The sequence below is a fragment of the Pseudomonas fluorescens genome (assembly GCF_001307155.1).
Taxonomy (GTDB): Bacteria; Pseudomonadota; Gammaproteobacteria; order Pseudomonadales; family Pseudomonadaceae; genus Aquipseudomonas; species Aquipseudomonas helvetica.
In genome coordinates this window covers 4249297-4306967 of sequence record NZ_CP012830.1, presented here as the reverse complement: position 1 = coordinate 4306967, position 57671 = coordinate 4249297, and the positions used below count along the sequence as shown (strand labels likewise).

The 57671-nt window shown below is 58.3% G+C and carries 47 protein-coding genes, 2 tRNA genes, 3 rRNA genes and 6 pseudogenes (1 of these 58 running past the window's edge); 22 read left to right on the top strand and 36 right to left on the bottom strand.

Annotated elements, in window-relative coordinates; translation table 11 throughout:
* Positions 1-143: 143 nt before the first annotated feature.
* The 3 genes from AO353_RS19640 to AO353_RS19635 all read right to left on the bottom strand — a co-directional run bounded on the left by AO353_RS19640 (position 144) and on the right by AO353_RS19635 (position 2289).
* Entirely contained in the window at positions 144-578 is a 435-nt protein-coding gene (locus tag AO353_RS19640) for a response regulator (protein WP_054596448.1), read from the bottom strand.
* A gap of 196 nt (positions 579-774) precedes the next feature.
* A complete protein-coding gene (locus tag AO353_RS29950; RefSeq protein ID WP_371917679.1) occupies positions 775-969 on the bottom strand; it encodes a hypothetical protein in 195 nt (64 codons plus the stop codon).
* Positions 970-1116: 147 nt separating this feature from the next.
* Positions 1117-2289 carry an MFS transporter gene (locus AO353_RS19635; RefSeq protein ID WP_054596447.1) on the bottom strand — a complete coding sequence of 391 codons (1173 nt, stop codon included), beginning with the start codon at positions 2287-2289 and terminating at the stop codon, positions 1117-1119.
* 210 nt (positions 2290-2499) lie between these two features.
* On the opposite strand from AO353_RS19635, the gene AO353_RS19630 reads away from it, so the two are divergent.
* Positions 2500-4326, top strand: a complete 1827-nt coding sequence (locus AO353_RS19630; protein WP_054596446.1) for a glycoside hydrolase family 15 protein — start codon at positions 2500-2502, stop codon at positions 4324-4326.
* A 189-nt stretch (positions 4327-4515) separates the two neighbouring features.
* Here AO353_RS19630 and AO353_RS32215 read toward each other — a convergent pair.
* A pseudogene (locus tag AO353_RS32215) lies at positions 4516-4650 on the bottom strand (DUF6124 family protein); the annotation flags it as partial.
* A gap of 41 nt (positions 4651-4691) precedes the next feature.
* Positions 4692-4892 (bottom strand): annotated as a pseudogene (locus tag AO353_RS32210) (1-deoxy-D-xylulose-5-phosphate reductoisomerase); the annotation flags it as partial.
* 458 nt (positions 4893-5350) lie between these two features.
* On the opposite strand from AO353_RS32210, the gene idi reads away from it, so the two are divergent.
* Genes idi through AO353_RS19615 form a run of 3 tightly spaced genes read left to right on the top strand, consistent with a single transcriptional unit; the run spans position 5351 to position 8027 of the window.
* Complete coding sequence (idi, locus tag AO353_RS19625) at positions 5351-5896, top strand: isopentenyl-diphosphate Delta-isomerase (protein ID WP_054596445.1); 546 nt, start codon at positions 5351-5353, stop codon at positions 5894-5896.
* A gap of 39 nt (positions 5897-5935) precedes the next feature.
* Positions 5936-6892, top strand: coding sequence for an SAM-dependent methyltransferase (locus tag AO353_RS19620; RefSeq protein WP_054596444.1), 957 nt, complete (start codon positions 5936-5938; stop codon positions 6890-6892).
* A gap of 22 nt (positions 6893-6914) precedes the next feature.
* Positions 6915-8027: a terpene synthase family protein gene (locus tag AO353_RS19615; RefSeq protein WP_054596443.1), complete on the top strand. Its 1113-nt coding sequence runs from the start codon at positions 6915-6917 to the stop codon at positions 8025-8027.
* Between the two features lie 184 nt (positions 8028-8211).
* Here AO353_RS19615 and AO353_RS32205 read toward each other — a convergent pair.
* The 5 genes and pseudogenes from AO353_RS32205 to AO353_RS19610 all read right to left on the bottom strand — a co-directional run.
* Positions 8212-8328, bottom strand: a pseudogene (locus AO353_RS32205) (DUF6124 family protein); the annotation flags it as partial.
* 243 nt (positions 8329-8571) lie between these two features.
* Positions 8572-8697, bottom strand: a pseudogene (locus tag AO353_RS32200) (DUF6124 family protein); the annotation flags it as partial.
* A gap of 243 nt (positions 8698-8940) precedes the next feature.
* Positions 8941-9075, bottom strand: a pseudogene (locus tag AO353_RS32195) (DUF6124 family protein); the annotation flags it as partial.
* Positions 9076-9309: 234 nt separating this feature from the next.
* Positions 9310-9444 (bottom strand): annotated as a pseudogene (locus AO353_RS31610) (DUF6124 family protein); the annotation flags it as partial.
* Between the two features lie 235 nt (positions 9445-9679).
* Positions 9680-10051: a DUF6124 family protein gene (locus AO353_RS19610; RefSeq protein WP_054596442.1), complete on the bottom strand. Its 372-nt coding sequence runs from the start codon at positions 10049-10051 to the stop codon at positions 9680-9682.
* A gap of 533 nt (positions 10052-10584) precedes the next feature.
* Here AO353_RS19610 and AO353_RS19605 point away from each other — a divergent pair.
* The 5 genes from AO353_RS19605 to AO353_RS19585 all read left to right on the top strand — a co-directional run bounded on the left by AO353_RS19605 (position 10585) and on the right by AO353_RS19585 (position 16123).
* Positions 10585-10974, top strand: a complete 390-nt coding sequence (locus AO353_RS19605; RefSeq protein ID WP_054596441.1) for a hypothetical protein — start codon at positions 10585-10587, stop codon at positions 10972-10974.
* An 11-nt stretch (positions 10975-10985) separates the two neighbouring features.
* Positions 10986-11618 (top strand): BRCT domain-containing protein, encoded by a 633-nt coding sequence (locus AO353_RS19600; protein ID WP_054596440.1) that lies wholly within the window; start codon positions 10986-10988, stop codon positions 11616-11618.
* 143 nt (positions 11619-11761) lie between these two features.
* Positions 11762-12244 carry a hypothetical protein gene (locus tag AO353_RS19595; protein WP_054596439.1) on the top strand — a complete coding sequence of 161 codons (483 nt, stop codon included), beginning with the start codon at positions 11762-11764 and terminating at the stop codon, positions 12242-12244.
* Positions 12237-13679 (top strand): TIGR01777 family oxidoreductase, encoded by a 1443-nt coding sequence (locus AO353_RS19590; protein ID WP_054596438.1) that lies wholly within the window; start codon positions 12237-12239, stop codon positions 13677-13679. Before AO353_RS19595 ends, AO353_RS19590 begins: the two co-directional genes overlap by 8 nt.
* An 8-nt stretch (positions 13680-13687) precedes the next feature.
* Positions 13688-16123, top strand: coding sequence for an alpha/beta fold hydrolase (locus tag AO353_RS19585; RefSeq protein WP_054596437.1), 2436 nt, complete (start codon positions 13688-13690; stop codon positions 16121-16123).
* 9 nt (positions 16124-16132) lie between these two features.
* On the opposite strand, the gene AO353_RS19580 is transcribed toward AO353_RS19585, so the two are convergent.
* Complete coding sequence (locus AO353_RS19580) at positions 16133-17131, bottom strand: GlxA family transcriptional regulator (protein WP_054596436.1); 999 nt, start codon at positions 17129-17131, stop codon at positions 16133-16135.
* A gap of 109 nt (positions 17132-17240) precedes the next feature.
* Here AO353_RS19580 and inhA point away from each other — a divergent pair, with 109 nt between their 5' ends.
* Entirely contained in the window at positions 17241-17921 is a 681-nt protein-coding gene (inhA, locus tag AO353_RS19575; RefSeq protein WP_054596435.1) for an isonitrile hydratase, read from the top strand.
* Between the two features lie 529 nt (positions 17922-18450).
* On the opposite strand, the gene AO353_RS19570 is transcribed toward inhA, so the two are convergent.
* A complete protein-coding gene (locus AO353_RS19570; protein ID WP_237142904.1) occupies positions 18451-18813 on the bottom strand; it encodes an ArsR/SmtB family transcription factor in 363 nt (120 codons plus the stop codon).
* Complete coding sequence (locus tag AO353_RS19565) at positions 18800-19258, bottom strand: SRPBCC family protein (protein WP_054596434.1); 459 nt, start codon at positions 19256-19258, stop codon at positions 18800-18802. The genes AO353_RS19570 and AO353_RS19565 overlap by 14 nt, the downstream gene beginning before the upstream one ends.
* Before the next feature lie 150 nt (positions 19259-19408).
* On the opposite strand from AO353_RS19565, the gene AO353_RS19560 reads away from it, so the two are divergent.
* Positions 19409-20332 (top strand): ADP-ribosylglycohydrolase family protein, encoded by a 924-nt coding sequence (locus tag AO353_RS19560; protein ID WP_054596433.1) that lies wholly within the window; start codon positions 19409-19411, stop codon positions 20330-20332.
* A 131-nt stretch (positions 20333-20463) separates the two neighbouring features.
* Here AO353_RS19560 and AO353_RS19555 read toward each other — a convergent pair whose 3' ends face one another.
* Both AO353_RS19555 and AO353_RS19550 read right to left on the bottom strand, forming a co-directional pair.
* Positions 20464-21690, bottom strand: coding sequence for a DUF2599 domain-containing protein (locus AO353_RS19555; RefSeq protein ID WP_054596432.1), 1227 nt, complete (start codon positions 21688-21690; stop codon positions 20464-20466).
* A 60-nt stretch (positions 21691-21750) separates the two neighbouring features.
* On the bottom strand, positions 21751-23115 hold the full coding sequence (locus AO353_RS19550) for a DUF2599 domain-containing protein (RefSeq protein WP_054598276.1): 1365 nt from the start codon (positions 23113-23115) through the stop codon (positions 21751-21753).
* Positions 23116-23286: 171 nt separating this feature from the next.
* On the opposite strand from AO353_RS19550, the gene AO353_RS19545 reads away from it, so the two are divergent.
* A complete protein-coding gene (locus tag AO353_RS19545; protein ID WP_054596431.1) occupies positions 23287-23676 on the top strand; it encodes a GFA family protein in 390 nt (129 codons plus the stop codon).
* Positions 23677-23756: 80 nt separating this feature from the next.
* Positions 23757-24152, top strand: coding sequence for a lysozyme inhibitor LprI family protein (locus AO353_RS19540; protein ID WP_054596430.1), 396 nt, complete (start codon positions 23757-23759; stop codon positions 24150-24152).
* A 127-nt stretch (positions 24153-24279) separates the two neighbouring features.
* Here AO353_RS19540 and peaD read toward each other — a convergent pair whose 3' ends face one another.
* From peaD to peaA, 4 genes are all read right to left on the bottom strand, one after another.
* Positions 24280-25398 (bottom strand): quinohemoprotein amine dehydrogenase subunit beta, encoded by a 1119-nt coding sequence (peaD, locus tag AO353_RS19535; RefSeq protein ID WP_054596429.1) that lies wholly within the window; start codon positions 25396-25398, stop codon positions 24280-24282.
* Positions 25399-25421: 23 nt separating this feature from the next.
* A complete protein-coding gene (gene qhpC / locus AO353_RS19530; RefSeq protein ID WP_054596428.1) occupies positions 25422-25745 on the bottom strand; it encodes a quinohemoprotein amine dehydrogenase subunit gamma in 324 nt (107 codons plus the stop codon).
* A 1-nt stretch (position 25746) separates the two neighbouring features.
* Positions 25747-27177 carry a quinohemoprotein amine dehydrogenase maturation protein gene (peaB, locus tag AO353_RS19525; protein ID WP_054596427.1) on the bottom strand — a complete coding sequence of 477 codons (1431 nt, stop codon included), beginning with the start codon at positions 27175-27177 and terminating at the stop codon, positions 25747-25749.
* Positions 27178-27270: 93 nt separating this feature from the next.
* Positions 27271-28851 (bottom strand): quinohemoprotein amine dehydrogenase subunit alpha, encoded by a 1581-nt coding sequence (gene peaA, locus AO353_RS19520; RefSeq protein WP_054596426.1) that lies wholly within the window; start codon positions 28849-28851, stop codon positions 27271-27273.
* 313 nt (positions 28852-29164) lie between these two features.
* Here peaA and AO353_RS19515 point away from each other — a divergent pair, with 313 nt between their 5' ends.
* Positions 29165-29836 carry an HAD family hydrolase gene (locus AO353_RS19515; protein WP_054598275.1) on the top strand — a complete coding sequence of 224 codons (672 nt, stop codon included), beginning with the start codon at positions 29165-29167 and terminating at the stop codon, positions 29834-29836.
* Between the two features lie 146 nt (positions 29837-29982).
* Positions 29983-31473 carry an aldehyde dehydrogenase family protein gene (locus AO353_RS19510; protein ID WP_054596425.1) on the top strand — a complete coding sequence of 497 codons (1491 nt, stop codon included), beginning with the start codon at positions 29983-29985 and terminating at the stop codon, positions 31471-31473.
* A gap of 93 nt (positions 31474-31566) precedes the next feature.
* Here AO353_RS19510 and AO353_RS19505 read toward each other — a convergent pair whose 3' ends face one another.
* From AO353_RS19505 to AO353_RS19485, 5 genes are all read right to left on the bottom strand, one after another.
* On the bottom strand, positions 31567-32862 hold the full coding sequence (locus AO353_RS19505) for an NAD(P)/FAD-dependent oxidoreductase (protein WP_054596424.1): 1296 nt from the start codon (positions 32860-32862) through the stop codon (positions 31567-31569).
* A complete protein-coding gene (locus AO353_RS19500; RefSeq protein WP_054596423.1) occupies positions 32859-33536 on the bottom strand; it encodes a S8 family serine peptidase in 678 nt (225 codons plus the stop codon). Before AO353_RS19500 ends, AO353_RS19505 begins: the two co-directional genes overlap by 4 nt.
* A complete protein-coding gene (locus AO353_RS19495) occupies positions 33526-35244 on the bottom strand; it encodes an ABC transporter ATP-binding protein (RefSeq protein WP_054596422.1) in 1719 nt (572 codons plus the stop codon). Before AO353_RS19495 ends, AO353_RS19500 begins: the two co-directional genes overlap by 11 nt.
* A complete protein-coding gene (locus tag AO353_RS19490) occupies positions 35244-37148 on the bottom strand; it encodes a sigma-54-dependent Fis family transcriptional regulator (RefSeq protein WP_054596421.1) in 1905 nt (634 codons plus the stop codon). Before AO353_RS19490 ends, AO353_RS19495 begins: the two co-directional genes overlap by 1 nt.
* 239 nt (positions 37149-37387) lie before the next feature.
* Complete coding sequence (locus tag AO353_RS19485; protein ID WP_054596420.1) at positions 37388-38143, bottom strand: class II aldolase/adducin family protein; 756 nt, start codon at positions 38141-38143, stop codon at positions 37388-37390.
* Between the two features lie 174 nt (positions 38144-38317).
* On the opposite strand from AO353_RS19485, the gene AO353_RS19480 reads away from it, so the two are divergent.
* Complete coding sequence (locus AO353_RS19480) at positions 38318-39274, top strand: LysR family transcriptional regulator (protein ID WP_054596419.1); 957 nt, start codon at positions 38318-38320, stop codon at positions 39272-39274.
* Between the two features lie 11 nt (positions 39275-39285).
* Here the strand turns inward: AO353_RS19480 and mrdA are convergent, their stop codons facing one another.
* The 6 genes from mrdA to AO353_RS19450 all read right to left on the bottom strand — a co-directional run bounded on the left by mrdA (position 39286) and on the right by AO353_RS19450 (position 46618).
* The gene (gene mrdA, locus AO353_RS19475; RefSeq protein WP_054596418.1) at positions 39286-41178 is read right to left on the bottom strand and encodes a penicillin-binding protein 2; all 1893 of its coding nucleotides are present in this window, start codon (positions 41176-41178) and stop codon (positions 39286-39288) included.
* A 232-nt stretch (positions 41179-41410) separates the two neighbouring features.
* A 5S ribosomal RNA gene (gene rrf, locus AO353_RS19470) occupies positions 41411-41526 on the bottom strand.
* Between the two features lie 160 nt (positions 41527-41686).
* Positions 41687-44578: ribosomal RNA gene (locus AO353_RS19465) — 23S ribosomal RNA — on the bottom strand.
* 234 nt (positions 44579-44812) lie between these two features.
* A tRNA-Ala gene (locus AO353_RS19460) sits at positions 44813-44888 on the bottom strand.
* 34 nt (positions 44889-44922) lie between these two features.
* Positions 44923-44999, bottom strand: a tRNA-Ile gene (locus tag AO353_RS19455).
* A gap of 82 nt (positions 45000-45081) precedes the next feature.
* Positions 45082-46618, bottom strand: a 16S ribosomal RNA gene (locus AO353_RS19450).
* The 16S, 23S and 5S rRNA genes sit together here with 2 tRNA genes alongside, the layout of an rRNA operon.
* 702 nt (positions 46619-47320) lie before the next feature.
* On the opposite strand from AO353_RS19450, the gene rhtA reads away from it, so the two are divergent.
* Together rhtA and AO353_RS19440 are read left to right on the top strand one after the other, a co-directional pair.
* A complete protein-coding gene (gene rhtA / locus AO353_RS19445; protein WP_054596417.1) occupies positions 47321-48208 on the top strand; it encodes a threonine/homoserine exporter RhtA in 888 nt (295 codons plus the stop codon).
* Positions 48209-48375: 167 nt separating this feature from the next.
* Positions 48376-48657 carry a hypothetical protein gene (locus AO353_RS19440; RefSeq protein ID WP_019692857.1) on the top strand — a complete coding sequence of 94 codons (282 nt, stop codon included), beginning with the start codon at positions 48376-48378 and terminating at the stop codon, positions 48655-48657.
* 12 nt (positions 48658-48669) lie between these two features.
* Here AO353_RS19440 and AO353_RS19435 read toward each other — a convergent pair whose 3' ends face one another.
* On the bottom strand, positions 48670-49239 hold the full coding sequence (locus tag AO353_RS19435; RefSeq protein WP_054596416.1) for a TetR/AcrR family transcriptional regulator: 570 nt from the start codon (positions 49237-49239) through the stop codon (positions 48670-48672).
* 91 nt (positions 49240-49330) lie between these two features.
* Here AO353_RS19435 and AO353_RS19430 point away from each other — a divergent pair, with 91 nt between their 5' ends.
* Together AO353_RS19430 and AO353_RS19425 are read left to right on the top strand one after the other, a co-directional pair.
* Positions 49331-50071: an SDR family oxidoreductase gene (locus AO353_RS19430; RefSeq protein WP_054596415.1), complete on the top strand. Its 741-nt coding sequence runs from the start codon at positions 49331-49333 to the stop codon at positions 50069-50071.
* Positions 50072-50107: 36 nt separating this feature from the next.
* On the top strand, positions 50108-50698 hold the full coding sequence (locus AO353_RS19425; protein ID WP_054596414.1) for a 2-hydroxychromene-2-carboxylate isomerase: 591 nt from the start codon (positions 50108-50110) through the stop codon (positions 50696-50698).
* Here the strand turns inward: AO353_RS19425 and AO353_RS19420 are convergent.
* On the bottom strand, positions 50695-51693 hold the full coding sequence (locus tag AO353_RS19420) for a zinc-dependent alcohol dehydrogenase family protein (RefSeq protein WP_054596413.1): 999 nt from the start codon (positions 51691-51693) through the stop codon (positions 50695-50697). The genes AO353_RS19425 and AO353_RS19420 overlap by 4 nt on opposite strands.
* 114 nt (positions 51694-51807) lie before the next feature.
* Between AO353_RS19420 and AO353_RS19415 the strand changes: the two genes are divergently transcribed.
* On the top strand, positions 51808-52722 hold the full coding sequence (locus AO353_RS19415) for a LysR family transcriptional regulator (RefSeq protein ID WP_054596412.1): 915 nt from the start codon (positions 51808-51810) through the stop codon (positions 52720-52722).
* A 15-nt stretch (positions 52723-52737) separates the two neighbouring features.
* Here AO353_RS19415 and AO353_RS19410 read toward each other — a convergent pair whose 3' ends face one another.
* The 4 genes from AO353_RS19410 to AO353_RS19395 form a co-directional block, all read right to left on the bottom strand.
* Entirely contained in the window at positions 52738-54546 is a 1809-nt protein-coding gene (locus AO353_RS19410; RefSeq protein ID WP_054596411.1) for an aminopeptidase P family protein, read from the bottom strand.
* Between the two features lie 58 nt (positions 54547-54604).
* The gene (locus AO353_RS19405) at positions 54605-55774 is read right to left on the bottom strand and encodes an aminotransferase class V-fold PLP-dependent enzyme (protein ID WP_054596410.1); all 1170 of its coding nucleotides are present in this window, start codon (positions 55772-55774) and stop codon (positions 54605-54607) included.
* A 195-nt stretch (positions 55775-55969) separates the two neighbouring features.
* Entirely contained in the window at positions 55970-56584 is a 615-nt protein-coding gene (locus AO353_RS19400) for a LysE family translocator (RefSeq protein ID WP_054596409.1), read from the bottom strand.
* Positions 56585-56681: 97 nt separating this feature from the next.
* Complete coding sequence (locus tag AO353_RS19395; protein WP_054596408.1) at positions 56682-56951, bottom strand: hypothetical protein; 270 nt, start codon at positions 56949-56951, stop codon at positions 56682-56684.
* Positions 56952-57237: 286 nt separating this feature from the next.
* Between AO353_RS19395 and AO353_RS19390 the strand changes: the two genes are divergently transcribed.
* On the top strand, positions 57238-57671 hold the 5' portion of the coding sequence (locus AO353_RS19390) for a VOC family protein (RefSeq protein WP_054596407.1). It continues 25 nt past the right edge of the window; the window shows 434 of its 459 coding nt (coding positions 1-434); the start codon lies at positions 57238-57240; its stop codon lies beyond the right edge, outside the window.

The following is a 57671-nucleotide window of genomic DNA, read 5'->3' as shown; positions in this document are numbered from 1 at the left end:
TCCTGTAGAAACGCCCAAAAACCCCGGCGTGCCGCCCATGGCATTTGCCAAGGCTGACACAACGGCTGCGCAACGACTGTTGCACGAGGAACAGGGCGAAACTACCTGTCAAAGTTGACAGTTCAGACCAACGGTCGTGTGCCTCAGGCGCGCAAACCGCCCTGCTGCCGGGCGTGCCCACGCCGGGAACCGTGAGCCGGCATATCGACGCGACTCATCAGCCCTTCGAGGGTTTCCTGGTCCGGTACGCGATCCTGACTGATCCGCACGTTGTGCTGCTGGACGGCGAACAACGCGGGCAGGCCGGCTTTCTGGGCATCGTAGATCAACGTATGACAGATCTGCTGGTTGTCTTGGCAGAACGCCACCAGGTCCAGGCCGGTCCCGGTACACAAGGTTGCATTGATGATCACCAGATCAAACGGCTCACAGCCGTATTCGACAACGCTGAGCAGCTCTACAAGGGAGTGCACGGGGGCAATTCGGTAGTAACCGAGCTGATTCAGCCTGCGCTCGATTTTCATGCGATGAAAATGCTGCTCATCGGCGATCAGGATACGTAACGCTTTATTCGGCATGGTTGATTGACCCTACAATGACGGTGCGGCTGTTTACGCCCACCCTTATCAAGAGCGCCTCAGACTAAGGGCAATGCCGCGGGGGTTTCTGTAGGACATTTCTGAAAGAAACAGTTCCATCGACTTTTAATTTTTTTGCTGTCGCACCGATGACAACTTCAGCCAACGCTGCAAGTCAGTGCCACTCATCGGTCGGTCACTCGGTCGTACTCGGGCTCCAGAACGCCTGTTGAACCAAGGGTGAGAGGGAGATTCGTGCCACAAGCGCATCCAGTTCGTCTCCGTCAACCGAGGTGGTTGCCAGGGTGGCTTCGATTTCCACTTCGTCATTGCCAAAGGCGCGCACGTCATCGCTGGCCGGTAAGGGGAAAGAATGACGCCCAACACAAATTAGTCGCCGTACATGTGGGAGCGTGGCTTGCCCACGATGAACGATGACGCGTAACACCTGAAAAATCGCGGTGTTCGCTTCGCGGGCAAGCCTTGCTCCTACGGGTTTATCGCCTATCCATGGATTTGAGTCAGCTGACGCCAATGTTCATTTGAGTCGTCGATAACTCTGGATGGCCGAACCCAGCACCACCGCCCCCGCCGCAATCGACAGCCAGAACCCGCTGCGTGCGCCGAAGGCATCCACCAGCCAGCCGGAACCGGCTGCGCCGATCGCCACGCCGATGCTCAGGCCGGTGATCAGCCAGGTCAGGCCTTCCGTGAGTTTGGCGGGTGGCACGATGCGCTCCACCAACCCCATGGCGACAATCAACGTCGGTGCGAAAAACAGCCCGGCAACAAACACCGCCAGCGACAACCCGAGAATGTTCCCCGCCAGCAGCAACGGCAGCGTGGTCAGCGCCGTCGCCACTCCGCCGTACAGAAACAAACGCGGCAACGGCACGTCGGGTTTCAACGCGCCGAACGCCAACCCGGCCAGGCACGAACCGATGGCATACACCGACAGCACGATGCTCGCCGCTGCTGGCTGGCCTTGCTGCTGGGCGAAGGCCACGCTGACCACATCCACCACCCCGACGATGGTGCCCATGGCGCCCATCAACAGCATCAACAGGCGTATATCCCCTGAACCCACGACCGAACCCGGTTGATCGGCGTCATGCGGATGCACCGACGGCTCGGTGCTGCGCTGCAACACAAACGCGCTCACCCCAATCGCCAACATCAGCAACGCCACCAACGGCCCGGCCTCGGGAAACACCACCACGCACAGCCCCACCGAGAGTGGCGGTCCGACGATAAAACACACCTCATCCAGCACCGACTCCAGCGCATAGGCGGTTTGTAACTGCGGTTGACCACGATACAGCTCGGTCCAGCGCGCCCGGACCATCGCCGACATGTTCGGCATGCAACCGGCCAGCGCGGCGAACACAAACAGTGTCCAGTTCGGCGCTTGCAATCGTGTACAGAGCAACAGCAGCAACAACCCGCCACCGCCGACCAAGGCCGAAACCGGCAGCACCCGGCCCTGACCAAAACGGTCGACCATGCGCGACACCTGTGGCGCGCAAAACGCCGTGGCCAAGGCAAAGGTCGCCGCCACTGACCCGGCCAACCCGTAACCGCCCTGCAACTGCGAGAGCATGGTGATCAGGCCGATGCCAGTCATCGAGATCGGCATGCGCGCGACCATTCCCGCCAGCACAAAGGCGCGGCTGCCGGGGGCGTTGAATAGCGCTTGATAGGGATTTGCCATCCGGTTCCATCCTCTGCTGAGCCGTGCAACTTGCCACAAAGCGTCCAGGTAGTAAAAAACCACAAATAAGCCCGCCAAACATGAACTCAAGCCACCTTGCGCCAGTCACCTGATATGCCCGCCCGTCGAAAGCTGAGTGATAGGCACATCTCGTCAGCAGCACACTGTTCATCGATGGCGGCCTATGTCTCTATCCGGAGTGACACAGCAATGGCTGATCATTACAACGAGCGACAAAGCGCTATCGACGCCCACGGCATCATCGGGGACATGCGCAGCGCAGCGTTGGTCAACGACAAGGGCAGCGTGGACTTTTTCTGCTGGCCGGAATTCGACAGCCCGTCGATCTTCTGCTCATTACTGGACACCCCGGACGCGGGGATTTTCCAACTGGCACCCGACCTGCCCGATGCCCGGCGCGAGCAAATCTACCTGCCCGACACCAATGTGCTGCAAACCCGTTGGCTGAGTGAACAAGCGGTGGTGGAAATCACCGACCTGCTGCCGGTCGGCGACAACGACGACGCCCTGCCCCTGTTGATCCGTCGTGTGCGGCTGGTCAGTGGCCACGCCACGTTCCACCTGCATTGCGCGGTGCGCCATGACTACGCCCGAGCGCAGACCACAGCGCGGACCGACGGCGCAGACGTCTGCTTCGAAGCCGCCCAGCAGCCAGGTTTACGCCTGCGCGCCAATCAACCGATGCAGGTTGTACAAGACACCGCCGTCGCCACGTTCAGCCTCAAACAGGGCCAGAGCGCCGAATTCCTCCTCGGCGCCCTCGACGACCCACGCTTCAAGGATGAAAACAGTGACCTGTGCCTGCAACGCACACTGAAGTTCTGGCGCGACTGGATCGGGCAATCCAATTACCGCGGACGCTGGCGCGAAATGGTCAACCGCTCGGCGCTGGCGCTGAAACTGCTGACCTCGCGCAAACACGGCGCGATCCTCGCTGCCGCGACCTTCGGCCTGCCGGAAATACCCGGCGGCGCCCGCAACTGGGACTATCGCTACACCTGGATCCGCGATGCCTCCTTCACCGTCTATGCCTTCATGCGCCTGGGCTTTGTCGATGAAGCCAACGCCTACATGCGCTGGTTGCACGGACGGATGAGCGACTGCCAGGGCAAAGCGATGAAGCTCAACGTCCTGTATGCCATCGACGGTCGTCAGGAGCTGCCGGAAATCGAACTCGCGCACTTGTCCGGTCACAGCAACGCCAAGCCGGTACGTATCGGCAATCAGGCCTACGAGCAGGCTCAGCTGGATATTTTCGGCGAGTTGATGGACGCGGTGTACCTGGTCAACAAGTACGGTGAGGCCATTTCCCATGAGAGTTGGCAACATGCCATCAAGGTGGTCGATCAGGTTTGCGATAGCTGGCAGCAAGAGGATGTCGGCATCTGGGAAATGCGGGGTGAGCAGCATCATTTCCTGCATTCACGGCTGATGTGCTGGGTGGCACTGGACCGGGCCATCCGTCTCGCGTCGAAACGCTCGCTGCCCGCCCCGTTCGCCCGTTGGGATCAGACCCGCCAAGCGATCTACGCCGACATCTGGAACAACTTCTGGAGCGACGAACATGGACATTTCGTCCAGCACATCGGCGGCACCGCGCTTGACGGTTCGATGTTGCTGATGCCGCTGGTGCGCTTCGTCAGCGCCAGGGACCCGCGCTGGCTGTCGACCCTGCAAGCGATCCAGAAAACCCTGGTGCGCGACGGCATGGTGTACCGCTACCACAACGACGATAGCCAGATCGATGGCCTGCCCGGCACCGAGGGCGCGTTCGCCGCTTGCTCGTTCTGGTACATCGAGTGCCTGGCTCGCGCCGGTATGGTCGAAAAAGCGCACCTGGAGTTCGAACAACTGCTGCGCTACGCCAACCCGCTCGGACTCTACGCCGAAGAGTTCGACAGCCACGCACGGCACCTGGGCAACACACCACAGGCGCTGACCCACTTGGCACTGATCAGCGCAGCGAGTTTTCTCGAGCGGAAGTTGAGTGGGGAGAAGAGTTACTGGCAGCCGTAAAATGCGGGTGAGAAACCTGACGGACTGTCTGACAGCCGACAATCCCTTGTGGCGAGGGAGCTTGCTCCCGCTCGGCTGCGCAGCAGTCGTAACCTCTGTCACTCGGTCCTCCAGCAAAACCGCATCGAATGGTCTTAGGACCGCTTCGCGCTCCAGCGGGAGCAAGCTCCCTCGCCACAAGGTTGTGCTTTACGCGTCGGAGTCGTATGGATCGAAATTATCCAGCACCCGATTTACCAGCAACTCGCTCAGTACAATCATCTGCTGAATCGCCAACGCCACATGACGCCGCGAGCCTTCCAGTTCGAAGGCCGGATTGCTGGCCGAACGGAAGTTGAGTGGAGAGAAGAGTTACTGGCAGCCATGAGGTGCTGGTGCGCTTGATGCGGCTCACTGACAATGACCAACTTCGGCTCGAACCTCAAGCACCTCGCCAACAGCCTTTCCATGTTGTGATGCGCACTAAGCGCAAACACAACGAATACCTCAAGACTACACGCAACCCACTCTAACGCACTGTCCAACCTGGTATCGGTCGAATCGACAATCAATAGACGCTGTATCATAAATTTTTCACTCCAGCCTCAACCGACCAACTAAATCAACAGGCGCTCCCCTATAAGCCCCCTGATCAACATTGCGTTAATCAACCGACAGAGCGCGGCCAAAATACTAGGGCTTGAGACTGAGGCATGAGCAAAGAAATTCATCTCAACCCGTAATCGGCCAAAGAAACATTGGCTTTCGGTCTCGAAGATAGCAAACGACCACGACTTTACAAGCCTCTGACTGATGAAGATTAGCTATATAAGCCAGATCATATTGACCTAAAGGATTTTCCTGAAAACCTATACAAAATAATATAAAAATATAACTAACAACGAAGCCAATTAAAAACCATTAAAATATTTGCATCTATTAAAAACTCAACTAGATTCCTTCCCCACACACAAACATTACTAAACTCACGAACTAGCTTTGCCTACCATAACGCCCAACAGCGAAAACAAAATGGAGTTTGCCCTTGGAAGAAAAATTGATACTTGTTGATCCAGACGATCGTGAAATCGGCTCTGCACCGAAGTTGCACGTCCATCAACAGGGTCTTTTACACCGAGCATTCTCGATCTTCATTTTCGATGGCAACGGCCGTGTACTGTTGCAACAACGGGCACTGGGCAAATACCACTCTCAAGGCCTGTGGACCAACGCCTGCTGTGGACATCCGCGCCAGGGTGAGCGGACCCGCGCCGCAGCCAAACGCCGGCTGCGCGAAGAAATGGGGCTCACCTGCAAACTGACGCCGGTCTCCACCCTGCTCTACCACGAACGCGTGTCAAACCAGCTCATCGAGCATGAATACGACCACGTGTTCGCCGGTATCAGCCGTACTCCACCGATTGCCAATCCCGAAGAAGCCCACAGCTGGCAATGGCAGAAGCTCTCCGATATTCCGGGACGCATCGCGGCAACCCCTGAAGCCTTCAGCATCTGGTTTCGTCGGATCTTCGAACAAGTCGGGCCGGCCGGGGTACGCAGCTGGAAAGAACTCGCGCACAGTCACCGCTGAGCGGTGTTGCTTCGTCCATACCTTCACGAGAAATCAGCCATGAGCAGCCCCCCCCAAAAAATCACCCTCGCCGATGAAACCCGCCTGCCTTATCAAATCATCCAGGGCTCCAGCATCGACAGTTATCAGGAGAAGGTCGTGTACACCTACGGCGACAGCCCTGAGGACTGGCGCAAGGCAATCGGCAATTACATCCTGTTCCAGTTCGGTGTCTACGACGATCCACGTTCGACTCCGCCCATCAGCCTCGACGAGTCCGGCATCCGCTATTTCGAACGACAACTGAAACTCGCCGGCCTCGAAGAACCGAATCGCCCACCGATCAAACGCATCCTCGACATCGGTTGTGGCTGGGGCTACATCCTCAAATACCTGGCGGAACGCTTCCCCGAATGCCAACGCCTGGACGGGGTCAACGTCAGCCGCCGACAACTGGAACACTGCGCGAAATTCCACGCCGAGCAAGGGTTGTCCGAACGCATCAACCTCTACCTGTGCAACGCCAAGGATATCGAGCTGCTTCCGGGCGCGGATGAACCCTACGACCTGGTGATCATCCGCGGCGTGATCTCGCACTTCCCCGACGAGCTCTACGAAACCACCATGCAAGCCCTCGCCGGCCGAGTACGCGAAGGCGGTGTGGTGGTCATCGCCGACAACCTCTACAACACCCCTCCCGCAACCTACACCCCCGACACCCCGGACGAAGTCGACCGCCTCGCCTGCAAACACCGCAAATCACCGGCGTACTTTCGTGAAGTGCTTGAGGAAAGTGGCTTCACGATCCACGACATGCGGGTACTGCCCTCAAATATCGATGTGGCGCGTTGGTTGATGGATTCGAAAGCCAATATCGAAAACAAGGAGTTGTTCCCTTATGGGGTAACGGGGGCGTTGGAAGAGTTGCGGGTGCTGGCAGAGAACTGGTCGGTGGCGCTGATTAAGAACAAGGTTTCGACGTATAGCGTGGTTGTGAAAAAACCAAAGAATAACTAAGCGAATTTTTCAGGAGACGTATATGAACCGGATCACGCTTCCCCCTATGGCTAACCCATTCCCATACGCTACCCATCCCAATGTCGACTTAGAACATCCAGATAAGTGCCGAATTGAGTCAACCACACGAGACTATGCGGATCGTTTCAAATTGTATTGGGATGATACTCAGCGACAACGTATGAGAAGTCTTGAAAGCGCTCGCCTAGCCGCCCTTATGTACCCAAGAGGTTCCGACGAATTATTGCAAATTGGTTCAGATTTTGTGCTATGGGCATTTGCATACGACGACGAGTATTGCGATGAAGGCCCGATGAGTTTGAAACCTGCAACATTCATCAATAATGCTGCCGAAATCCAGCGAACTTTGGAGTCGCCCGAACATGCAGTATCCAATGATCGCTATGCCCTGGCTATGCGCGACTTGCGATGCAGGCTTGATAGGTATGCAACACCAACACAGGTTGGGCGATTTGTAGAAGGTATGAGAGCCTACATGATGACCGAGATATGGAAGGCTGTAATACCTAACCCGTCGCTCAACGAATATCTGGTAATGCGTATGTATGGTGGGGGAGGATGGGCTTTTCCAATACTCAATCACGTCATCGCTGGCATAGATATATCACAAGATGAATACGAGGACAGGCGTGTCCGGGCTCTGACAGAAATGATGGTGACTCTAATGGTATGGGACACTGACCCTTATGGTTATGTGAAAGAGTGTGCCCGAGCCGTCGACGGAAAGGAGCACAATCTGATCAGAATTCTGTGCAGGGATTACAACTACTCGTTCGAACAAAGCATGCATAGTTACTTAGAAATGAGGCGACGTCTAATCAGTCTTTTTTACCGTCTGCGTGCTGCCGTATTTACCGAAGCATCACCTGCAGTACGTTCATACATTGACAGTTTGTCCGAATACTACAGCGGTGCTCTGGTTTGGACACAAGCGAATAATCGTTACGGCTCCATAAGTGGTGTCAGCCTCACAGGTGCTTTTGAAGGCGGCGAATTGACTCAAGAAGCTCCTCCGGAAAGCTTCGAGTCCTTGGGACTCTCATCGTTTGAATGGTGGTGGAAATACGATCCTGCGCGGGCACCCGACTATCGCCGTCGGTCCATTCACGGCTGATACGAGGAATCACCATGAAAGTCATCCTCGCCCAACCCCGTGGCTTCTGTGACCCTACGCGATATTGCCGGCGAAAGTTGGTGGAACGGTCCCGATCAACCTGCTCAATCCACGGTCCATCTGACGAAACTCAATCCCCGTGACGAGGGGGCTTGCCCCCTCGTCACGGGTTGTGCTCTGCGCGTCAATCGTAAGGATCGAAATTATCCAGCGCCCGATTTACCAGCAACTCGCTCAGTACAATCATCTGCTGAATCGCCAACGCCACATGACGCCGCGAACCTTCCAGTTCGAAGGCCGGATTACTGGCCGAACGGAAGTTGAGTGAGGAAAAGAGTTACTGGCAGGCGTAAGGTGCTGGTGAGAGACCTGACGCGGACTGTCTGACAGCAGACAGCCCCTTGTGGCGAGGGAGCTTGCTCCCGCTCGGCTGCGCAGCAGTCGTAACCTCTGTCACTCGGTCCTCCAGCAAAACCGCATCGAATGGTGTTGGGACCGCTTCGCGCTCCAGCGGGAGCAAGCTCCCTCGCCACAAGGTTGTGCTTTACGCGTCGGAGTCGTAAGGATCGAAATTATCCAGCGCCCGGTTCACCAGCAACTCGCTCAGTACAATCATCTGCTGAATCGCCAACGCCACATGACGCCGCGAACCTTCCAGTTCGAAGGCCGGATGACTGGCCGAACGGAAGTTGAGTGAGGAAAAGAGTTACTGGCAGGCGTAAGGTGCTGGTGAGAGACCTGACGCGGACTGTCTGACAGCAGACAGCCCCTTGTGGCGAGGGAGCTTGCTCCCGCTCGGCTGCGCAGCAGTCGTAACCTCTGTCACTCGGTCCTCCAGCAAAACCGCATCGAATGGTGTTGGGACCGCTTCGCGCTCCAGCGGGAGCAAGCTCCCTCGCCACAAGGTTGTGCTTTACGCGTTGGAGTCGTAAGGATCGAAATTATCCAGCGCCCGATTTACCAGCAACTCGCTCAGTACAATCATCTGCTGAATCGCCAACGCCACATGACGCCGCGAACCTTCCAGTTCGAAGGCCGGATGACTGGCCGAACGGAAGTTGAGTGAGGAAAAGAGTTACTGGCAGGCGTAAGGTGCTGGTGAGAGACCTGACGCGGACTGTCTGACAGCAGACAGCCCCTTGTGGCGAGGGAGCTTGCTCCCGCTCGGCTGCGCAGCAGTCGTAACCTCTGTCACTCGGTCCTCCAGCAAAACCGCATCGAATGGTTTTGGGACCGCTTCGCGCTCCAGCGGGAGCAAGCTCCCTCGCCACAAGGTTGTGCTTTACGCGTTGGAGTCGTACGGATCGAAATTATCCAGCGCCCGGTTCACCAGCAACTCGCCCAGCACCACCATCTGCTGAATCGCCAACGCCACATGACGCCGCGAACCTTCCAGTTCGAAGGCCAGATCGCTGGCCGAACAGAAGTTGAGTGAGGAAAAGAGTTACTGGCAGCCGTAAGGTGCTGGTGAAAGACCTGACGCGGACTATCTGACAGCCGACAGTTCCTTGTGGCGAGGGAGCTTGCTCCCGCTCGGCTGCGCAGCAGTCGTACCCCCCTGTCACTCGGTCCTCCAGCAAAACCGCATCGAATGGTTGTGGGACCGCTTCGCGCTCCAGCGGGAGCAAGCTCCCTCGCCACAAGGTTGTGCTTTACGCGTTGGAGTCGTACGGATCGAAATTATCCAGCGCCCGGTTCACCAGCAACTCGCCCAGCACCACCATCTGCTGAATCGCCAACGCCACATGACGCCGCGAACCTTCCAGTTCGAAGGCCAGATCACTGGCCAACACATTCACCGACGCCAGGGTTTCGCTGGCGTGGGCCAGCAAGGTTTCGTTGTCGACATCGGGAATGACCACAAACATTTTGCCCGGCCGGGTATCGAGTTTCGGTGGCTGGGTGAACGGCGGTAAGTGGTAATCCAGCGCACGCTCGGCGGCTTCATGCAGCTTGCTGGAATCGAGAGAATCGTAAGGGGAAACGCTTGGGTTTTCGGGAGGATTGGGGGTGATTTTGACCATGGGTAAAACTCCTGACATTCATGAAGCTCACCAGCATCGTGACCAAACAATGGGTGGTGGGCGGTACGCAGGTTGGTCAACCGGGAAGTCAGGCACCCGGCGCACTCGAAAGTGCCCCGCGCACAGCCCACCGCGAAGCATAACGGCAAGTGCAAAAAAAAGCGCCGACATGCTTAGGTTGGCGCTCATGCGCCTGACATTGAACAGGTGACCAAACCCGGCCGCTGAATTGGCAGCGACCCGCAAACACTAGTCCCGTGCCCTTCCTAACCACAACCTGAAAACCTCGTCGGAGAATTCCCCGGTCGACACCGCTTCTGTAGGAGCAAGGCTTGCCCGCGATGAACGAAAACGCGGTCTACCTGACGAAACGCGTTTAATGATGAATAGCCCTGCCCCCTACAAACACTAAACAACTCACCTCGCCGCACGCTGAAATATGCGGTTGCATGCCAATTACCGGCCTCATAACATCGCCCCCTCAACGGGTACAGCGGAGCTGTTCAACAAAAACCCGCATTCAAGGAACCAGAATGAGCCATCGCATCCACTGCAGCATCAAAGCACCTCCCCGCTCGGGCCTGACCCGGGATCAACTGTGGGAAGCCGACGATAAAGGCCTGATCAAATGTTGGGAAGTCGGCCGCGAACGTGCCGCTAAATTCCCCGATCTTGCAAAACGCTGCCTGGCCGGCGAACTCCCGGTACTCGGTTGGAAAGGTGGCGTCAGCCGCAGCCTGAAGAAACGCGACAAGTTCGGCTCCCTCAAATACCTCGCCCAATGGCAAGGCCTGCGCGGTGAAGACCTGGACATCGACCTGACTCAGGAACGGACGTTGACCTGCTCCAGCACCAGAATGGTCGTGACCTTCACCCCCGACCGCTCGAAATACTTCAACCAGCCGTCGGAAATGGAAGCCTAGGAGCAGGACGCATGGTCGATTTACATCAGGAATTTCAGAACAGTGCGCTTTTTCACGAGGCACGGATTGATCGCCGCTCGGCCGACGCATTGGTGGGCATTGCCGCTGGCCTCGCCGCCGATGGCAAAATCAACCTCCAGGAAGCCGAGTTTCTCAAGAGCTGGATCGAAAACCATCTCAGTCATTTGAGCGACCCGGTCGTCAACCTCCTCTACAAACGCCTCGCCAGCATGCTCAGCGATGGAGTTCTGGATGCTGAGGAATCAGCCGAACTGCTGGAAATGCTGCATCAGTTTGCAGGTCTTCCTGTCGGTTCGGCTCAAACCTTTACGACGCCTACCAGCCTCCCCCTGAACAATCCGCCGCCCGTATTGAGCTGGGCTGACAAGGTGTTCATCTTTTCCGGCGTCATGGCTTACGGTCCTCGAAAAGACTGTGAATCATTGATCCTAGAGCGCGGCGGGTTGATTGGAGGCTCAGTCAACAAGAAGGTCCATTATCTGGTGGTCGGCAGTATCGGCAATGATCAATGGCTGCACAGTAGTTACGGGACCAAGATCAAAAAAGCCGTCGAACTCAGAGAAAGCGGAGTGCCGATCGCCATTGTCAGTGAAGAGCACTGGCAAAAAGTGCTGTTCGCATAACTCTCCGATCTGGCGTCTTGTGGGGGACTGGCCATACGAGCTTGATGGATAGATTGGCGCACCCCCTTACCTCGCTTTTCAGCAGTAAGCCGGGCAAAACATCGTTACACTTGCCGCCCCAAAGGACGCGATCAGGACAAGGAATGTTACCCACCTCTTCTACCCTCCGGCGCACGCTGGTGGGTTGGTTGTATGCCGCCGCCATGGCGCATCTGCTTGTCAGCGTCATGCTGACCTGGGCTGGCCACTCGGGTTTGCTCGATGGCTATCTGCAAATCATCGAACAAGGCTTCTGGGCAGACGCCGCGCCTGCTGCTGCCCGCGCACAACAGGTCTGGTGGCTGGCGTTGTTCGGCGCCACCCTGCAAAGTTACTCGCTGTACATGCTGGCGCTGGTGCACATCGGCAACCGCCTTGAAAGCCCTATGGCGTGGGGCTGGTTAATTGCCGGGATCGTGCTCTGGGCCCCTCAGGACATGCTGATTTCGATTCAGGCCAACGTCTGGTCACACTTGTGGATTGACAGCTTTGCGCTGCTCACCCTGCTGCCGCCCCTGTTCTGGCTGTATCGCCATGACCGCCGTCCTCCCCCTGTCAATGTATTGAGTGAATCCGACCATGGCTGATTTTTCCCTTCTGGACTGGGCGCTCACGCTGTTGATTGCCCAAGCTGTTCTGGGTGCGCTGGATACCCTTTATCACCACGAACTGACCGTCGCCCTGCCCTATCGCCACAGCGCACGGCTGGAGTTGTCGATCCACGCGTTGCGTTCATGTTTCTACGGCATCCTGTTTCTGGGCATGGCACACCTGGCCTTCCAGGGCACGTGGGCAATTGTCATTGCGCTGCTGTTCGCGCTGGAAATCGGCCTGACGCTGTGGGACTTCGTGGTCGAGGATCGCAGCCGCAAATTGCCGGCCATCGAGCGCATCATGCACACGGTTCTGGCAGTCAATGGCGGTGCGTTCTTCGCGTTGTACGGGGTGCAACTGGCGCAATGGGCAACGCTGCCTACCGCCCTGAGCCCTATCGATTTCGGCTGGCGCGGTTGGGTGCTGACGCTGTTCGCGATCGGCGTCACCGCCTCCGGTATTCGCGATGGGCTGGCGGCGCTTCGCATGCAGCGCGAAGGCAAACCGGCCAACCCGTTCGCGGGGCTTGCCTATAAGCGTGTACTGGTCACCGGTGGCACCGGTTTTATCGGTGAAACCCTGGTCAATCAACTGCTCGACGCCGGTCACACCGTCAGCGTGCTGGCCCGCGATCCGTTGAAAGCCGCTTACCTGTTTGACGGCCGTGCTCGCTGCCTGCGCTCGCTGAGCAAACTGGGCTACAACGAAACCTTCGATGTGGTGATCAATCTGGCGGGCGCGCCGGTTGCCGGTCCGCGCTGGAGTGCCAAGCGTCAGGCGCAATTGCTGGCCAGTCGGGTCAACACCACGCAAGGGTTGATGACCTGGTTGAAGAATGCCCGGCACAAACCGGCGCTGTGGGTTCAGGCCTCGGCCATCGGGTTTTACGGCGTGCGTGACGCCAGTGAAAGCCTTGATGAAAGCGCCACCAAGGGCGAGGGTTTCATGGCTGAGCTATGCGCACGCTGGGAGGCCGCCGCACAACCGGCCAGCGAACTCGGCGTGCGTCAGGTGGTCATGCGTCTGGGTGTGGTGTTCGGCCCGGGCGGCGCGTTGTTGCCGTTGCTGATTCCATTCCGTTTGGGGTTCGGTGGGCGCATGGGCGATGGCCAGCAGATCATGAGCTGGGTGCACCGCGACGATGTGATTCAAGTGATCGCCCGTGCATTCGACGACAACAGCCTGAGCGGCACCTACAACCTGGTCGCACCGGATGCAGTCAGTCAGGCAGTGTTCGCCGACAGCGTCGGTAAAGTCCTGAAGCGCCCGGTGTGGTTCCACATCCCGGCGGCCCCGGTGCGCACCCTGGCTGGCGAAATGGCGCAGTTGTTCTTCGATGGCCAACGGGTGGTGCCAGTTCGCCTGACGGAGGCTGGCTATACCTTCCGTTACCCGACCCTCGACGCTGCCCTGCGCGACCTGGCTTGAGGACTGTGATGAGCAAGCCCCTTTTGTACTTGCTGGCCGGCAACGGCAGCGCCGCCGATTGGTGGGATGATGCACTGCCGTACTTTCAGCGCTATCAGGTGGTGCCGCTGGAGCTGCCGGGTTTCGGGAACAACCCTCAAGCGCCCTGCGAGGACCTCGCCGCCTACGCTCAGGCGTTGCTGGCAGCGACCGTCAAAGGCAGCGTAATCATGGCGGTCGGCGTGAATGCGTTGCTGGTATTGCATGCGCTGCAACGGCAACCGGGGCACTTTTGCAGGAGTGTATTGCTGGCGCCAGTGGGGGCGTTTTTGTGGCAACGACGTCTGCCGGCGTTGATGTCACCACTGCCCATTCGCAAGACCATCCACTGGTTGCTGGCGAACAAACCCACGCTGTTTGCACACAAGTTTTCCAGCCAGACCTGGACACCCGCGCAGTACCGACGCATGGGCGCCGGTTATGCACGCTGCCGGGCGTTTGTACCGCACTGGGATCTGGTGCGAGCGGACACCGCGTTGCCATTGCTGGAATGGATCAACGATCCGGTCGAGCTGGTCTGGGGCGATCAGGACAAAGTGCTGGGCATCGAGCAAGCCGCCGCATGGTCGGCGATTCTGGCCCGTGCCGATTTGACCATCAGCCTGAAACCCGGATGGGGCCATTACCCATGGATCGACTCACCGGCCGAATTCGCGGCGTGGCTGGAATCGGGTGAGCGCGGATTCGTCGCGCACACCAAGGGCGGGCGTTTACGTCTGGCAACACTGGCCGGGCAAGCAGTTCCCCCTGCGCTATCACTCAATGACTGCAACGACTCACGCTTGCCGGCGTTTCTCGCCAGCCAACCGAACGCCACTTGGGCGGTGCGCTCTTCCAGCTATGGAGAGGATCAGGCCGATGCGGCGAACGCCGGTTTGAGCACCACGTTCCTGCGTGAGCCGACGCACAGCGTGCCTGCGCGGATTGCCGAGTTGAGTTCGTCCGGGGTCGAGGAAGTGGTGGTGCAACGCTTCATCACTCCCCAGCTGTCCGGGATTGCCTTTGTACGTCATCTGTCGGTCGAGCTGGAATGGGTCGAGGGTCACCTCGAGTCACTGGCAGACGGCCAGGTAAGTCCGCAGCGGGCGATTGTTTCGCGGCTCGGTGCCTCCTGGAGCAGCGATACATTCAAGCCATCCCATGGCTTGACCGCGGACCTGCTGTGGCGCTTTTTACAGAACGTATTGCGGGTCTTCCACTATGTGCCCGGCGACGTCGAATGGGCCTGGGACGGTACGCAATTGTGGTTGCTGCAATACCGGCCGATCAGCGATTACGGCTGGCGTCGACACCTGACCGCCGCCAACATCGCCGAGATCCTGCCGCCACAACCGAGCCGTCTGGTGGAGTACGCCCAACGACGTGCAGCGGCCAGTATTCCGGCGATCATGGCGCGCTGGGATTCACGCATATTGCAGGACAACGAGCCGTTCACTGCGGTGTTCGGCGGCGCCTCCTATATCAACAACGACCTGTTTCTCGCCCGCCTGGCGGACTGGGGAATCTCCGCCAGCAGCTACGCCGGTGAAGTCGGTGGTGCGACGCCGGAGCTGCCTTGGCGGCCTCTGCGTCTTTTGCGTTCGCTGCCGTTATTGCTGCGTATGCAACGCATCGCTCGCGGGCATTTGCCGACGCTGGAAAGCCGATTGCAGCGCTTCGACCAGGAGTTGACAGACCTGATCGCGCAAAGCGCCGACGGCCAGCAACTCGCCGACTGGTTCACCCGGTTCTATGTGTTTGTGGTGCAGGGAAACCTGTGTATCGCCACAGCGTTGGCCAGCAGTGGTGGCGATCTGCTGGGGCGCCCACCGACAGCGTATGACAACCTTGAGCACAGCCCACATCGACTGCCATGGGAAACCGATCCGGCGACGCCACGCCCGGCACCGACCGAGCTGCCGCTGCAGGCATTCCCGCGATGGTCCCGGGCCATCCACCTGGCTCATTCAGCGGGTGCGCCAGGCTTGCGCGGTTACTACCTGCAAGTGCGCGAGTGGTATCGCGACAACCTGATGCGGCTGTTCTTTCGCCTGCACCATGCCATGCCGATGGCGGATCGGGCGCACTGGTTCGGAGCCCATCCGGAGATTCGCACGCGTGACGGCAGCTTCTGGCAGGACGGTCGTGAAGGCACCGAGCAGGCCACGGGGTTCATGATCTATCCGGGGCAGGTCCAGGGCATTCTGGGTGACGACATTCTGCTTGAAGACACCCTGGACCCCGGACGACACGCGCACTACCAGACCGCGCGGGCGGTGATCGCACGCATGGGCGGACGCTTGTCCCACGGCTCGACCTTGCTGCGTGAACTGCGCAAACCCTCGGCAGTGCTGCCCCAGGTCGATCTGGCGTGGTTAGGCCGCGAAGTGCGGTATTGCGATGGTGAGTTGACGTTGGTGAAGTAAGCGCAAGCCTTACATCTCGCAGGTCTCAGCGACACAGCAGTCTTCGCGCGAAAACCGCTCGCGGTACGCCTGCGGTGTCACCCCCATGGCCCGCAGGAAACTACGGCGCAGGGTTTCTTCGCTGCCAAACCCGCATTGCACGGCGATCCGTTTGATCGGCACTCCGGTGTCACTCAGCAATCGTCGTGCGGTTTCGACGCGGATCAGTTCGATGGCCCGCGCCGGGGTCTGACCGGTGTCGGCGCGATAGTGTCGGATAAAGCTGCGTTCGCTCATGCCCGCTTGCAGCGCCAGCGCCGGGATGCCGAGGTCCAGGCTGAGGTTTTCGGCGATCCAGGCGTGCAGTTCATCAAACCGATTGCCGTGCTGTTGCAGGTCCAGCGTTACGCTGAACTGTGACTGGCCGCCCGGTCGCTTGAGGAACACCACCAGTTGCCGGGCGACTTCCAGGGCGATCCCACGACCGAGATCTGCTTCCACCAGCGCCAACGCCAGGTCGATGCCGGCCGTAACCCCGGCCGAGGTCCAGACCGGGCCGTCGTTGATAAAGATCGGGTTGGGCTCGACTCGCAGTTGCGGGTGCTTTTGCGCCAGCTGATCGCAGCGGGTCCAGTGGGTGACCACGCGACGACCGTCGAGCCAGCCGCTGGCGGCCAGTAAAAACGCCCCGGTACACACCGACGCCACACGCCGGGAAACCGCAGCCTGTTGACGCACCCAATCCACCAGCACAGCGTCTTCGGCTGCCGTGTAAACACCCCAGCCGCCCGCGATGATCAGCGTATCGGAAGACTCGCTCGGCAACGGTTCGGCCAACAGCGCCAAGCCGGCCGAGGACATCACCGCCCCGCCGCCATCGGCAATCACCGTCGGCGCATAGGGCGGCGGTAATCCTCGCTGCGCGGCCATGTCATTGGCCGAGGCAAACACCTGCAATGGCCCGGTGACGTCGAGCAATTGCACATTGGCGAAGGCCAGCACATGAACGGTTTTCGGTGAGTTCGGCATGATTGGCGTAATTCGAGGGCTGATTGGCGTATACGCCAAATCCTACGAGCCTACAGTCAAACCGTCCACCCAATAAGGCTGTGAACACGCAGACCAAGGAGATAGCGTCATGACGTTGCAGATCGGTTTTCTGTTGTTTCCACAGGTGCAGCAACTGGACCTGACCGGACCTTACGATGTGTTGGCCTCGCTGCCGGACGTAAAGGTGCATTTGATCTGGAAGGACCTGGTCCCCGTGACGGCAAGCACCGGTCTGGTCCTGAAGCCGACCACCACGTTCGATGACTGCCCCGACCTGGATGTGATTTGCATCCCCGGAGGCAGCGGCGTCGGGCCATTGATGGAAGATCCGCAGACCCTGGCGTTCATTCGCAAACACGCCGCCCAGGCACGCTACGTGACTTCGGTGTGCACCGGTGCATTGGTGCTCGGCGCGGCGGGCTTGCTCAAGGGAAAACGGGCGACGACCCACTGGGCCTATCATGAATTGCTGAGTCTATTGGGCGCCATTCCGGTTCGGGACCGGGTGGTACGCGACGGCAATCTGCTGACCGGTGGCGGGATCACGGCGGGGATCGATTTTGCCCTGACCCTGGCCGCTGAGTTGTACGACAAAGACACTGCGCAATTGGTGCAGCTGCAACTCGAATACGCGCCCGCACCACCCTTCAACTCGGGCGACCCGCAAACCGCGCCAAAAGCCGTGCTGGAGGAAGCCTATCGGCGTGCAGCCTCCTCGCTCAATCAGCGCACGCTGATCACCGAGCGTGTGGCCGCACGTCTCGGTTAAGCGCTTGGTCAGGTCTGAAACAGACTTTTACAGCGCCCATAAAAAAACCCGCCGAAGCGGGTTTTCCAAGACCATGACGACATCCTGTCGCTGCATTCCTTGCAAATGGTCGATCATCCATGACCCTGAGCGCGTCCTGCGCTGCAGTTGATGGAGTCAGATTAGGCCTGAATCCACAGGCGCAAAAGACGACATACCATCGCCCGTGCGTAAGCCATTGGCTATACGTCAGGTCCAGCCCCAATCGGCCGATTCCTGCAGGCAAAAAAAACCCGCCGAAGCGGGTTTTCAAGACCATGACGACATCCTGTCGCTGCGATCCTTGCAAATGGTCGATCATCCATGATCCTGAGCGCGTCCTGCGCTTCAGTTGATGGGTGTAGATTACGCTTCGGATCCAATCTGAAACAGGAGACATAGCTACTACTTCGTGTAAGACATTCGCCATTGCAGCACTTCCGAAAACCCTTAGACACCCCAGGTTTCAAGTGCCTGAGTCGCGTGTTTCGCGTCAGCTACGGCTCGCAATTCATTGTTCGACAAAGGCTTTCAGATTCACCAACGCGTGATCCCACTGCTGACTGATGATTTCCAGCGAGCGGCGCGCCTCGTCCAGTTGTGTCGGCTCGAAGACCCATCGGCGTTCACGGCCCCGCTTGGTGTCACGCACCAGACCGGCGTCAGCCAGCACCCGCAGGTGTTTGGTTACAGCCTGGCGGCTGATGTCGGTGCCGGCGGTCAACTGCGCGATCGACATTGCCCCGCCACCACACAACACGTCGATCAGCCGCAGCCGGGTTTCGTCGCCAAGTGCGGCGAAGGTCAGTGCCGAGCGGCCCAGCGCAGTAGTGGCCGACGGCGTATCCAGCGTTAAGGCGTCAGGGGGTGGCAAGGTACGTCTCGATGTTGGTCATTTGTTCATCCCAACCGCGACTGTTCATGCGGAAGGCTTTCAGACGGCGTTCTGCCGGAATGTTATCGAAACCGGACTCGACGACCTTCAGCAACGTGCCGCCGTCCATGTCTTCAAGCTCGAACAGCACCAGGGTGGTGGGCTCCGACGAATAGTCCATGCCCGGCTCCACTGCATACGGATGCCAGCGAAACGCAAACACCCGCTCGGGCTCGACCCGCGCCACCTGCACGTCCCAGACCAGATGTTCATAGCCCGGATAAGTGATTTGCCCCTGGGTTCGCTCACCGGCAACAAAGCGTTTGCCCTCGAGCGCGACACCAAACCACTTGCCGAAGGACTCGGCATTGGCCAAGGCGCGCCAGACGGTGGAGCGTGGAGCCTTGAGCAGGATCTTTCTTTCGATGCGATCTGATGAGTGCATAGGTCACCTCCTTTGATGAACACTAGGCCCGGATGGCTGAATGCGCAACTTTCTGGTTGCATAAAAACATTCGGACAGGCTTTACCTTTCTGTCATGACGCCTGGAAATGCTAACGTCGCCAGTGAACTGACTCAAAACAAGGATGCTTCATGTTGCCTACCCTTTCGGAGCGTTATCGCGGCTGCCTGCTGGGGCTGGCTTGCGGCGACGCAGTCGGTACAAGCGTAGAGTTCAAACCGCGCGGGTCGTTCCCGGCGCTCACCGACATGGTGGGTGGTGGCCCGTTCAATCTGAAGCCGGGCCAGTGGACCGATGACACGTCGATGGCCCTGTGCCTGGCCGAAAGCCTGCTCACAAAAAATGGTTTTGACGCCTTCGACCAGATGGGGCGCTATCTCAATTGGTGGCAATGGGGTTACCTGAGCTCGACTGGCGACTGCTTTGATATCGGCATGACCGTGCGCGAAGCCCTGACTCATTATCAGGAAACCGGCAATCCATTTGCCGGATCGACCGATCCGTTCAGCGCAGGTAACGGTTCGCTGATGCGATTGGCACCAGTGGTGCTGTTTTACTTCCCTGCTATAGGCCATGTCAGGACGTTTTCCAGCGATAGCTCTCGAACCACTCACGCTGCGCCTGAAGCCATCGAATGCTGCCAGTTGTTCGCTGGATTGATTTGCGAAGCATTGCAGGGCGCGTCGAAATCGGATTTACGACACTTGGGCCACGGACACTTTTCAGAACCCAAAGTCGCCACGATTGCCAGTGGCAACTATCTCGCCAAACCAAAATCCGAGATCGTGGGTACAGGCTACTGCGTTGCCTCGTTAGAGGCGGCGTTGTGGTGTTTTCATCACACCGACAGCTTCGAAGACGCCATTCTGCAAGCCGCCAACCTGGGTGATGATGCTGACACTACCGCCGCTATTGTCGGGCAGTTGGCCGGAGCTTTTTACGGTGTAAAAGGAATCCCCAAGAGTTGGCTTGCGAAGCTGCACATGCACGATGAGATTGAAACGACAGCCGACGCATTGTTACAGGCATCAAACACCCACCACACTCACGACTGATCCGACCGCCAGGTTTTGCCGCCGGGTTCATGCGTCACCTCCTGTGATCAACACCAGGCCCCAATGGCGATTGCGCAGCCTTCAGGTTGCGCAATCGCCATTGGGGTCGATCTTCACTGCCTGTCTGCGTATCAGGTGTTGTTGCAACCCTTGGCGATGGAGTCTTCATTGGAGGTGTAAGGTCTGGAAGGTTCCAGGTTCCACTCAGGCTTGTTGCGGGCAATGTTGAAATGGCAGACCAACTGGCGGCGCATGCTGCCGATGTTGCTGTCACGGTTGTCCGGGTTGTCTTTCCAGTTCGCGTCCAGGTAGTGATCGGCAGCCAGTTCGTTGAAGAAGTTGTTGGTCTGGCCGTCCTGTACCTTTCTGCCGCAATCGGTCGGCGTCACTTCGAGGGTCATGACCTTCTTGCCAAAGCCCGGGTCGTCACGCTCAACCCAGCTTGCGCTTTGTACGTAGCGATCACAGCCGTTCTTTTCAGTCGTGGGGTAGATCACCTGCTTTTTACTGTCGTAGACAAAGGCTGCGTCTTGTTGAGGGGTTTGCGGCAATTTCATGTTGATGACCGGCAAGTGCTGCTGCACCGCCTTGTACCATTGGATCTGATTAAGCCGGGCGCCCTCCAGGCCGCTGTCTTCGGTATAGAACAGTGCAAGGATCGATGGAGATTTCGGCGGACTCTCTTCCCACTTGGCCAAGCGCAGTTCGTTCTGGGTGCCGAACGATTCGGCAGCAATCTTGCTCATCGCGCGGATGCTTTGGTAGAAGGCCGGGCCCGAGGCACTGTTGCGTTCATCACGTACGTCGAATGAGCATTGGCGTGAATGATCCCCCCTGTTCTGCTGGTAATTGGCAGCCCATTGCTCGGCAGTGGCCACGCCTTGTTCGTGACAGAATTTTTCCACGTTGCCGGGGGTTCGCCGCGAGTCGGTGCAACCTTGTTGCCCGCGATCATCGGTGGCTGCATCGATCGGGAACGAACACAACACGGCGTAATCCTGATGGTCCTTGGGGTTACCGAAGATGGTGTCGAAAATGAAGCCGCTCTTGAGCCCATAGGCCAGCTTGCGGAACTTCGAATCCTTGCGCAGATACGAGGCGGATACCCCGCCACTCGCCTGGCTTTTCGGGCTGATGCTGTAGAACTGGTAATCGGTCGAAGGCCAGGTCGCCCGAAACAGCACACCCGAACACAGAAACGCCGGTTTGGATGGCCCGCCGCAATCTTGCCGGGTGTCGTTATAGAGTTGGTTGAGACGGGTAACCGTATCGCTGCCCAAATCGGCGTGGGCCGTGGAAAAAAATGACAGGCCAGCGATGGCAACAGCGCTGGCAATGGGTGCTTTGATTCCTTTCATAGGGATCCCTCCTGGTGGTTGAAACGGGACGGCCAGTGCAGGCCGTCATGTCCTTCTCGTTCAGCGCGGGACCGGGTTGCAACCGGCCGCTTTCGCTTCACTGTCTGAAACAGTGGGCCTGAAAGGCTCCAGGTTCCACGGCGTCTTGCTGCGGTAATTGACCAGCACGCAGTTCAGTTGCTGACGCATGCTGCCGGCAGACTTTTCTTCTTCACGCCAGTTCTGGTCGCTGCCCTTCATGGCGAACAGTTCGTCATACAACGCGCTCAATTGATTACTCGGCAGCGCCCGCCCCTCGGCGGTGGGTACGACGCTCAAGGTCCATTCATCCTTGCGGGTGCCGGGGTCGTAGCGTTTGACCCAGTTGGCCGACGCGATGTACTGACGGGGCGGTGTGCTGGCGACCGGGTCAACGGGAGCGTTGGTGTTCAGTGCGATCACCTGATCGGCGGCCACGTAGCTGAAGCGCTGCTCTGGGGGCTTGGTGAAGTCCAGGCGCAGAATCGGTACTGGGTAGCCCTGGTCATTCAATTTTTTCTGGAAGTTGCGCGCACTCTTCAGACCGTCTTCCGGCTTGGGCGGCGCCTGGTCGCCTCGGGTGGCGAAGTTTTGCGTGCTGTTGACGTTGTAGATGAAGGCATCGATGTATTTCATGTTCTCGCTGCCATCGTTGGTGGCGGAAGCGTTTTTGAGCATGAACTCGTTGACTTGGGTCTTGATCGAAAACGGGTCCTTCATGGTGGTGGTTGCACGGGACTCATGCACCCGGATCATGGCATTCCAATCACTGGGTTTTTCGGCATTCCAGGAACACTGGCTGGACTGGATGGGGCCCTTTAACAGCCCGGTGTATTGCTGGCTCCACTTTTCTGCGGTGGTGACCCCGACTTCGGCACAGGTGCCGTAAGCCCACTGGGCATTCTTGTTGTTCAGCGTGCCCTGGGCGTTTCTGGGTGGCTCCTTACTGTCAAAGAAGCCGCAGCCATACCACTTGCGTTCCGGTCCGGTGCCGCCATCGAAAGCATAGATGCAGGTCCAACCCTGCTCCTTGACCGGCCGGTTCAACGCCGCCGCATCCGTTGGGGTGCGCATGATGAAACCGGCGGGATGAATCAGAATGCTGGTGCTCAGGTCCTTGCGAATCCAGGAGTAAGAGGTCGCACCGATCTTGATCGCATAAGGGCTGTAATCCCAGGGATTGAAGGGCCCGTCATTGACCATGCGCAGCGTCACGCCGCTGCAATAATAATGACCGCGCGCGGCCCCGGAATCGATTTCCTTGCAGTCGTTATTCAGCGTGTTGTAGTTGCGGTTGATTCGATTCAGGGTCTCGATAGGATCGAGGGCGGGTTGTGCGGCTATCGCCGATAACGCAAAGGTAGAAGTGAACGCCAGAATAATTGGCGCACATGCCATAGGGCGCATGCAGACCTCCTTGTCGCAGTGCTGGATGATGATTTCCAGTTTCGCAGCGTAGACCAAACCCGGCATGTGTTCCTGTCACTGGAACTTTTTAGTCGGCGCGTCTCGGACTTATCCGATCGCCCTAAAAGAAATACCCTACGCAAAGCACCACTTTTCAAAGGATGAATCAGCATGAAAACACTCCACGGCAGTTGCCTGTGCAAGGCCATCACCTATGAACTCGACAGCCTCGACATGCCGATCAGCCACTGCCATTGCCATACCTGTCGCAAGGCGCATGCGGCGGCATTCGCTTCGACGGCCGGGGTCATGCGCGAGCATTTTCGTTGGGTCAAAGGTTTGGATAAGTTGTCATCCTTCGAGTCCTCGCCCGGCAAGCTGCGGCACTTCTGTTCGCAGTGCGGCTCGCATCTGGTGGCCGAACGTTTGGCTCAGCCGCATGTAATTGTGCGGGTGGCGACCCTTGATGATGATCCGCAGATGACGCCGCAGGCACACATCTGGACCTCTCACGATGTGCCATGGCTGGCTTATGAAGGAATGACCGAGTCTGCCGAATAACTACCGCCACGGGTTGCACAAGTGTGGCGACTGCACTTCAATCAGCCGTTCAACTCCTCGAAGACCCACGCGAGCTTTCCATGCCTCCACGCTTTTTACTGGCACTTGCGCCGCTGCTGCTGGCGCCCTTCGCCCACGCCGACGACTGCGCCAACGCCGCCGACCAACGTACGATGAGCGAGTGTGCCGCCAAGGATTACAAGAAGGCCGACACCCAGCTCAACGCCCTCTACAAGCAGATCAATGACCGCTTGAAGGACAACCTTGAGAGTAAAAAACTGCTGGTCGGTGCACAGCGTGCCTGGGTGGCGTTCCGCGATGCCGAGTGCGAGTTCTCGGCGTCCGGGGTGGCTGGCGGCAGCGTTTACCCGATGATCTACAGCAACTGCCTGGCCGGGCTGACGCTAAAACGTGTCGAGGCCTTCAAGACTTACCTCGAGTGTCAGGAAGGTGACCTGAGTTGCCCGGTTCCTTAAACGAAAAAATCGCAGTCAACACCAACCCCCGTAGGAGCTGGCGAAGCCTGCGATCTTTTGGCGTTGTTGCGTCATACCCAACTGCAATATCAAAAGATCGCAGGCGCCTACGGGGATCGCATGAGCTTTAGCGGATAAACACCTGCGCCGTGGTGATCGCCATGTCACCGCCCGGCATTTTGATGCTGCCGATCTGTTTCAGGCTGTCGGCATCAAAGATCGCCACGTCGTTGAAAGTCCCGGCCAGGTAGATCTTGCTGCCGTCCTTGTTGAAGGAAATGCAGTAGTAGGAGTGATCCAGGTTTGCCGACTGCAGCAGCTTCTTCTGTTTGATGTCGTACTTGGCCAGACGATTGAGCACGCCGTACATCAGGTTCGGGTCTTTCGGCGAGCGCATGCCGCTGAAGTAGATCTCGGTCAGCGGGCCGAAATCGGTGGTTTCGGTCTTGCCGGTTTTCAGGTCGATGCTGAACAGGCCATAGAGGTTTTCGGCAGTGGCCGGGTCCTGTTTCTTGTCCTTGAATTTCGCCGTGGTGTAGAGCAGCGAGAAGTCGTGCCGGTACGTCTGCTGGTTCCACACGTAGAGCACGTCCGGCGCGCTGTAGTTCGGACGTTTCCAGTGGCGACTGGGGATCAGCACGTCGAACTTGCCGGTTTTCACGTTGACTTTGTAGATGTCCGCACCCGCCACATACAGCGTGCCGTCATCACCGCTTTGCATGATGGTCAGCTGGCGCGGTGCCGGGAAGCTGCGAACCGGTTTGGCGCTCATGCCGGCATCGGTGGTGTAGACATCCAGCCGTGGTGGCTGCACTTCGTAGTGATCGTTGAGCATCAAGGTCGGGTTGGCGACGGTGTACAGCTCCTTGGCGTCGTGACTGAGGGTGAACGCGAACATCGACCGCGCCTTCTCCCCCGGTTGCTGGGTGATACTGGCATGGAACACCTGCTTGCAGCTGTCGAGTTCGACGCCGTAAATGTCCGCGTAGTGGTTGTTCAGCACGTAGGCGGTCTTGCGGTCCGGCGACAACTGAATGGTGCCGGGGCCAAAGGCGTCCGGCAGTTTGCAGGTCTTGTACAAGCTATCGGTTTTAAGGTCGATGACGTTCAGGTTGTTCGGGTAATTGGTGGTCAGCATGTACTCGTGACCATTTTGAAGCACAGTGTTTTCATCGGCCAGAACACTGAGTGAGCAGACACTCAGGAGGGCAGAAGCGGCCAGGCCGCAGGCATTGATGCGAAGCATGCTGGAATCCTTCTTCGGTCCGATTACTTGTCTTTAGGGAACACGGTGCCCAGGTTGCGCCAGCTCTCGTTGGAAGCTTGGGCGTCCTTGTTCCAGTCCGGGTAGGTGCTCATCATGTCCGGCACCTGGGCCGGCCACCAGCAAGGGTCGGAACAGCCATAAAGGTCAGCTTCCATCGGCTGGCACAGCGACGACACACCGCCAAAGGCGTCGATTTCCCAACCCGGATCGGTGGTCGAGGCGCAGCCGGCGACGGAACTCATGGCCACCACTTCTTCGATACGGTTTTCGGCCGCGGCCTGATCGAGCTTCTGCGCTTTGTTATTGATTGCCTTGAGATGTTTCATATCAGTGAGCCTTGCGCGGAGTGATGTAACTGCTGATAAACGCAGGGTTGTGAGCCATGATCCGGGTGTAGACCTCGATGCCGAAGTCGACCCAGTCACGCATCAGTTCGCAGTAGTGATAGGTCGGATGAGTCGGGTCGCCATAACGGGCGTAGCTCTCGTGGTAGCAGCCACCGGAACACAGGTTGCGGATCTGGCAGTCTTCGCAGCCGGTGTTGGTCCGGTCCAGACGCTGGGACAGGAAATCGTTCAACTCAACCTGTTTCACGCCGCTGTGGACGTTGCCGAAGGTCGGCAATGACGAACCGGTGAAACGGTGGCAGAGGTTGAGTTCGCCCTTGTGATCCACCGCCAGCATCTTCAGCCCGGCGCCACACGGCAGGGCTTTCTTGTGGCCCTCGTGGATGTCGGTGATCAACTGGTGCAGGTTGGAAAAACCGATGTTGCGATGCTCCAGCGCCGCTTCCAGATAACGTCGGCCGAGTTTCTTCATGTTGGCGAAAACTTCGATCAGTTCGTCGCTGGACAGGTTGAAGCTGCTGATATCACCCGAGGTCACCGGGGCAAAACCGACTTCGGCAAAACCCAGCTCGTTGAACAGGTGGTCCCAGATGGTTTCGACGTCAGTGACGCCAGTGGTCAGGGTCACACGCGCGCCGACCGGGCGGCTGTTATAGCGCGACAGCAGCATCTCGGCCTTGCGCCGGACCACGTCATAGGTGCCCTGCCCGCCCACGGTGATACGGTTGCGGTCGTGCACGGTTTTCGGTCCGTCGATGCTCACCGACAAACCAAAGCGATGGGCATTCAGGTAATCGACCGTTTCCTCGGTGAGCAGCGTGGCGTTGGTGGTCATGACGAACTCGACAAACTTGCCGGCCTCGCGAAAACGCTTCTCGCAATAGTCGACCATGTACTCGATCAGCTTGCGATTGCTCAACGGCTCGCCACCGAAGAACACCACGGTGAAACGCTCTTCGTCAGGGGATTCGCGCAGCAGCATTTCCACTGACGCGACGGCGGTGTCGACGTCCATCTTCTTGCCGGCGGACGGCTTGTCGAGGTCTTCCTTGTAGCAATAGGTGCAGCTCAGGTTGCAGCCGGTATTGACGTTGAGCACCACGGTGTTGATCGCCGTGCGTTCGACCCGTTTGGTGCCGATGTCCGGGGTCAGCGGCGAGCCGTCGCTGACCAGTTCCAGGGAGATCAACTCACGCAGGGTTTCGCTGATTTCTTCACCGTTGAAGCGTGCCGCCAAACGCTGGATCAAGTCCTCCGAGGAACAGCCGGGACCACGCAAGGTATCGATGATGGTGCCAGTCAGTTCATCACTGGCGAACAGCGAACTGCTGGGGATATGGAACAGCATGCGGTCGGCATCGACATGCACTTCGTGCAGATTGCGCTCGACCAGATTCAAAATGGCGCCCATTACAACCTCCTGTGTAAACCCCGTTTGGCGAGGCCTGCGGTCATTCCTGAAAAGTGTCTGAAACCGTTACGTCAGCCAGTTCACGTTTTCAAATCAGGGAATGGGTGGATTGTTCCAGCGTTGCACGGTGACGATCATGTGGCCCTCGCCGGTCAGGGATTTCCCTGCATCGTCGACGGCGGCGATCACCTTGAGGTTGCCGGCGTTGTTGGTGGACATCTTGCGCGCCGGGTTCGGCCCCGCATCACCCGGGGTGAACACGCCGCTGTCGGCCTGCATGGTCCCGGCGAACTTGACGTCCTGATCTTCCTTGGCGCGGTCATCAAAGGCTTCGACCTTCCATTGCGCCGGAAACACACCAATGCGGTACGGCTTGCCATCGACGCCTTTGCCCCAGGCTTCGGCGTCAAAACGGCCCTGGACTTTCGGCGTCGAGCCGCCGCCCTCACCGATCCGCGCTACCGAAAACTCCGGCACCACCTTGACCTCGGCAATCTGGCTGTAAACCGCCAGCGTCGCGCCTTTCAAGTTGCCGATCGTGACCTCGCGCGCGCCCGGCTTGGCATCGGCGGCGGCTTTGAGCCTGACCTTGATGCGCTCTGGACTTTGCTCCAGCACTTGCGCCACTTGCACACCGCTGCCGAAGTTCGGCGTGCCTTGCAGGCCGCTGCCGATCAGGGTGACTTCAGTTTCGCTGCCGGCCTTGAGGTAACCCGGCTGCACCGCCAGCAAACGGTTGGAACCTTGCTTGGCGGCGATAAAGTCGAGACCGCGTTCATCGTGCTCGGCTTCAAACATCCGGCCTTGCAGCTCAGTGCCCTTGGCGGCAAACACCTGGCGCATGACCACGCCGTCGATGGTCACGTTGCCGCGCCATTCATACCCGCTGTAGAGGATTGCGCTGCCGTCACCATTGAACGGGCTGCCATCGGCGTATTGGCCTTTGACCGTGACCTTGAACTGGTCGGCGCCCGAGGCGCTGACGCTCATCACGCCGGCCAGTTCACCCTTGCCCGGCAAGTGACCGCTGAAGCTCCAGTCGCCCACCAGCGCGTCGGCTTTCGGCGCGGTTTTCTGCCAGCTTTTCCAGGCCGGGTTGTCCAGCGGATAGCGCTTGGCCAACAGCGGCACCATGTCTTTACGGGCAATGTCGAACCAGTCACGGTCGCGGGCCAGCGCCTGGTATTCCAGGGACGGCCATTGGCCGAGGTGGAAGTTCACCAGACGTTCCCACTCCTGGGCCGGTCGTCGTTGCAGGGCGATTCGCGCGCCGGAGTGGCAGCGACCGCACATCTGACTGGTCTGGTCATCGAAATGCTCGACGGTGTTGAGCCGACGCTCCAGCGCATAACGCACGCCATCGGTTTCGCTCGGCGCCAGGCCCTGGGTATCGGCGAGGTATTTGACCAGCGTGCGACGGTCCTCATCACTGATCTGCAAACCGTGCATGGTCTGCATCCGCGCAATGCTCATCAGCCAGCCTTCGGGGGGTTTGCGCTGGTGGCTGATACGGCTCAAGGCATTGCCGGCTTCAGGGGTATGACAGCCCTGACAGGTTTCCTTGAGAATGCTTTGGGCGTCACGCGCCGCCATGCTTTGCGGAGCATGCAGGGCGGCACACGCGGCAAGCGCCAGCAGACTGGCGCTCATGCCTGATCGGAGTTTTCTCTTCATCAACGTCGAACCTCGCACGGTGCTTTCTTATTTTTTGAATGATCGTTTTCAGGGTCTCTGCCGTCGGCGAGCCGGTCGCTGACGGAGGCAGGAGAAACGTCTGCGAAGGAGCAATACACGGAGCGTGCCAGCTTATTAATAGTCTTTAAAATCAAATAATTGGCGAGAAATAATGGATTTTTATCAGCGCTGAGAAAGGTCAGCGGCGTCTAATATCGCGACAACTGTTGCACTCTGAGACGAGCATAGATGACGCCCTGCGTATACGATGGGCAGCTATCCGCTTAACCGCTTCAGCTACGGGAACTGCGCCATGCTCAATGCTTTGCTCTTCGACCTCGACGGCACCCTGACCGACACCGATGCGCTCCATCTGCTGGCGCTGCAACAGTTGTTGCTGGAGGAGGATGGCCGGGTCTTCAGCAAAGCCGAGTTCGAAGCCCACGTCAGCGGTCAAGCCAACGCCAACATGTGCCGCTACCTTTTTCCGGACCGCTCGGTGGCCGAGCGCGAAGCGTTTGCCGAACGCAAGGAAGTGCGTTTCCGTGAGCTGTCGCCGCAACTGACGCCGATGGCCGGGCTGGTGCGGTTACTGGATTTCGCCAAGGCTCAAGACATCGGGATCGCCGTGGTGACCAACGCGCCACGGGCCAACGCCGATCACATGCTGCGAGCGCTGGGCCTGCGTGAGCGTTTCGAACATATCGTGGTCGCCGAGGAACTGCCCCGCGCCAAACCCGATCCCCTGCCCTACCTCACCGGCCTCGAACGTTTGCAGGCCAGCGCCAAGGTGACCCTGGCGTTCGAAGACTCGATCCCCGGCCTGACGGCGGCAGTGAACGCCGGGATTTTCACCGTCGGCCTGGTGACCAGCCAACGCCGCGAGACGCTGCTGGCGGCGGGCGCGCATCTGGTGATCGAGGACTTTGACGATCCGCAGCTGTGGGCGGTGATTGATCGCATGTTGAGCCGTCAAGGGTTATAGCTGTCTCACCCGTGTCTCAGTTTGCAACAACGCCGTGCGCTCCTCTCTGCTGCTTTTGGCCCTGGACCCCGCCAAATACAGCCCTTCGGTAAACTGGCACAACCGTTGCGAAAGACCTCGTCACACGAACAAGACGAGGTCTTACCATGCCACTCCCTTATCTGCTTCCTGCCGTTTCGGCGTTCATCCAGCGCGCCCCGCGCATGCTGATCGGCGCCGAGTGGGTCGAGGCCGCCGACGGCCAGACCATGCCCTTGCACAACCCGGCAACCGGCGAAGTGCTGTGCGTTGTCCCGAAGGCTACGCCAGACGACGTTGATCGCGCCGTGCTCGCCGCGCGTAATGCGTTCGATGATTCGGCCTGGACCCGCACCCGACCTCGGGAGCGGCAAAACCTGTTGTGGAAACTCGCTGACCTGATGGAACGCGACGCTGAACTACTCGCGCAGCTGGAATGCCTGAACAACGGTAAAAGCGCGGCCGTGGCACAAGTCATGGATGTGCAGCTGTCCATCGACTTCCTGCGCTACATGGCCGGTTGGGCGACCAAGATCGAAGGCTCCAGCGTTGAAGTCTCGCTGCCATTGATGCCCGATGATCAGTTCCACAGTTTTATCCGCCGTGAAGCAGTGGGAGTGGTCGGCGCCATCGTTGCCTGGAACTTCCCGCTGCTGCTGGCCTGCTGGAAACTCGGCCCGGCCCTGGCAACCGGTTGCACCGTGGTCCTGAAACCGGCGGATGAAACGCCGCTGACCGCATTGAAACTCGCCGAGCTGGTGCTGGAAGCCGGCTACCCGAGCGGAGTATTCAACGTGGTCACCGGCACCGGGATCAGCGCAGGCTCTGCGCTGACCCACAATCCGCTGGTGGACAAACTGACCTTCACCGGCTCCACCGCCGTCGGCAAGCAGATCGGCAAGATCGCCATGGACTCCATGACCCGGGTTACCCTGGAACTGGGCGGAAAGTCGCCGACCATCGTCATGGCCGACGCCGACCTCGGCAGTGCCGCTGCCGGGGCGGCCAGCGCGATCTTCTTCAACCAGGGCCAGGTCTGCTGCGCAGGTTCGCGGCTCTATGTGCAGCGCAAGCATTTCGACAATGTGGTGGCCGACATTGCCGGCATCGCCAACGCGATGAAGCTCGGCAATGGCCTGGACCCGAGCGTTGACATGGGCCCGCTGATCTCGGCGCGCCAGCAAGAGCGGGTGTACAACTACATTGAAATGGGCCGTGAAAGCGGCGCGACCATTGTCTGCGGCGGTGAGCAATTCGGCCCGGGGTTCTTCGTCAAACCGACGGTGATTGTCGACGTCGATCAAAAGCACTCGCTGGTTCAGGAAGAGATCTTCGGCCCGGTGCTGGTAGCGATTCCGTTCGATGACGAGGCCGATGCATTGCGTATGGCCAATGACAGTCCGTATGGCTTGGGCGCGAGTATCTGGTCCAACGACCTGGCGGCCGTGCACCGGATGATTCCACGGATCAAGTCCGGCTCGGTCTGGGTCAATTGTCACAGCGCCCTCGACCCGGCGTTGCCGTTTGGCGGCTACAAGATGTCCGGCGTGGGTCGGGAGATGGGGTATGCGGCGATTGAGCATTACACCGAGTTGAAGTCGGTGTTGATCAAACTCTAAATCCCCCGTAGGAGCTGCCGCAGGCTGCGATCTTTTAGCGCTGTTGTGCAATGCCGAAGATCGAGATCAAAAGATCGCAGCCTGCGGCAGCTCCTACGGTTTGAAGCCTTGGGACAATAGCCACCCGCGCACAACCCGCCCCTGCTCCATCGTCAAACCTTCCAGCGCCCGGTCAGCCGGCTCGGTTCGCAATCGACGCAGCAAAGGCGCCAACTCAACCCCTTGCACATGCCAGATCCCCAACGGCTGATCCGCCGTGATCACCACCTCGGCCTCATCGACAAACCCATCGCGCAGCACCGGAGCACGCTCAATGCTCAGGGACGCAAAATCTGCTGGTGCATGAGCCAGCTCCATGTCTGGCCACTGTCGACGTGCACGCCAGAACGGTTGCTCCGACCAACGCAGTTCGTCGGCATAAAAGTCCCGACCAATGCGCGCAAAGCGCAAGAACAGTTGCTCGACCCGTTGTTGATGGAAGCGCTGGGCCAAGGCCGCCCGCTCAGGTTTAGCCAGCAAGGTGTTGATCACCACCGGCGCCTGCAAGGCTGAGGACAGGGATTGAAAGATGCCGTTGCCTGACAGCGGATCGACCGCCATGGCCGCATCGCCAACCCGAATCCAGTTATCGCCGCACACCTGTGGATTGAGAATCGCCGTGCTGCTGCGGGCGTGCAGTTGCAGGTCGATTTCAGGCTGCGATCCGAAGAAATCGATGGCCAACGACGAGTCCTGGCGGCGCTGGCGACAGTAGTCGAGCAACTGCGCTTTGTCCGGCAATTCGGCGCTGGCCACATCCACGGTCAACTGCCAATAACATTGACCGTCGGCCCGCCGTGCCATCCAGGCCCAACCGTCCGGCAAACTTTCCACCGCGCTGGCGGTGCTGCCCGACGCGCCCTGCCAACGATTGAGCAGGCTGACTGTCTCCGGTCCACGTTGCCCTTTGCCAAGCGCTGGCGCCTGACGACCGCGAGCCTCCACCAGAAACTCGCTGTTCAGCTCAGCATGACCTTCGACCTCAACCCGATGGCCCGACGCCTGGGAGTGAACCGCCAACACCCGGCCTTCGATCAACTCGACGCCGGCCAGGCGCAAATCCTCACGCAGGCCGCGATCAAAGCTCGGCCGATCCAGCAGAAACTCGATGTTTTGCGCATGCTGCTGGCCGTTCCACGACACCTGTCGCTGCGACGGCAACGCGGCCTCCGCCAACGCCTGATTCAATCCTGCACCGCGCAGGGCTTCGAGCACCCGTTGCGAAACACCTTCAAGCGCCGCAAAACGACGCCAGTCACTGACCAGCGTCACCGCATAACCCAGCCGGCGCAGCCCCAACGCCACCGCTGCACCGGCAGGCCCGGCGCCGAGAATCAGGATGGCGCTCATTCCCAGACTCGCCGCTCAGGTCCGCGATAACGGGCGTTGTCTCGTAGCCATTCAAGGACCTGCGCATTGCTCGCGTCGAGGTGCCCGGCAAGGAAATTGGCGATATGCCCGGTCAACGCCGCGCAACCGAGACTGGCACCGGATTGCCCTGGGTACATGCCCTGAACACAGGCAGCAAAGTCGGCCTGCTGACTGTTGAGCCACGACCATTCATGTTCGCCGCAACGGGCATCGCCAGTTACCCGCAACACCTGCGGGTAACTGGCCGGGTACACGCCTTCGCCTTGCGCCGGGCTCGAGGCGCACAGCAAAACACCACGGGCCAATGCCGCCGAACAGGCTTCACGCAGCAGATTGCGGTCCTGACGCAAGCCCAGGCTGAGGTTGATCACTCGCACGTCCTGCGTCACCAGCCAATCGATCGCCGTGGCAATCTGCAAGGCGCTGGTGACCCCACGCTGGTCGAACACTTGCGCTACGCAAAACCGTGCAGAGGCTGCACGCCGGCTGATCGCCTCGACGACTGCGCTGCCGTGGCCGAGCGGATCGTCACGCAGTTCGTCTTCGGCGAGTCCGTCCTCGACCAGGTAAAACCGTCGCCCGGAGCTCACCTGTCCGCGTTGTGCCACGGAATGTCCGCTGTCGACCACGCCAATCCTTAGCTCAAGCTTCATGCAGCACCTTAACTTGCGTCAGCACGCCGTCAAACAACTCAAAGCGCAGATCCGCATCGGCCAGGGTCGAGGGGCGATGGCTGATCAGGATTCGTGTACGTCCGGCAAACAGTCGATCGATGGCCTCGATGACTTCCCGTTCAGTGGCCTCATCGACCGCCGAGGTGGCTTCATCGAGCACCAGAATCAGCGGATCCTGCAACAGCGCACGGGCGATGGCAATCCGCTGTTTCTGTCCGCCGGACAACTGCTGACCGCGCTCGCCCAACGGACTGTCGAGGCCTTCGGGCAGGGACGCGATCAGGCTGTCGAGCTGCGCCAGCCGCGCCACTTCGGCCACTGCCTCACGACTGGCGTCCGGCACCGCATAGGCGAGGTTATCCGCCAGGCTGCCGCGAAACAGCACGATGTCCTGGCTGACCACAGCGATCCGCCGACGCAACTCGAACAATGCAAGCTCGCGCAGGTCGATCCCGTCCAGCAGCACCCGACCAGACTGCGGGTCGTGATGCCGCTGCAGCAGGTCGATCAGCGTCGACTTGCCAACCCCGGAGCCGCCGCTCAGGGCAACTTTCAAACCGTAGGGAATACGCGCTTCGATTCCGCGTAAGGTCGTCGGCCGCCCGGGATGGCTGAAGTGCACCGCCTCAAAACACAGTTCGCCAGAGCTCGGCATTGGCTGCGGTGCGACCGGTGTGACGACGCTCGGCTGTTCACCCCGCAGCTCCATCACCCGACCGAGGCTGACGGTCATCCGTTGAATCGCCACGTACAACCCGAGCAAGCTCTGCACCGGCCCGACCGCCATCCCCAGATACGTCGAAAACGCGATCAACGCGCCGAGCTGCCATGTGCCCTGCACCACCCAATAACCGCCAATCAAAAACGCACAGGCCCGCGACAACGAAGTCAGTGTGCCGGGCACCGCCTGGGTGAAAAACTCGGTGACTTGCAGGCGCAGTAACTGGCTCATGTAGCCCTGCCCCAATGTTTCGAGGCGCCGTGCTTCGCGCTGTTGCTGGCCAGCCGACTGGATGAATTTCATCACTGGCAAGGTTTCGACCATGAACGAGGACATGTCCGCCGAACGCTCACGCAACTGCCGCACATCACGCTCGACCTTGCGCCGCATCCAGCGCAGCCAGAGCACATCCAGCGGGATCAACACCAGCGCCAGCAACGAGAGTTTCCACGACAGGGTCAGCAACATCGCCACCGCGCAGACCAGACCGATGACGCTGGAAACCGCCGAGAACAGCGAGTCGACGGCAAAGCGCTGGATCTCTGCGACATCACCGTCGAGGCGCGACATCAGGTCGCCGATCCGCCGTTGCCCGTAGAAGCTTGGCGACAAGGTCTGCAAATGCCGATAGAGGTCGTCGCGCAGGGCAAACAGAATGCGCCCTGACAATCGTGTGTGTAGGTAGCGATTGATCCCCGACAACGCGGTGCCAAGCAATCCGGCGACGATCATCAAACCGGCGATCAGCACCAGCATGGAAAAGTTATGCGCCAATAGCCCATCGTCAATCAGCAATTTGGTCAGCCAGGGCTGCACCAGCACCAACAACGAGGCGCACACCGACAACCCGAGCAGCCCGGCAATCGCCAGCCGATGCGGGCGCACGAAGCCGTACAGCCACTGTAAGGCGGCGTCCAGTGCCTGCGGGTTGTGACTGTCGACCAGCCTGACGATCAAGCGCCGCATCAGTTGCGCAACTGTTTAAGCTTGCGATACAGCGTCGCTCGACTGATGCCCAGCGCATCGGCCGTTGCCGAAACGTTGCCGTGATGATTGTCGAGGGACTGGCGGATCAGCTCCAGTTCGTTCTCGCGGATACTGCCGCAGGTCGAACGCTCGCAGGCATTCAACTCGTCGAGCATGCTGTCGGGCAAATGCTCCAGGCTCAACACGGTTTCACCGGGTTCGCGCATCGCCAGCGCGGTACGCAGCACCATCTCCAGCTGACGGATGTTGCCCGGCCAGTGGTATCCGGCAAGCAAGTTGCTCAGCTCGCCCTTGAGCTTGACCGTCGGGGCGTCCAGTTTGTCGAGCAGACGGGTCACCAACTCACTGAAATCATCGCGCTCACGCAGCGCCGGCAGCATCACGCTGATGCCATTGACCCGGTAGAACAGGTCTTCGCGAAAGTGTTTTTCCTCGACCAGACGCTTGAGGTCGCGGTGAGTCGCGCAGATCAGCGCGACGTCGATGTCTTGCTCTTCACCGGCGCCCAGCGGCGCGACCTTGCGGTCCTGCAACACCCGCAACAGGCGTGCCTGCAGTGCCAGCGGCATGTCGCCGATTTCATCAAGGAACAACGTGCCGCCATGGGCCTGTTGCAAACGGCCGATCATCCCGCCGCGCCGTGAGCCGGTGAACGCGCCTTCGCGGTAGCCGAACAATTCCGACTCGATCAGGCCTTCGGGAATCGCTGCACAATTGACCGCGACGAAGGGTTTGTCGCAACGGCTGCCGGCCATGTGCAGCGCCCGGGCGATGACTTCCTTGCCGGTGCCGGTTTCCCCCAGCAGCAACACCGGCAACTCGTTGGCCAGGCCTTGCCGGGCCATCCGTAACGCACGCGCATACCGCGCATTGCTGCCGGCCAGGGATTCGAGATCGAGTTGTGGCTTTGGATTTTTGGCGACACTGCGCGGTGTGCTGGTGACATTGATCGAGCGTTGCGGCGCACGCAGGGTTTTGTAGAAAAACTCGCCTTTGGCGGTTTGCAGGCTGCCGATCCCGCCTTGTTGCAGACGCGCCAGCAGTTGCAGGCCATCGACCCCGAGAAACTCTTCGCAGCGGTGACCAACCAAGGCTGAACGCTCGGCATTGAGCAACTGGCAGGCCTGGGTGCTGACCGCCAGAATTTGCCCGCCGAGGCTCACCGCCAACAGCCCTTGCCAGGGCGATTCGAGGTACTGTCGACGGCTATGAAAGGCCAGCACGATCTGCTCGGGAAAGCTTGCGTTGAACACCCGGCTTTCAATCTGACTGACCGCCATTGCCAACAACGCGGTGCTGTCATGCGCCCGGCCCAACGGGCCTTCGCGGGTCAGATCGAGTACGCCCAGGATGTCGCCTTGAGGGCAGTGAATCGGCACCGAACTGCAGGAGAAATCGCTGAGACGATCGAGGTAATGTTCGCCGCAGTCGATCAGCGTCGGCCGGGCTTCCACCAGCGCAGTGCCGAGGGCGTTGGTGCCACGAGCAGCTTCGCTCCAGCAGGCGCCCAGGGTGATGTCTTGCAGGCCGCTGCCCTTGAGGCGGTCGGCGCGGCCTTCGACCGCGAGAATGGTCGCCTCGGAATTGGCGAGGATGATCAACCCTTCCTTGCCCTGACGCTCAGCCAGGTAATCGATGGCCGGCATCGCGGCGTCGATCAGCAAGCGATTGCTCGCCAGCAACACCTCAAGGCTCGCACTCGATTCCAGTGCCAGCTCATGCTTGCCATTGAAGTGCACGCCATGGCTTAAGCTGCGCCGCCATGAGGCATCGATTTCAGCGCGCAACACCCCGTTCGGGACTTCACCTTCAAGGTGAAGTTTCTCCCGGGCCAGCCGGGCTTCATGTTGCGGTTGTGGCGTTATTGTTTTTATAAGAGTCATCAAGCGCTCCGGATTGGTCCGCCCAGTCTCTGGCCGGTTCACTTCCCGACATGCGACGAAGCACGCACGTCATGGGGAAATATCTACCCGGTTCAGATGGCAGTAAAGGGAAGTTTGCCCGAGACCCCGGACAGCCCTTCCCTCACGCAAAACCTGCGCCATGGGAATTCGGCGCCAGCGCTTATCTTTACGTTAACGTCAAGAGACTGGCAAGTGCCGTAGAGCGCCTGACTCGGTGTTCATGAGCAATATGACTCGCGTTGCGATTCGATCAGGGTCAATGCCGCCGACCAGGCCAGCTCGATAATGTTTTCGGCATCGTCCTGTTCGAACTGTTCAGCCGTGTGGACACAGACCTCCGGCGACGGAAAATTCAGTTCACACCCGCCCGCCAACGCCTGTACCTGCGCCTGGCAGGCACGCTCCAGAAAGTAAATTTCCTGGAACGCGTGAGCCACACTGGCGCCACCCACCAACAGTCCGTGATTGCGCAGGATCATCGCCTTGTGCGGTCCCAGGTCGACAATCAACCGCTCGCGCTCGTCCAGCGACAAAGCGATACCTTCATAGGTGTGATAAGCCAGCTTGCCGTAGAACTTCAGTGCGTGTTGAGTGATCGGTAGCAGGCCCCGCTTCTGCGCAGCCACCGCCATGCCCGCCGCCGTGTGGGTGTGGATCACGCAGTTCAGATCGGAACGCGCCATGTGGATCGCCGAATGGATCACGAAGCCCGCCGTGTTGACCCGATGATCCGCATACGCCGGATCGACAATTCGACCCTGCTGATCGATGCGCACCAGATCCGAGGCGCGCATGCGATCAAAGATCACCCCGTAGCGATTGATCAGGAAGTGATGTTCGGGTCCTGGAATCCGTAATGTGATGTGGGTGTCGATCAGGTCGGTCATGCGAAAGTGCGCGACCAACCGATACAGGGCCGCCAACTCGCAGCGGGCCTGCCATTCAATGGTGTTCATGTGCTCGGGCTTATTCACCAAATCACCTCTTTTTGTGTGTGATGGCGAGCGGGTTGCCCTTGGACGGGCAAAGCGCAGACGCCGGGTATCAACAGCACGGTGTGCTTGTGAGCTTTATCGCGGCCGGGCTAGGATTAGTCAATTTTCAAATTCTTAACCTAACTATTAGCCTGGCTAATAGCAGGATTCCTTATGCCCTCACCCCTCCCCCAATCCAGCCGACGCTTTCTCAATGACCGGCTCGACTGGAACCTGTTGCGCACCTATCTGGTGATCGCCCAGGAAGGCAGCATGAGCCGCGCTGCTGCACGCCTGCACATCACACAATCGGCGGTGAGCCAGGCGCTCAAGCGTCTTGAAGAGCAACTCGACTGCGTGCTGATTGTCCGTAGCGGCCGGCGTTTCGACCTCACCGAAACCGGTGAAGAAGTGCTGCGTATCGCGGCCGATGTCTATGGTGATATTTCGCGCCTGGGGCCGGTGATCGAGAGTCCTCACGATGACGTGGTGGGCAAGGTGCGGATCCTGACCATCAGCGGTATCCAGTCCCCGCACTACGATGAGTTCCTCGCGGACTTCCATGAGAGCCATCCGAATGTCGAACTGGAAGTCGAGGTGATGGGCAGTTCGAACATCATCAGTGCCCTGCTGCAAAAGACTGCGACGGTCGGCATCGGTTTATCCCGACTGCCGCAACCGCGGCTGGAGCAACGGGTGCTGTTTCGCGAGCGATATGGGTACTTCTGCGGCCAACGCCACCGTTTGTTCGGGCAGACGAATCTGAGACTGGAACAACTTGCCACCGAGCACTTCGTCAGCTTCACCAGCGACCAGTTGGGCGGCAATCTTTCGCCGCTGACGCTGTTTCGCGACCAGCAAGGCTTTACCGGCAAGATCGTCGCATCATCGACCAGCTTTGAAGAGATTCACCGGCTGATCTGCGCAGGGTTTGGGATCGGCTGTTTACCCGTTCACCTGGTGCAGCGAGATGTCGAGCAGGGGTTGCTATGGCGTTTGCCGCCTGAGGAGGGTGTGGTGGATCTGGATATTCGGCTGCTCTGGAATCGTGAGCAGAAAATGACTCAGGCCGAAACAGTGTTCCTGGAAAGCTCCCAGCACCTGCTCAACAGGCATGAGCAGGCGCTGTAGCTTTCAGCGCGTCAAACGTGAGGATCGCTGGGTGGTTTGCTCGGGCTCGCGTATTGCGGCTTCAGATGGCCGTCCTTGTCCAGCAGCCACGCATCCATGATCTGCCGCACCACAGGGCCGGCAACGCGGCCACCGGCCTCGCCGTTCTCGATCATCACCGAGATCACGATCTGCGGATGTTCGGCCGGGGCGAAACCGACGAACAAGGCGTTGTCGCGGTTACGCTCACGGGTCTTCAAACGGTCGTAACGCTCGCCCTGTTTGATTGCCACCACTTGTGCAGTGCCGCTCTTGCCTGCAATCCGGTATTGCGCCCCCACGGCCGCCGCACGGGCGATACCGCGCGGATCGTGCATAACCATCTGCATGCCGTGGTTGACCTGCTCCCAGTCGTGCGGATTCTTCAGCAGGATGTTCGGCATCGGATGCTCATCCACCGGTGCCACGCCATCGATCGTCTTGGCCAGATGCGGTCGGTTCCACACCCCTTTGTTGGCGATCAGCGCAGTCGCCTGAGCCAGTTGTAGCGGTGTCACCTGCATATAACCCTGGCCAATCCCGAGGATCACCGTTTCACCGGGGAACCACGGCTGACGGCGAGTAGCACGCTTCCATGCCTGGGACGGCATCAGCCCGGGGGACTCTTCGAACATGTCCAGCGAGACTTTTTCGCCAAGGCCGAACATCGCCATGTAATCGTGCAGGCGATCAATGCCGAGTTTGTGTGCCAGGTCGTAAAAATAGGTGTCGTTGGAACGCATGATCGCTGCGTCCATGTCGACCCAACCGTCGCCGCTGTGATTCCAGTTACGGTATTTATGGTCAAAGTCCGGCAGTTGGTAGTAACCCGGATCAAAGACCCTGGTGGACGCCGTGACCACGCCGGTGTCGAGCCCGGCAATCGCCACTTCCGGCTTGATCGTCGAGCCTGGCGCATACAACCCGCGCAAGACCCGGTTAAACAGTGGGCGGTCAATGGAGTCATGCAGCGCCGCGTATTCCTTGAAGCTGATGCCGGTGACGAACAGGTTCGGGTCAAAGCTCGGTTTGCTGACCATTGCCAGCACTTCACCGGTGGCCGGATCGAGAGCAACCACTGAACCACGGCGGTCGCCCAGCGCGTCTTCTGCCGCTTCCTGAAGCTTTACATCGAGGCTGAGCACGATGTTTTTTCCAGGGATCGGATCAGTGTGCTTGAGCACTCGCAGCACCCGGCCCTGGGCGTTGGTTTCGACCTCTTCATAGCCGACATGGCCATGCAGCTCGGACTCGTAGAATTTTTCGATGCCGGTCTTGCCGATCGACTGGGTACCGCGGTACTCGACGGTATCCAGTGCCTTGGATTCTTTTTCGTTGATACGCCCGACATAACCGATCGAGTGGGCGAAATGCGCACCCAGCGGGTAGTTGCGCACGAACTGCGGCTCAACATCGATTCCTGGCAGGCGGAACTCGTTCACCGCCAGTGTCGCAATCTGCTCTTCGGTCAGTTCGTAAAACAAGGTGACCGGAACAAAGGGATGGCGCGCCTGCTTCATTGCCTTATCAAACAGTGCGCGGTCTTCAGCAGGCAAGTGCAACAGATTGACTACCGAGTCCAGCTCGCCTTTCACATCGGTTGCGCGTTCGCGGGTGATGATCAAGTTGTAGCTTGGCCGATTATCGGCCAGCAGTACGCCGTTGCGGTCATAGATCAGGCCGCGAGTCGGGGTAATGGGCAGGACATGTACCCGGTTGTTTTCAGAGATCGTCGAGTGATAGTCAAACTCGACCACTTGCAGGACGTACATGCGCACAACCAGCGCGCAGGTAATTGCAACCACGAACAGCGCGCAGGCCAACAGCCGTTTGTTGACCAGGCGCGTTTCTTTTTCGTGGTCCTTGATCGGAATCGGTTCGGGCATTTCTACAGCAACTCTTTGACCGGGTTAAACGCCATTCCCTGCGCGTGACATCAGTCCATTAAAAAACGAGCTGCACCATACCAAAAACTGCGCGGCCACTTTAGGGGTAATTTCCCAAGTGGCTGTCCTTGACGGCCAAAACGACGATCGGACGTTGGTGCATCTGATGAGCACTTTCTCGCAGGCAAAACAAAACCCCAACTGCTTTCGCAATTGGGGTTTCGGAATTTAATCTTGACGATGACCTACTCTCACATGGGGAAACCCCACACTACCATCGGCGATGCATCGTTTCACTGCTGAGTTCGGGATGGGATCAGGTGGTTCCAATGCTCTATGGTCGTCAAGAAATTCGGGTACTGAGTCGTGACCTGCTGGTCTCGCTTCAGCAAATTGGGTATGTGATAGATCTCGGTGTTTGTGAGCAGCTCGAACTTTCGGTTCGTTTCGTCTTCACACACCGCAATCTGGCTCTTCTCTCGAAGCATGCAGATTGCTTGGGTGTTATATGGTCAAGCCTCACGGGCAATTAGTATTGGTTAGCTCAACGCCTCACAGCGCTTACACACCCAACCTATCAACGTCGTAGTCTTCGACGGCCCTTCAGGGGACTCAAGGTCCCAGTGAGATCTCATCTTGAGGCTAGTTTCCCGCTTAGATGCTTTCAGCGGTTATCTATTCCGAACATAGCTACCCGGCAATGCCACTGGCGTGACAACCGGAACACCAGAGGTTCGTCCACTCCGGTCCTCTCGTACTAGGAGCAGCCCCTCTCAAATCTCAAACGTCCACGGCAGATAGGGACCGAACTGTCTCACGACGTTCTAAACCCAGCTCGCGTACCACTTTAAATGGCGAACAGCCATACCCTTGGGACCGGCTTCAGCCCCAGGATGTGATGAGCCGACATCGAGGTGCCAAACACCGCCGTCGATATGAACTCTTGGGCGGTATCAGCCTGTTATCCCCGGAGTACCTTTTATCCGTTGAGCGATGGCCCTTCCATACAGAACCACCGGATCACTAAGACCTACTTTCGTACCTGCTCGACGTGTCTGTCTCGCAGTCAAGCGCGCTTTTGCCTTTATACTCTACGACCGATTTCCGACCGGTCTGAGCGCACCTTCGTACTCCTCCGTTACTCTTTAGGAGGAGACCGCCCCAGTCAAACTACCCACCATACACTGTCCTCGATCCGGATAACGGACCTGAGTTAGAACCTCAAAGTTGCCAGGGTGGTATTTCAAGGTTGGCTCCACGCGAACTGGCGTCCACGCTTCAAAGCCTCCCACCTATCCTACACAAGCAAATTCAAAGTCCAGTGCAAAGCTATAGTAAAGGTTCACGGGGTCTTTCCGTCTAGCCGCGGATACACTGCATCTTCACAGCGATTTCAATTTCACTGAGTCTCGGGTGGAGACAGCGCCGCCATCGTTACGCCATTCGTGCAGGTCGGAACTTACCCGACAAGGAATTTCGCTACCTTAGGACCGTTATAGTTACGGCCGCCGTTTACCGGGGCTTCGATCAAGAGCTTCGCGTTAGCTAACCCCATCAATTAACCTTCCGGCACCGGGCAGGCGTCACACCCTATACGTCCACTTTCGTGTTTGCAGAGTGCTGTGTTTTTAATAAACAGTCGCAGCGGCCTGGTATCTTCGACCGGCATGGGCTTACGGAGCAAGTCCTTCACCCTCACCGGCGCACCTTCTCCCGAAGTTACGGTGCCATTTTGCCTAGTTCCTTCACCCGAGTTCTCTCAAGCGCCTTGGTATTCTCTACCCAACCACCTGTGTCGGTTTGGGGTACGGTTCCTGGTTACCTGAAGCTTAGAAGCTTTTCTTGGAAGCATGGCATCAACCACTTCGTGTTCTAAAAGAACACTCGTCATCAGCTCTCGGCCTTAGAATCCCGGATTTACCTAAGATTCCAGCCTACCACCTTAAACTTGGACAACCAACGCCAAGCTGGCCTAGCCTTCTCCGTCCCTCCATCGCAATAACCAGAAGTACAGGAATATTAACCTGTTTTCCATCGACTACGCTTTTCAGCCTCGCCTTAGGGACCGACTAACCCTGCGTCGATTAACGTTGCGCAGGAAACCTTGGTCTTTCGGCGTGGGTGTTTTTCACACCCATTGTCGTTACTCATGTCAGCATTCGCACTTCTGATACCTCCAGCAAGCTTCTCAACTCACCTTCACAGGCTTACAGAACGCTCCTCTACCGCATCACCTAAGTGATACCCGTAGCTTCGGTGTATGGTTTGAGCCCCGTTACATCTTCCGCGCAGGCCGACTCGACTAGTGAGCTATTACGCTTTCTTTAAAGGGTGGCTGCTTCTAAGCCAACCTCCTAGCTGTCTAAGCCTTCCCACATCGTTTCCCACTTAACCATAACTTTGGGACCTTAGCTGACGGTCTGGGTTGTTTCCCTTTTCACGACGGACGTTAGCACCCGCCGTGTGTCTCCCATGCTCGGCACTTGTAGGTATTCGGAGTTTGCATCGGTTTGGTAAGTCGGGATGACCCCCTAGCCGAAACAGTGCTCTACCCCCTACAGTGATACATGAGGCGCTACCTAAATAGCTTTCGAGGAGAACCAGCTATCTCCGAGCTTGATTAGCCTTTCACTCCGATCCACAGGTCATCCGCTAACTTTTCAACGGTAGTCGGTTCGGTCCTCCAGTTAGTGTTACCCAACCTTCAACCTGCCCATGGATAGATCGCCCGGTTTCGGGTCTATTCCCAGCGACTAGACGCCCTATTAAGACTCGCTTTCGCTACGCCTCCCCTATTCGGTTAAGCTCGCCACTGAAAATAAGTCGCTGACCCATTATACAAAAGGTACGCAGTCACCCAACAAAGTGGGCTCCCACTGCTTGTACGCATACGGTTTCAGGATCTATTTCACTCCCCTCTCCGGGGTTCTTTTCGCCTTTCCCTCACGGTACTAGTTCACTATCGGTCAGTCAGTAGTATTTAGCCTTGGAGGATGGTCCCCCCATATTCAGACAAAGTTTCTCGTGCTCCGTCCTACTCGATTTCATGACTAAGAGATTTTCGCGTACAGGGCTATCACCCACTATGGCCGCACTTTCCAGAGCGTTCCGCTAATCTCAAAGCCACTTAAGGGCTAGTCCCCGTTCGCTCGCCACTACTAAGGGAATCTCGGTTGATTTCTTTTCCTCAGGGTACTTAGATGTTTCAGTTCCCCTGGTTCGCTTCTTAAGCCTATGTATTCAGCTTAAGATACCTAACTTATGTTAGGTGGGTTCCCCCATTCAGACATCTCCGGATCACAGTCTGTTTGCCGACTCCCCGAAGCTTTTCGCAGGCTACCACGTCTTTCATCGCCTCTGACTGCCAAGGCATCCACCGTATGCGCTTCTTCACTTGACCATATAACCCCAAGCAATCTGGTTATACTGTGAAGACGACATTCGCCGAAAATTCGCAATTACTCACAAATTTTACCTTAGCCTGATCCGTTACCAGTGAAAGTAACGTTCAGTCTATCTTTCTATCACATACCCAAATTTTTAAAGAACGATCTAATCAAAGACTAGAAATCAACATTCACCATCTTAACAATGGAATGCTCATTTCTAAGCTTTCATGCAACAGAAGCAGTAGTGGTGGAGCCAAACGGGATCGAACCGTTGACCTCCTGCGTGCAAGGCAGGCGCTCTCCCAGCTGAGCTATGGCCCCGTATTTCTACAGGCGTTTCCCACACAAGCAAAATTGGTGGGTCTGGGCAGATTCGAACTGCCGACCTCACCCTTATCAGGGGTGCGCTCTAACCAACTGAGCTACAGACCCAATTTCGGGCTGCTTCTTATCGTCTTCTTCAATGAATCAAGCAATTCGTGTGGGAGCTTATGCAGCAGCTGATGTCGTCGATTAAGGAGGTGATCCAGCCGCAGGTTCCCCTACGGCTACCTTGTTACGACTTCACCCCAGTCATGAATCACACCGTGGTAACCGTCCTCCCGAAGGTTAGACTAGCTACTTCTGGTGCAACCCACTCCCATGGTGTGACGGGCGGTGTGTACAAGGCCCGGGAACGTATTCACCGCGACATTCTGATTCGCGATTACTAGCGATTCCGACTTCACGCAGTCGAGTTGCAGACTGCGATCCGGACTACGATCGGTTTTATGGGATTAGCTCCACCTCGCGGCTTGGCAACCCTCTGTACCGACCATTGTAGCACGTGTGTAGCCCAGGCCGTAAGGGCCATGATGACTTGACGTCATCCCCACCTTCCTCCGGTTTGTCACCGGCAGTCTCCTTAGAGTGCCCACCATAACGTGCTGGTAACTAAGGACAAGGGTTGCGCTCGTTACGGGACTTAACCCAACATCTCACGACACGAGCTGACGACAGCCATGCAGCACCTGTCTCAATGTTCCCGAAGGCACCAATCCATCTCTGGAAAGTTCATTGGATGTCAAGGCCTGGTAAGGTTCTTCGCGTTGCTTCGAATTAAACCACATGCTCCACCGCTTGTGCGGGCCCCCGTCAATTCATTTGAGTTTTAACCTTGCGGCCGTACTCCCCAGGCGGTCAACTTAATGCGTTAGCTGCGCCACTAAGAGCTCAAGGCTCCCAACGGCTAGTTGACATCGTTTACGGCGTGGACTACCAGGGTATCTAATCCTGTTTGCTCCCCACGCTTTCGCACCTCAGTGTCAGTATCAGTCCAGGTGGTCGCCTTCGCCACTGGTGTTCCTTCCTATATCTACGCATTTCACCGCTACACAGGAAATTCCACCACCCTCTACCATACTCTAGCTCGACAGTTTTGAATGCAGTTCCCAGGTTGAGCCCGGGGATTTCACATCCAACTTAACGAACCACCTACGCGCGCTTTACGCCCAGTAATTCCGATTAACGCTTGCACCCTCTGTATTACCGCGGCTGCTGGCACAGAGTTAGCCGGTGCTTATTCTGTCGGTAACGTCAAAACCATCACGTATTAGGTAATGGCCCTTCCTCCCAACTTAAAGTGCTTTACAATCCGAAGACCTTCTTCACACACGCGGCATGGCTGGATCAGGCTTTCGCCCATTGTCCAATATTCCCCACTGCTGCCTCCCGTAGGAGTCTGGACCGTGTCTCAGTTCCAGTGTGACTGATCATCCTCTCAGACCAGTTACGGATCGTCGCCTTGGTGAGCCATTACCCCACCAACTAGCTAATCCGACCTAGGCTCATCTGATAGCGCAAGGCCCGAAGGTCCCCTGCTTTCTCCCGTAGGACGTATGCGGTATTAGCGTTCGTTTCCGAACGTTATCCCCCACTACCAGGCAGATTCCTAGGCATTACTCACCCGTCCGCCGCTCTCAAGAGAAGCAAGCTTCTCTCTACCGCTCGACTTGCATGTGTTAGGCCTGCCGCCAGCGTTCAATCTGAGCCATGATCAAACTCTTCAGTTCAAACATCTTTGGGTTTTTAAGAAACCCTAAACTTGGCTCAGCAATCGTTGGTTACATCTTTGATTTCTCGCGGAGTAACTTGTGATGCTGATAATCTTGCTGACTATCAGTCTGACTGCACAAGCACCCACACGAATTGCTTGATTCAGTTGTTAAAGAGCGGTTGGTTAAGATCTTTCGTCTCAACCGAGGCGCGCATTCTACAGCAGCCTCTGTTGCTGTCAAGCGGTTATTTTCAGAAGTTTTCAAAGTTTCCTTTGCAACTTCAACCACTTGCGCTTCCGATCTCTCGTTAGCGGGAGGCGAATTCTACAGCGTTACTCGCTGCTGTCAACACCTCTTTTTCTCCGCTTTCGACCGAGATGATCGAACCGTTAAAAGAGCCAAACAACACCGCTCTTTCAACTCCTTCAGGCTTCGATGAACTGAAGCGTAACCGCTGTCGAAAACTGCGTAACTCTTTGTTTACCAAGGAGTTTTCCGTTTCGACTGCGCCGGAAGTGGGGCGAATTATAGACGTCCAGAATCTGCCGTCAACACCTAATTTGGTTTTTCTATCAGAAATCGAAAAACGGCACTCGTTACGGCCTATATATAGAGGCGCCAACAAAGAGTGCGCAGTATATTGCTCAACACCTAGTAGCTAAGCATGATATGCCAGCCGTACACTCTCTCGCCTCTCACTTCGGACGACGACACGCAATGAATGACCAGCCCCGCAGCCTTGCATCGACTCTGTTCCCGGTTGGCCTGCTATTAATAGCCATGGCGTCGATCCAGTCTGGAGCCTCCCTGGCAAAAAGCATGTTCCCAATAGTCGGGGCGCAAGGGACGACCACCCTGCGACTGATTTTCGCCAGCGTGATCATGTTGCTGCTACTGCGCCCCTGGAATGCGAGGCTTACCGCCAAGTCCTTACGCACCGTCATCGTCTACGGCATGGCGCTGGGTGGCATGAACTTCCTCTTCTATATGTCCCTCAGGACTGTCCCACTCGGAATTGCCGTTGCCCTGGAGTTCACGGGCCCACTGGCAGTGGCAATTTATGCCTCACGCAAGGCGATCGACTTTCTGTGGATCGGTCTGGCCATCGTCGGTTTGCTGCTACTTATACCTACAGACGCAACAAACACGAGCATCGATCTCATAGGCGCCGGTTATGCTCTCGGCGCCGGGGTATGTTGGGCGCTGTACATTCTGTTCGGTCAGAAAGCCGGGGCAGATAACGGCGTCCAGACCGCCGCGTTGGGCGTCATGATTGCAGCACTCTTCGTTGCGCCGATAGGCATCGTCCATGCCGGAGCCGCGTTGCTCACACCGTCACTGATTCCCATCGCTATTGGCGTAGCCGTTCTGTCCACTGCCCTTCCATATACCCTTGAGATGATCGCCCTCACCCGAATGCCGGCGCGAACCTTCGGCACACTGATGAGCATCGAGCCCGCATTCGGCGCATTGTCCGGGCTGCTGTTTCTGCACGAATACTTGTCCCTGGCACAGTGGATGGCCATCACTTGCATCATTCTGGCATCCGTAGGTGCGACCATGACCATGCGCAGTGAGTCCAAGCCTTTGGTAGCAGTAGATTGATACGCGCTTTTACGAAGGTCTGGTATTTACCGCTCAATTGAGCCATGTTTAGCCATAACTCAATGTCAGACATGGACTTTTTCGGATAGGGATATCACTAACGATAAAAACGAAAGCGCATGCTGGCAGACTCGGGCACCAGACCCGAGACCGTAATAGGGATTGGAATGAAACGATTTTTGGTATTGCTTGTTGTACTGGCCATTGCAGGTTGCGCTGCGACCTCCAGGACTGAGGTCAAACGCGGAAAAAAAGGCCTGCACATTAACTGCTCAGGACTCTCTTCTTCCTGGGACAAGTGCTACACCAGTGCGGCCAACTCATGCGGGCCGAATGGCTACAAGGTGATCGCCAAATCCGGAGACGCCGTGGAAGACCCGGGTGACTATCCGTTTGGACTCAACCCTGCCGGCTATACCAGCCGCAGCATGATCGTCATCTGCAAGTAACCAGGTGCGCTCCTATTCAGCGCGTTGACCGGCTATCTGGCGTCCGATTTCTTCGTAGCTGGAATGCAGTACGGTGCGCTGGACCTCCGGATTCACCAGCATTCGCGCAACCACCAGCGCGCCAACGCACTGCGACAGAATGGCCCAGGCCAGGCTGTCACTCTCCAGGATCTGCGCCCAACTTTCCTGCAGCCGACAGATCCACTGCTCGGCTTGCTGGCGTACCGCGATGTCCGAGCGAGCGATCTCGGCGCCCAATGTCGGCAGTGCGCACCCGGACTCGGGATGCTCGACGTGCGCCATGCTCAGGTAATGCTTGAGACAGCACTCCAGCTTGGTTCGACTCAACTCGCCATTAGCACTCAATCGCTCAAGACTCTGACACAGCTCACGCTCGACGATCGAGCTGAAGAGTTCGTCTTTCGAGGAAAAGTGGCTGTAAAACGCACCACCACTGAGCCCGATGGCCTTCATCAAGCCATCGACCCCCACCGTGCAAAAACCTTCTTTCTTGGCTGACACCGAGCTGCTTTCAAGCAGCTTCTGCCTGGTTTCCAACTTGTGACTGGCTGAGTAACGCATCGCTTCTCCCGAGAATCCATCGCCTTGACGTCTTCAAGATCGTAGCATAACGTTCGTTTGGCTAACGACCGTTTACCAAAGAGAGATGACTATGACCACAGCTAGCAATAACAAGAAAGTCGTACTGGTTGTCGGTGCTGGCGATGCCACCGGCGGAGCTATTGCCAAGCGTTTCGCACAGGAAGGGTTTGTTGCCTGCGTCACTCGTCGCAGCGCAGACAAGTTGCAGCCATTGGTCGATGCCATTCAGGCCAGTGGCGGTGAAGTCCACGGTTTTGCGTGTGATGCGCGCAAGGAAGAGGATGTCGTCGCGCTGGTTGAACAAATCGAAAGCCAGATCGGCCCGATCGAGGCGTTCGTCTTCAACATCGGCGCCAATGTGCCGTGCAGCATTCTTGAAGAAACCGCCCGCAAGTATTTCAAGATCTGGGAAATGGCCTGTTTCTCTGGATTCTTGAACGGCCGTGAAGTGGCCAAGCGTATGGCCACCCGACAACGCGGCACTATTCTATTCACCGGGGCCACCGCCGGCATGCGCGGTGCTGCTGGCTTCGCGGCGTTCGCCGGCGCCAAGCATGGCATCCGCGCCCTGGCCCAAAGCATGGCGCGGGAACTGGGCCCGATGAACATTCATGTCGCCCATGTCGTGGTCGATGGCGCGATCGATACCGACTTCATTCGTGACAGCTTCCCGGAAAAGTACGCCCTCAAGGATCAGGACGGGATTCTCAACCCCGAACACATCGCCGAGAACTACTGGTACCTGCACAGCCAGCCTCGCGATGCGTGGACCTTCGAACTGGATCTGCGGCCCTGGAGCGAACGCTGGTAAGCCATCCTCTCTAATAACAATCAGAGTGCATCGAACATGAGCAAACGCGTAGAGTTCTTCTTCGACCTCGGCAGCCCTGCCACTTACCTGGCCTATACCCAACTACCGAAAATTTGTGAGCAAACCGGTAGCCAGCTGATCTATCAACCGATGCTGCTAGGTGGCGTATTCAAGGCCACCGGCAATGCCTCGCCGGCAACGATTCCGGCCAAGGGGCATTACATGTTCCTGGACCTGAATCGTTACGCCAAGCGCTACGACGTGCCATTCCAGCTCAATCCATACTTTCCCATCAATACCCTTTTATTGATGCGCGCCGTCACCGGCATCCAGCTACGACACCCCGAACGTTTCCTCGATTTTATCGATTGCCTGTTCCGTGCGTTCTGGGTGGATGGTCGCAACCTCAACGACCCGGCGACCGTCGCCGCTGTGTTGACCGAACATGGCTTCGACCCTGATGAAACGCTGACCTTGACCGCCGATGAGGAAGTCAAAGCCGCACTCAAGGACAAAACCGAGCAGGCGATCCAGCGCGGCGTGTTCGGTGCGCCGAGCATGTTTGTCGACAACGAATTGTTCTTCGGTCAGGATCGCCTGGACTTTGTCCGCGAAGCCTTGGGCTAGATCTCGATAACCAGTCGGCCCTGCGCCTCACCCGAGGCTTGCAGGTCATAGGCTGCCTCGGCGGTTTGCAGCGTGAACCGCCGGGGATCGAGCAAAGGCTTCAACAAGCCTGCTTCAATCAACTTCGCGGCCTCGCCAAGAATCTGCCCGTGCCGCTCGCGACCGTTGCCGGTCAGCAAAGGCAGCAACGTGAAGACTCCAGAGTAACTCGCCGCCCGGAACGACAATGGCGCCAGACTGTGTTGCCCCCAGCCGAGACAGCTCAACACGTGCCCCTGATAAGTGCGCACAGCCTTGAACGACGCATCCAGCGTCTCGCCTCCGACTGTGTCATAAACGATATCGAAACCCTCCCCCGCCGTATGCTGCTGTACATACTGTTCAACCGACTGCTGGCGGTAGTCGATAAAGGTTGCACCGAGGCTTTCGATAATCGCCCGATGCCTCGCCGATCCCGTGGCAAATACCTCGGCACCGAATGCCCGAGCCAACTGCACCGCCACATGCCCGACGCCACCAGCGCCACCGTGAATCAATACCTTGTGATCCGTCTGAACCCGAGCGCGATCCAGCAAGCCTTCCCACGCGGTGATCAACACCAGCGGCAGCGCTGCCGCCTCAGTCATGCTCAGATTGATCGGTTTGCGCGCCAGCAACCGCGCATCAACAGCGGCGAATTGCGCCAGTGAGCCTTGCTGACCGCCAATCCCGGTCGCCATGCCATACACCTGATCGCCGACCTGCCAATCGCTGACCCCGGCACCGAACGCTTCGACAATCCCTGCCAGATCCATACCCAGCACCGCCGGCAATGGCTGACGGGCATGAGCTGCCTCCCCGGCGCGGATTTTCCCATCCAATGGATTCACCCCACTGGCGATGATTCTGACCAACACCTGCCCCGCTTCAGGCACGGGCTTAGGGATGGAGGCCAAACGAAACGGTGCATTGGCCGAGTCGACGATCAGGGCGAGCATTTCAAGTGAGTCAGTCATTTCGCAATCTCATGTCAGTGGAGAGTTGCGTTGATCATCCGCCCGCCCACTCATGCCGATAAGACGCTATATAGCTATAGTGACCATGCCTATTTGGAATCAATGAGAAAGCCCTTGGACAAACTCAATGCAATGGCGGTTTTCGTAAGAGTAGTCGAGCGCGGCAGTTTCTCTGCTGTCGCTCGGGAACTGCAGACCAGCCAACCGACCATCAGCAAAATCCTCCGGGCTCTGGAAACAGAGCTTGGAGGCAAGCTGATTGCCCGTAGTACTCGCCAGCTTTCGCTGACCGACGAAGGCCAGCGTTACTACAACGAATGCCGACAGATTCTTGTGGCGGTCGACTCGGCCGAACACAGCTTTCAGTCCGGACGGGAAGCGGTCGCCGGACCTTTGCGAGTGGGCTCCTCCGTCAGTTTCGGGCGATTGCAGATTGCTGCGCGACTGCCGGATTTCCTTGAGCGCTATCCACACGTTGAAATCGATTTACAGCTCAGCGATCAGAATCAGGACCTGGTCAGCGAAGGCCTGGACGTCACATTACGCATTGGCGAGTTGAGCGACAGCGGTTTGATCGCCCGGCAGATCGGCACCACCCATCGAGTCACCGTCGCCAGTCCCAACTATCTGGCTCGCCATGGCCAACCACACACACCGGAAGAACTGAGCCAGCATAACTGCCTGCTGTTCAACCTGCTCAGCAGCCAGAATCAGTGGATCTACGAAAAAAACGCTCAGCGCTACAACGTGCGGATCAAAGGCAACGCCCAGAGCAACAATTCGGAGGCGATACGCGAGATGGTGTTGGGCGGGCTGGGTATTGCGCTGTCGCCGGTGTGGTTATTCAGCGAGGATTTGAAGGCTGGTCGGGTGATCGCGATCCTGCAGGACTACCGCGCACAATCGTTGCCGATCCATGCGGTGTTCCCGGCCAATCGTCGCCAATCGGCCAGGGTCAAGGCGTTCGTCGACTATATGAGCGAAGCATTCGCCCACGCACCCGAGCTTGCGCCGCCGTCCGAAGACTGACGGCGCACCACCGACTCAGATTGCGGCGGTTCGGGTGTTCAGCCACGCCAGCGCAGCACCGTCAAGCAAAGGGCTCAAACGCTCACGAACTTGCGCGTGGTAAGCGTTAAGCCACTCGCGCTCGTCCTGAGTCAGCAACGAAGGCTCCAGACAACGGGTGTCGATCGGGCACAAGGTCAGGGTTTCGAACTTGAGGAACTCGCCAAACTCGCTGCTGCCTGCCTCGCGGTTCAACACCAGGTTCTCGATCCGCACGCCCCAGCGACCTGGACGATAAGTGCCCGGTTCGATCGAGGTGATCATCCCCGGCTGCATCGCGGTTTGCGGCGCCGGTGCGGCTTGGTAGGCAATCACTTGCGGGCCTTCATGAACGTTCAGGAAGTAGCCGACGCCATGCCCGGTGCCGTGACCATAATCCACGCTCTCCGCCCAGATCGGCGCACGCGCGATGGCGTCGAGCAACGGCGAAAGAATGCCGCGCGGGAACTGTGCACGGGACAAGGCAATCACCCCCTTGAGTACGCGCGTACAGTCGCGTTTCTGCTCGGCGGTCGGCGTGCCCACCGGCACCATCCGCGTAATGTCGGTGGTGCCGCCCAGGTATTGACCGCCGGAGTCGATCAGCAACAGGCCGTCGCCTTCGATCACCGCGTGCTCTTCTTCGGTCGCGTGGTAGTGCGGCATCGCACCGTTGGCGTTGAAGGCGGCAATGGTGTTGAAGCTCAGCGACACATACCCCGGACGACGGGTACGGGCGGCAGTCAGGTGTTCGTCGATGGTCAGTTCGGTGATGCGTTCACGACCGAGGGCGCTGTCGAGCCAGGTGAAAAACTCGCAGAGCGCCGCGCCGTCCTGCTCCATGGCCTGACGGATGTGTTCGGCATCGGCGAGACTTTTCTGCGACTTGGCGAGGGTGGTCGGGTTCAGACCTTCAATCAGCTTCACGCCGCTGCCGAGGTTATTCAGCAAACCGCTAGTCACCCGTGCTGGATCGACTTGCAGGCTTGCACCATTTGGCACGGCAGCCAGCGCCGAGGCCACTTCGCTGTAGTCGCGCAGGGTGACGCCGTCCTGTTCGAGGATCGCGCGCAATGGCGCATCGACCTTGCTCAGCGCGACAAACAAGGTTGCCTGCTGCTGGCCGATCAGGGCGAAGGACACGAATACCGGGTTGAACGACACATCACCGCCGCGCAGGTTGAACAGCCAGGCGATGTCGTCGAGGGTGGCGATAAAGTGCCAATCGGCACCGCGCGCTTTCAGGCTTTCACGCAGCTTGGCGAGTTTCTCGCCACGGCTGACGGTGGCCTGCGGCGGCAAGTGCTGATAGATCGGTTGATTCGGCAGGCTCGGACGGTCGCTCCAGACCTCGTTCAACAGATCGATATCGGTGCGCAGCCGTGCGCCACGCTCCTCAAGCTTGCTGCTCAGTGAGCGTGCCGACGCCACGGCCATCACCGCGCCATCGACCGCAACCACGCCTCCTTCCGGAGTTTGTTCGGCCAGCCAGTCCAGCGGGCCGGGTTGACCAGGCTGCAGTTTTACCAACTCGATACCGCTGCCCTTGAGCTCCTTGGTCGCCTGTTCCCAGTAGCGACTGTCGGCCCAAACGCCCGCGAAGTCCTGGGTAACAATCAACGTGCCGACCGAGCCATGAAAGCCCGACAACCATTGCCGCCCTTGCCAATAACCCGGCAGGTATTCCGACAAATGCGGGTCGGCCGACGGCACCAGCAGGGCGTGGATGCCCTCCCGGCTCATCAGCTCGCGGGTATGCGCCAGGCGCTGGGGAACCGTTCCATGGGTCAAAGGCTGCGTACTCATCATGTCTCCTGCTAACCACTTTAATTTTGTTATAGGGCGCTGACTTTTGGTCTGCGCATCAGGATTGGGCGGTAGCCCAGAACGCCGGTGCACTGGCGGTTGCTGCTTTAATCAATTGTGCGGCCTGATCGATGTCCTGCTCGGTGGTGAAACGCCCAAGACTCAAGCGAATGGTCCGACCCGCTGCCCGCACGTCGTGCCCCAGGGCCAGCAGCACATGGGACGGCGCATTGCTCGCGGAGTTGCAGGCCGACGTCGCCGAAAAGGCGATCGAAGCACTCAAGGCCTGGGAATTGAACTCGCCCTCATTGAAGGTCAGGCTCAGGGTATGGGGAATGCGTTGGGTCGGGCTGCCGTTCAAGCGTAGACCGGCAATACCGCTGAGCTGCCCAAGCAAGCGCTCGCGCAGACGGGCGATAGTCGCCGCCTCTTCAGCAAAGTGTTCAGCCGCCAGCGCAAAGGCTGCGCCCATGGCTGCGATCTGGTGCGTGGCCAGGGTCCCGGAGCGTAAGCCGCCCTCGTGTCCACCGCCATGGATCTGAGCCTGCAAGCGCTGCTGGGCACGCGGGCCGACGTAGAGTGCACCAATCCCCTTGGGACCATAGATCTTGTGGGCGGAAAACGACATCAGGTCCACCGGCCATTGGGCCAGATCAATCGCTACCTTGCCCGCGCCCTGTGCCGCGTCGACGTGAAACAACGCGCCGTGCTCACGCACCCGCTGACCGATGGCCGGGATGTCGTTGACGGTACCGAGTTCGTTATTGACCAGCATCAGCGACACCAGAAAAGTGTCTTCGCGCAGTGCCTCGCTGACCGCTTGCGCAGTGATCAGGCCTTCGGCATCTGGCAGCATATAAGTCACGGCAACCCCGGCATCCTGCAATTGCCTGGCGGTATCGAGGATCGCCTTGTGCTCGATCTGGCTGGTGATGATGTGCCCGCCGGACTGCCCGCGGGCCTGAGCCACGCCTTTGAGGGCGAGGTTGTTGGATTCGGTGGCGCCGGAAGTCCAGACGATCTGCGGCGCTTGCGCGCCCACCAGGTCGGCGACTTGCTGGCGCGCCTGCTCGACCGAACGCCTGGCTTGTTGACCATAGGCGTGGGAACTGGAAGCCGGGTTGCCGAAGTTACCGCTGAACCCCAGGCAGTCGACCATCACCTGAATGACCCGCTCATCCACCGGTGTGGTGGCGGCGTAATCAAAATACAAAGGACGTTTATTCATAAAAAGACTCGCAGAGCTTGTTCCGGGATCAGGTGTATTCGCTGAAAGCGCCGCACTGGAGGTGGTGTGAAAACTGCGGGAAATCAGCAATACCTGATCGGATGCCGTTAAAGAAGTACGACTTCATTTCAAAGTGCGTAGGAACGCTCCTGAAGTCGAGCTTAACAGGCATCGGACACCGGGTTGAAGCGCAAGTCAGCTAAAGCTCTCGTGCAGCATCGGATACAGCGAAGCGACCAGCAGCAGGGCCATGCCCCAGTTAAACACCCGCAACCAGCGCCGATCACGCAGGACATTGCGCAACAGGCTGCCGCAAGCCGCCCAGACACTGACGCTCGGCAGGTTGATGATAGCGAATACCGCCGCGATGACGATCACATTGGTGAAATAGCCCTGCAGCGGTGTATAGGTGCTGATTGCACCAATTGCCATGATCCAGGCCTTGGGGTTGACCCACTGAAACGCCGCCGCGCCCCAGTAGCTGATGGGCTTGGCGTGACCTTGTTCGGCTTCGGGGACAGGACCCGAATGGGCGATTTTCCACGCCAGGTACAGCAAATAGGCCGCGCCGACATAGCGCAGCACGCTGTACAGCACAGGATAGGTTTGAAACACCGCGCCCAGGCCAAAACCGACGGCGAGCACAAGGACGAAGAAGCCGCAGCTGATGCCGAGCATATGAGGGATGGAGCGGTTGAAGCCGAAATTGACGCCCGAGGCCAGCAACATCGTGTTGTTGGGGCCGGGGGTGATCGACGTCACCAGGGCGAACAAGGCAAAACCCAGCAGTAAATCCAGCGAGAGTGTCATGGGGCGAGTCCGTCAGGGTCAGTCAAGTGTTGACCCTATCGCAGCCCCCGTGTGAAACCCACGGACAGTTACGTGAAACTTCGAGCGGTACAGTCGCTTAGCTGGCGTGACCGTGAACAGCCACAACGCGCTCGGCGTTCATCTCACCATGCTGGTCGTAACCGAACGTCTTCTGCGGCTGGCCGAGCAGTTCGGCTTTTTTGGCCTGGTATTCATCAAACGACAAACCGCGACGATTCAGGGCTTCCATCGCCAGTTCCTGGGTTTCTTCGGCGGTATACGGGCGCAATTCGGGAGCAGGATGACTGGCGCAACCGGCGAGCACCGAGGCAACCAACAACAATGAGGTAACGAGCAAATGGTTCATGGAGAGGCTTCCTGCGGGCGGTCTTGAGCAATGAACACAGGCTACTCCCGCCCCTTGAGCGACAAAAATCATCGCTCTCGATAGTCGCTATCGACCGTTTCGAGACTTGCTGCCGTTTTGTATGGGCCTTCGAAACGAAATGCCGGTTCATCGTTGATGGCGCAACAGTGGCGATGCTGCAACCCGTCGGCCACTCGGTCGCCTTATTGGCGCTGACCTATAGTGAATCGACCGGAAATCGGCGAAGGATTTGCAACATCCACCCACAAGAATATGGAGAACGGTCATGAGCGTTAAACCCATTCCCGAGGGTTATCACAGCGTCACGCCCTACCTGGGAATCCAGAAAGCCGCCGAGGCGATCGACTTTTACAAAAAAGCCTTTGGCGCTACGGAAGTCATGCGTCTGGCGATGCCCGACGGCAGCGTCGGCCATGCTGAACTGCGAATTGGCGACTGCGCCATCATGCTCGGTACACCGTGCGATCAAGGTCCGCTGAGCAACCCCGACAAATCACCGTCCGTGGGCTTGCATCTGTATGTCGAGGATGTGGACAAAAGCTACGCCCAGGCAATCAAGGCGGGTGGCACGGTGGTTTCGGAAGTGAAAGATCAATTCTACGGCGACCGCTCGGGCACCTTGAAGGACCCCTTCGGCCATGTGTGGTTCCTGTCGTCGCGCAAGGAAAACCTGACTCAGGCACAAATCGAAGCGCGGGC

Coding starts and splice junctions, on each gene's coding strand:
- AO353_RS19640 (WP_054596448.1), bottom strand. CDS start 578: ATGCCGAATAAAGCGTTACGTATCCTGATCGCCGATGAGCAGCATTTT.
- AO353_RS19635 (WP_054596447.1), bottom strand. CDS start 2,289: ATGGCAAATCCCTATCAAGCGCTATTCAACGCCCCCGGCAGCCGCGCC.
- AO353_RS19630 (WP_054596446.1), top strand. CDS start 2,500: ATGGCTGATCATTACAACGAGCGACAAAGCGCTATCGACGCCCACGGC.
- AO353_RS19620 (WP_054596444.1), top strand. CDS start 5,936: ATGAGCAGCCCCCCCCAAAAAATCACCCTCGCCGATGAAACCCGCCTG.
- AO353_RS19615 (WP_054596443.1), top strand. CDS start 6,915: ATGAACCGGATCACGCTTCCCCCTATGGCTAACCCATTCCCATACGCT.
- AO353_RS19610 (WP_054596442.1), bottom strand. CDS start 10,051: ATGGTCAAAATCACCCCCAATCCTCCCGAAAACCCAAGCGTTTCCCCT.
- AO353_RS19605 (WP_054596441.1), top strand. CDS start 10,585: ATGAGCCATCGCATCCACTGCAGCATCAAAGCACCTCCCCGCTCGGGC.
- AO353_RS19600 (WP_054596440.1), top strand. CDS start 10,986: ATGGTCGATTTACATCAGGAATTTCAGAACAGTGCGCTTTTTCACGAG.
- AO353_RS19595 (WP_054596439.1), top strand. CDS start 11,762: ATGTTACCCACCTCTTCTACCCTCCGGCGCACGCTGGTGGGTTGGTTG.
- AO353_RS19590 (WP_054596438.1), top strand. CDS start 12,237: ATGGCTGATTTTTCCCTTCTGGACTGGGCGCTCACGCTGTTGATTGCC.
- AO353_RS19585 (WP_054596437.1), top strand. CDS start 13,688: ATGAGCAAGCCCCTTTTGTACTTGCTGGCCGGCAACGGCAGCGCCGCC.
- AO353_RS19580 (WP_054596436.1), bottom strand. CDS start 17,131: ATGCCGAACTCACCGAAAACCGTTCATGTGCTGGCCTTCGCCAATGTG.
- inhA (WP_054596435.1), top strand. CDS start 17,241: ATGACGTTGCAGATCGGTTTTCTGTTGTTTCCACAGGTGCAGCAACTG.
- AO353_RS19565 (WP_054596434.1), bottom strand. CDS start 19,258: ATGCACTCATCAGATCGCATCGAAAGAAAGATCCTGCTCAAGGCTCCA.
- AO353_RS19560 (WP_054596433.1), top strand. CDS start 19,409: ATGTTGCCTACCCTTTCGGAGCGTTATCGCGGCTGCCTGCTGGGGCTG.
- AO353_RS19555 (WP_054596432.1), bottom strand. CDS start 21,690: ATGAAAGGAATCAAAGCACCCATTGCCAGCGCTGTTGCCATCGCTGGC.
- AO353_RS19550 (WP_054598276.1), bottom strand. CDS start 23,115: ATGCGCCCTATGGCATGTGCGCCAATTATTCTGGCGTTCACTTCTACC.
- AO353_RS19545 (WP_054596431.1), top strand. CDS start 23,287: ATGAAAACACTCCACGGCAGTTGCCTGTGCAAGGCCATCACCTATGAA.
- AO353_RS19540 (WP_054596430.1), top strand. CDS start 23,757: ATGCCTCCACGCTTTTTACTGGCACTTGCGCCGCTGCTGCTGGCGCCC.
- peaD (WP_054596429.1), bottom strand. CDS start 25,398: ATGCTTCGCATCAATGCCTGCGGCCTGGCCGCTTCTGCCCTCCTGAGT.
- qhpC (WP_054596428.1), bottom strand. CDS start 25,745: ATGAAACATCTCAAGGCAATCAATAACAAAGCGCAGAAGCTCGATCAG.
- peaB (WP_054596427.1), bottom strand. CDS start 27,177: ATGGGCGCCATTTTGAATCTGGTCGAGCGCAATCTGCACGAAGTGCAT.
- peaA (WP_054596426.1), bottom strand. CDS start 28,851: ATGAAGAGAAAACTCCGATCAGGCATGAGCGCCAGTCTGCTGGCGCTT.
- AO353_RS19515 (WP_054598275.1), top strand. CDS start 29,165: ATGCTCAATGCTTTGCTCTTCGACCTCGACGGCACCCTGACCGACACC.
- AO353_RS19510 (WP_054596425.1), top strand. CDS start 29,983: ATGCCACTCCCTTATCTGCTTCCTGCCGTTTCGGCGTTCATCCAGCGC.
- AO353_RS19505 (WP_054596424.1), bottom strand. CDS start 32,862: ATGAGCGCCATCCTGATTCTCGGCGCCGGGCCTGCCGGTGCAGCGGTG.
- AO353_RS19500 (WP_054596423.1), bottom strand. CDS start 33,536: ATGAAGCTTGAGCTAAGGATTGGCGTGGTCGACAGCGGACATTCCGTG.
- AO353_RS19495 (WP_054596422.1), bottom strand. CDS start 35,244: ATGCGGCGCTTGATCGTCAGGCTGGTCGACAGTCACAACCCGCAGGCA.
- AO353_RS19490 (WP_054596421.1), bottom strand. CDS start 37,148: ATGACTCTTATAAAAACAATAACGCCACAACCGCAACATGAAGCCCGG.
- AO353_RS19480 (WP_054596419.1), top strand. CDS start 38,318: ATGCCCTCACCCCTCCCCCAATCCAGCCGACGCTTTCTCAATGACCGG.
- mrdA (WP_054596418.1), bottom strand. CDS start 41,178: ATGCCCGAACCGATTCCGATCAAGGACCACGAAAAAGAAACGCGCCTG.
- rhtA (WP_054596417.1), top strand. CDS start 47,321: ATGAATGACCAGCCCCGCAGCCTTGCATCGACTCTGTTCCCGGTTGGC.
- AO353_RS19440 (WP_019692857.1), top strand. CDS start 48,376: ATGAAACGATTTTTGGTATTGCTTGTTGTACTGGCCATTGCAGGTTGC.
- AO353_RS19435 (WP_054596416.1), bottom strand. CDS start 49,239: ATGCGTTACTCAGCCAGTCACAAGTTGGAAACCAGGCAGAAGCTGCTT.
- AO353_RS19430 (WP_054596415.1), top strand. CDS start 49,331: ATGACCACAGCTAGCAATAACAAGAAAGTCGTACTGGTTGTCGGTGCT.
- AO353_RS19425 (WP_054596414.1), top strand. CDS start 50,108: ATGAGCAAACGCGTAGAGTTCTTCTTCGACCTCGGCAGCCCTGCCACT.
- AO353_RS19420 (WP_054596413.1), bottom strand. CDS start 51,693: ATGACTGACTCACTTGAAATGCTCGCCCTGATCGTCGACTCGGCCAAT.
- AO353_RS19410 (WP_054596411.1), bottom strand. CDS start 54,546: ATGAGTACGCAGCCTTTGACCCATGGAACGGTTCCCCAGCGCCTGGCG.
- AO353_RS19405 (WP_054596410.1), bottom strand. CDS start 55,774: ATGAATAAACGTCCTTTGTATTTTGATTACGCCGCCACCACACCGGTG.
- AO353_RS19400 (WP_054596409.1), bottom strand. CDS start 56,584: ATGACACTCTCGCTGGATTTACTGCTGGGTTTTGCCTTGTTCGCCCTG.
- AO353_RS19395 (WP_054596408.1), bottom strand. CDS start 56,951: ATGAACCATTTGCTCGTTACCTCATTGTTGTTGGTTGCCTCGGTGCTC.